The organism is Sorangium sp. So ce836 (genome assembly GCF_028553905.1).
In the GTDB taxonomy this organism is placed as follows: Bacteria; Myxococcota_A; Polyangia; order Polyangiales; family Polyangiaceae; genus Sorangium; species Sorangium cellulosum_D.
This window is the reverse complement of record NZ_CP102233.1, coordinates 2,825,908-2,883,578: the sequence shown is the minus strand read 5'-3', so window position 1 is coordinate 2,883,578 and position 57,671 is coordinate 2,825,908. Positions and strand designations below refer to the sequence as shown.

Annotated in this window: 42 protein-coding genes (2 of these 42 only partly in view); 17 read left to right on the top strand and 25 right to left on the bottom strand. The window is 73.3% G+C overall.

What is annotated here, in order from left to right:
- Window positions 1–379, top strand: the 3' portion of a protein-coding gene (locus NQZ70_RS10395) for a PGRS family protein (RefSeq protein WP_261344341.1). Its footprint begins 1,097 nt before the window's first position; 379 of the gene's 1,476 nt are visible here — the last part of the coding sequence; the start codon falls outside the window, past its left edge; it ends in the stop codon at window positions 377–379.
- Between the two features lie 87 nt (window positions 380–466).
- Here NQZ70_RS10395 and NQZ70_RS10390 read toward each other — a convergent pair whose 3' ends face one another.
- From NQZ70_RS10390 to NQZ70_RS10360, 7 genes are all read right to left on the bottom strand, one after another.
- Window positions 467–646, bottom strand: coding sequence for a hypothetical protein (locus NQZ70_RS10390; RefSeq protein ID WP_272828176.1), 180 nt, complete (start codon window positions 644–646; stop codon window positions 467–469).
- A gap of 670 nt (window positions 647–1,316) precedes the next feature.
- A complete protein-coding gene (locus tag NQZ70_RS10385) occupies window positions 1,317–2,390 on the bottom strand; it encodes a serine/threonine-protein kinase (protein WP_272828174.1) in 1,074 nt (357 codons plus the stop codon).
- 168 nt (window positions 2,391–2,558) lie between these two features.
- On the bottom strand, window positions 2,559–2,960 hold the full coding sequence (locus NQZ70_RS10380) for a hypothetical protein (protein WP_165373896.1): 402 nt from the start codon (window positions 2,958–2,960) through the stop codon (window positions 2,559–2,561).
- 294 nt (window positions 2,961–3,254) lie between these two features.
- Window positions 3,255–4,736, bottom strand: a complete 1,482-nt coding sequence (locus NQZ70_RS10375; protein ID WP_129574076.1) for a serine/threonine-protein kinase — start codon at window positions 4,734–4,736, stop codon at window positions 3,255–3,257.
- A 96-nt stretch (window positions 4,737–4,832) separates the two neighbouring features.
- The gene (locus NQZ70_RS10370) at window positions 4,833–6,998 is read right to left on the bottom strand and encodes a serine/threonine-protein kinase (RefSeq protein ID WP_272828171.1); all 2,166 of its coding nucleotides are present in this window, start codon (window positions 6,996–6,998) and stop codon (window positions 4,833–4,835) included.
- 76 nt (window positions 6,999–7,074) lie between these two features.
- Entirely contained in the window at window positions 7,075–8,700 is a 1,626-nt protein-coding gene (locus tag NQZ70_RS10365; protein WP_237245203.1) for a serine/threonine-protein kinase, read from the bottom strand.
- Window positions 8,701–8,858: 158 nt separating this feature from the next.
- On the bottom strand, window positions 8,859–11,303 hold the full coding sequence (locus NQZ70_RS10360; protein ID WP_129574075.1) for a serine/threonine-protein kinase: 2,445 nt from the start codon (window positions 11,301–11,303) through the stop codon (window positions 8,859–8,861).
- A 372-nt stretch (window positions 11,304–11,675) separates the two neighbouring features.
- Here NQZ70_RS10360 and NQZ70_RS10355 point away from each other — a divergent pair, with 372 nt between their 5' ends.
- Window positions 11,676–12,017: a cupin domain-containing protein gene (locus NQZ70_RS10355; RefSeq protein ID WP_129574074.1), complete on the top strand. Its 342-nt coding sequence runs from the start codon at window positions 11,676–11,678 to the stop codon at window positions 12,015–12,017.
- A 107-nt stretch (window positions 12,018–12,124) separates the two neighbouring features.
- Here NQZ70_RS10355 and NQZ70_RS10350 read toward each other — a convergent pair whose 3' ends face one another.
- From NQZ70_RS10350 to NQZ70_RS10315, 8 genes are all read right to left on the bottom strand, one after another.
- On the bottom strand, window positions 12,125–14,890 hold the full coding sequence (locus NQZ70_RS10350) for a transglycosylase SLT domain-containing protein (protein WP_129574073.1): 2,766 nt from the start codon (window positions 14,888–14,890) through the stop codon (window positions 12,125–12,127).
- A gap of 347 nt (window positions 14,891–15,237) precedes the next feature.
- Window positions 15,238–16,320, bottom strand: coding sequence for a chemotaxis-specific protein-glutamate methyltransferase CheB (gene cheB, locus NQZ70_RS10345; protein WP_129574072.1), 1,083 nt, complete (start codon window positions 16,318–16,320; stop codon window positions 15,238–15,240).
- Between the two features lie 121 nt (window positions 16,321–16,441).
- The gene (locus NQZ70_RS10340) at window positions 16,442–17,416 is read right to left on the bottom strand and encodes a protein-glutamate O-methyltransferase CheR (RefSeq protein WP_272828168.1); all 975 of its coding nucleotides are present in this window, start codon (window positions 17,414–17,416) and stop codon (window positions 16,442–16,444) included.
- A complete protein-coding gene (locus tag NQZ70_RS10335; protein ID WP_129574070.1) occupies window positions 17,413–19,515 on the bottom strand; it encodes a HEAT repeat domain-containing protein in 2,103 nt (700 codons plus the stop codon). Before NQZ70_RS10335 ends, NQZ70_RS10340 begins: the two co-directional genes overlap by 4 nt.
- A complete protein-coding gene (locus tag NQZ70_RS10330) occupies window positions 19,512–20,003 on the bottom strand; it encodes a chemotaxis protein CheW (RefSeq protein WP_129574069.1) in 492 nt (163 codons plus the stop codon). The genes NQZ70_RS10335 and NQZ70_RS10330 overlap by 4 nt, the downstream gene beginning before the upstream one ends.
- Window positions 20,004–20,058: 55 nt before the next feature.
- Window positions 20,059–20,595 (bottom strand): chemotaxis protein CheW, encoded by a 537-nt coding sequence (locus NQZ70_RS10325; RefSeq protein ID WP_129574068.1) that lies wholly within the window; start codon window positions 20,593–20,595, stop codon window positions 20,059–20,061.
- Complete coding sequence (locus NQZ70_RS10320) at window positions 20,588–22,846, bottom strand: chemotaxis protein CheA (RefSeq protein WP_129574067.1); 2,259 nt, start codon at window positions 22,844–22,846, stop codon at window positions 20,588–20,590. Before NQZ70_RS10320 ends, NQZ70_RS10325 begins: the two co-directional genes overlap by 8 nt.
- A complete protein-coding gene (locus NQZ70_RS10315; RefSeq protein ID WP_129574066.1) occupies window positions 22,846–23,361 on the bottom strand; it encodes a response regulator in 516 nt (171 codons plus the stop codon). The genes NQZ70_RS10320 and NQZ70_RS10315 overlap by 1 nt, the downstream gene beginning before the upstream one ends.
- A 304-nt stretch (window positions 23,362–23,665) precedes the next feature.
- Here NQZ70_RS10315 and NQZ70_RS10310 point away from each other — a divergent pair, with 304 nt between their 5' ends.
- Complete coding sequence (locus NQZ70_RS10310; protein ID WP_129574065.1) at window positions 23,666–24,772, top strand: VWA domain-containing protein; 1,107 nt, start codon at window positions 23,666–23,668, stop codon at window positions 24,770–24,772.
- 212 nt (window positions 24,773–24,984) lie between these two features.
- Here the strand turns inward: NQZ70_RS10310 and NQZ70_RS10305 are convergent, their stop codons facing one another.
- The 3 genes from NQZ70_RS10305 to NQZ70_RS10295 all read right to left on the bottom strand — a co-directional run bounded on the left by NQZ70_RS10305 (window position 24,985) and on the right by NQZ70_RS10295 (window position 28,075).
- Window positions 24,985–25,845 (bottom strand): hypothetical protein, encoded by an 861-nt coding sequence (locus NQZ70_RS10305; protein ID WP_207217794.1) that lies wholly within the window; start codon window positions 25,843–25,845, stop codon window positions 24,985–24,987.
- Window positions 25,846–26,045: 200 nt separating this feature from the next.
- Entirely contained in the window at window positions 26,046–26,900 is an 855-nt protein-coding gene (locus tag NQZ70_RS10300) for a DMT family transporter (RefSeq protein WP_129574063.1), read from the bottom strand.
- Between the two features lie 89 nt (window positions 26,901–26,989).
- Window positions 26,990–28,075, bottom strand: a complete 1,086-nt coding sequence (locus NQZ70_RS10295) for a hypothetical protein (RefSeq protein WP_237245202.1) — start codon at window positions 28,073–28,075, stop codon at window positions 26,990–26,992.
- 354 nt (window positions 28,076–28,429) lie between these two features.
- Between NQZ70_RS10295 and NQZ70_RS10290 the strand changes: the two genes are divergently transcribed.
- Window positions 28,430–29,335 carry a hypothetical protein gene (locus NQZ70_RS10290; protein WP_129574062.1) on the top strand — a complete coding sequence of 302 codons (906 nt, stop codon included), beginning with the start codon at window positions 28,430–28,432 and terminating at the stop codon, window positions 29,333–29,335.
- Between the two features lie 16 nt (window positions 29,336–29,351).
- Here the strand turns inward: NQZ70_RS10290 and NQZ70_RS10285 are convergent, their stop codons facing one another.
- The gene (locus NQZ70_RS10285) at window positions 29,352–29,729 is read right to left on the bottom strand and encodes a hypothetical protein (protein ID WP_237245201.1); all 378 of its coding nucleotides are present in this window, start codon (window positions 29,727–29,729) and stop codon (window positions 29,352–29,354) included.
- 284 nt (window positions 29,730–30,013) lie between these two features.
- Between NQZ70_RS10285 and NQZ70_RS10280 the strand changes: the two genes are divergently transcribed.
- Window positions 30,014–30,280 carry a CVNH domain-containing protein gene (locus NQZ70_RS10280; RefSeq protein WP_165373892.1) on the top strand — a complete coding sequence of 89 codons (267 nt, stop codon included), beginning with the start codon at window positions 30,014–30,016 and terminating at the stop codon, window positions 30,278–30,280.
- Between the two features lie 46 nt (window positions 30,281–30,326).
- Here NQZ70_RS10280 and NQZ70_RS10275 read toward each other — a convergent pair whose 3' ends face one another.
- Together NQZ70_RS10275 and NQZ70_RS10270 are read right to left on the bottom strand one after the other, a co-directional pair.
- Entirely contained in the window at window positions 30,327–31,292 is a 966-nt protein-coding gene (locus NQZ70_RS10275) for a serine/threonine-protein kinase (protein WP_129574060.1), read from the bottom strand.
- Window positions 31,293–31,375: 83 nt separating this feature from the next.
- Entirely contained in the window at window positions 31,376–34,831 is a 3,456-nt protein-coding gene (locus NQZ70_RS10270; RefSeq protein WP_129574059.1) for a nitric oxide synthase oxygenase, read from the bottom strand.
- A gap of 588 nt (window positions 34,832–35,419) precedes the next feature.
- Between NQZ70_RS10270 and NQZ70_RS10265 the strand changes: the two genes are divergently transcribed.
- The gene (locus NQZ70_RS10265) at window positions 35,420–36,325 is read left to right on the top strand and encodes a DUF5995 family protein (protein WP_237245200.1); all 906 of its coding nucleotides are present in this window, start codon (window positions 35,420–35,422) and stop codon (window positions 36,323–36,325) included.
- Here the strand turns inward: NQZ70_RS10265 and rlmN are convergent.
- The gene (gene rlmN, locus NQZ70_RS10260; protein WP_129574058.1) at window positions 36,303–37,514 is read right to left on the bottom strand and encodes a 23S rRNA (adenine(2503)-C(2))-methyltransferase RlmN; all 1,212 of its coding nucleotides are present in this window, start codon (window positions 37,512–37,514) and stop codon (window positions 36,303–36,305) included. The genes NQZ70_RS10265 and rlmN overlap by 23 nt on opposite strands.
- A 672-nt stretch (window positions 37,515–38,186) precedes the next feature.
- Between rlmN and NQZ70_RS10255 the strand changes: the two genes are divergently transcribed.
- Together NQZ70_RS10255 and NQZ70_RS10250 are read left to right on the top strand one after the other, a co-directional pair.
- Window positions 38,187–39,797, top strand: a complete 1,611-nt coding sequence (locus NQZ70_RS10255; RefSeq protein WP_129574057.1) for a hypothetical protein — start codon at window positions 38,187–38,189, stop codon at window positions 39,795–39,797.
- Window positions 39,798–40,781, top strand: coding sequence for a hypothetical protein (locus NQZ70_RS10250; RefSeq protein WP_129574056.1), 984 nt, complete (start codon window positions 39,798–39,800; stop codon window positions 40,779–40,781).
- 80 nt (window positions 40,782–40,861) lie between these two features.
- Here NQZ70_RS10250 and NQZ70_RS10245 read toward each other — a convergent pair whose 3' ends face one another.
- From NQZ70_RS10245 to NQZ70_RS10235, 3 genes are all read right to left on the bottom strand, one after another.
- Window positions 40,862–41,095, bottom strand: coding sequence for an ATP-binding protein (locus NQZ70_RS10245; protein WP_129574055.1), 234 nt, complete (start codon window positions 41,093–41,095; stop codon window positions 40,862–40,864).
- Between the two features lie 181 nt (window positions 41,096–41,276).
- Window positions 41,277–42,086, bottom strand: a complete 810-nt coding sequence (locus NQZ70_RS10240; RefSeq protein ID WP_272828160.1) for an alpha/beta hydrolase — start codon at window positions 42,084–42,086, stop codon at window positions 41,277–41,279.
- 318 nt (window positions 42,087–42,404) lie between these two features.
- Entirely contained in the window at window positions 42,405–43,400 is a 996-nt protein-coding gene (locus NQZ70_RS10235) for a CAP domain-containing protein (protein ID WP_165373891.1), read from the bottom strand.
- Window positions 43,401–44,294: 894 nt separating this feature from the next.
- Here NQZ70_RS10235 and NQZ70_RS10230 point away from each other — a divergent pair.
- From NQZ70_RS10230 to NQZ70_RS10190, 9 genes are all read left to right on the top strand, one after another.
- Window positions 44,295–45,134, top strand: coding sequence for an SDR family oxidoreductase (locus NQZ70_RS10230; protein WP_129574053.1), 840 nt, complete (start codon window positions 44,295–44,297; stop codon window positions 45,132–45,134).
- 10 nt (window positions 45,135–45,144) lie between these two features.
- The gene (locus NQZ70_RS10225; RefSeq protein WP_129574052.1) at window positions 45,145–45,480 is read left to right on the top strand and encodes a hypothetical protein; all 336 of its coding nucleotides are present in this window, start codon (window positions 45,145–45,147) and stop codon (window positions 45,478–45,480) included.
- A complete protein-coding gene (gene mtnA, locus NQZ70_RS10220) occupies window positions 45,481–46,620 on the top strand; it encodes an S-methyl-5-thioribose-1-phosphate isomerase (protein ID WP_129574051.1) in 1,140 nt (379 codons plus the stop codon).
- Window positions 46,621–46,674: 54 nt separating this feature from the next.
- The gene (gene lipA / locus NQZ70_RS10215; RefSeq protein WP_129574050.1) at window positions 46,675–47,805 is read left to right on the top strand and encodes a lipoyl synthase; all 1,131 of its coding nucleotides are present in this window, start codon (window positions 46,675–46,677) and stop codon (window positions 47,803–47,805) included.
- A 122-nt stretch (window positions 47,806–47,927) separates the two neighbouring features.
- Window positions 47,928–48,512, top strand: coding sequence for a tellurite resistance TerB family protein (locus tag NQZ70_RS10210; protein WP_129574049.1), 585 nt, complete (start codon window positions 47,928–47,930; stop codon window positions 48,510–48,512).
- 187 nt (window positions 48,513–48,699) lie between these two features.
- Entirely contained in the window at window positions 48,700–49,890 is a 1,191-nt protein-coding gene (locus NQZ70_RS10205; RefSeq protein WP_129574048.1) for a thiamine pyrophosphate-dependent dehydrogenase E1 component subunit alpha, read from the top strand.
- Window positions 49,891–50,059: 169 nt separating this feature from the next.
- Window positions 50,060–51,034, top strand: coding sequence for an alpha-ketoacid dehydrogenase subunit beta (locus NQZ70_RS10200; RefSeq protein WP_129574047.1), 975 nt, complete (start codon window positions 50,060–50,062; stop codon window positions 51,032–51,034).
- Window positions 51,035–51,037: 3 nt separating this feature from the next.
- A complete protein-coding gene (locus tag NQZ70_RS10195) occupies window positions 51,038–52,540 on the top strand; it encodes a dihydrolipoamide acetyltransferase family protein (protein WP_129574046.1) in 1,503 nt (500 codons plus the stop codon).
- A gap of 298 nt (window positions 52,541–52,838) precedes the next feature.
- A protein-coding gene (locus tag NQZ70_RS10190) for an AAA family ATPase (RefSeq protein WP_129574045.1) crosses the window boundary here: on the top strand, window positions 52,839–57,671 show its 5' portion. The gene runs 1,221 nt beyond the window's last position; 4,833 of the gene's 6,054 nt are visible here — the first part of the coding sequence; its start codon is at window positions 52,839–52,841; the stop codon falls past the right edge of the window.

The window sequence follows — 57,671 nt, the reverse complement described above, 5'->3', positions numbered from 1 at the left end:
CGCGCTCATCAGCCTGGATGCCGCCCTCTCCTTCGAGGGCGTGACCCTCAAGGCCGGCAACGGAGGCGACGGCGGCCGGGGCGGCCCGGGACAGCCGGGCGGCCCGGGAGGCCAGGGCGGCACCGGCGGAAGGGTTCCGGACGGGGCCGCGGGGCTACTCCCAGCCTGCGACGGCGGCACCGGCGGCACCGGCGGCACCGGCGGCAAAGGCGGCGGCGGGCAGGGCGGCCACTCCCTCGGCATCGCGTTTCGCGGAGCCCCGCCGCCCACCGACGGCGCCACCATTGAGCTCGGCGATCCGGGCACCGGCGGCCAGGGCAGCGATGCCGGCCACAGCGGCGCCCCTGGGATGGCGAGCAACACGCTGGAGTTCAACTAGCGCCCAGGTTGCGCGGGGCGCACCGTCGGTAGATCCATCGGCGGTTCACGCTGCCGCATGCACCGCGAGCTCCACACCGCCTCGCTGTCACCGCCGCTTCCGCCGCTCCGACCTCCGCTGCCATCGGCGGAAGCCGCACCTCGCCCCGCCGATGGCCGCCTTCGCCCAGGCGAAGCGCAACATCGGCCGCTCGATGTCCGCCTTCGCCCGCGCGAGGCACCGCATCGATTTTTCGATGCCCAGCATCGGTTCAACGACGTGCAACATCGAATTTTCGATGTCGCACGCCGATTTGTAGCAATTGCCCCTTGACAAGCGCCTGCACCGAGCCCAGCGCCGAGCGTTGTCTCAGAGTCCCCAGTCTCGCTGTCCAGGTACCGCCTTCTGAGGCGCCGCTGCTCCTGCCGACTTCGACCCACCCGGGCCGGAGGGTTGCGTCCCCCCCGGACGCTTTTCCTTGGGTGCTCTCGCCTGCACCGAGGGCGCCGGCGCGGCGCTCGTCCCCGGCGAGGCTGCTGCCGGAGCAGGCTGTCCTTCCTCGGGCGATACGCTCGCTCCAGCGTCGTTTTCCGGCACCTGCGCGCTCAACGCCGACCCCGGCAGCAGCGCCGGCTCCGCGGCAGGCGCCTCCCCTACCGCCACCGCAGGCGCCTCCCCTAGCGCCACCGCAGGCGCCGCAGATCCAGGAGCAACCGCCACCCCCTCCGCCGACGCCTCCACCGCCGCCACCGGAGCCGCCGGCTCCTCCAGGGCGCGCCGCAGCGCAACCCCCAGCCCCAATCCCACCACCGCGAGCCCCACGCTGCCCGCCAACACCCAGGCCACCCGCGCGCCCCGCGATCGCGACCGCTGCGACGCCGCCACACGGATCGCATCGGTCAGCGTCCCCGGCTGCCCCTGCGCCTCATGCCCCGCGGCCGCGCCATGCCCCCCCGCCTCACCGCTCGCCCCCATCCCCGGCGCCCCAACCGCAGCGCCATACCCCGCTCCCCTCCCCCCGCCGGCGGCCGCCACCGGCCCCCGCCCGCACCGCTCCCGCCCGCGCCACTCCCCCCGCTCCCGCCCACGGCGCCCCCGCCGCTCCCGTCACCGCCGGGGTCCCCACCGCCGTCCACCCGAACGGGCTCGACCCTCCTACCCCCGACGACGAGAACACCGGCATCCCCGTCGCGCGCCCGAACTCCTCCACCATCTCGCGCACGCTCTGGAACCGCTGGTTCCGGTCGCGCGCCAGCGCCCGCGCGAAGAACGCGTCGATCGCCGGCGGCAGATCCGGCGCGAGCTGCCGCGGCGACGGGATCGGCTCCACGAGGATCCGCGTCATCACCTGCGCCAGCACCTCGCCCGGGAACGGCAGGTACCCGGTCACCATCCGGAACAGGATCACCCCCAGCGCCCAGAGATCGCTCCGCGCGTCGATGTCGCGCTCCGCACGGAGCTGCTCCGGGCTCATGTAGTGCGGCGACCCCATCACCTCGCCGGTCGTCGACGCCTCCGACACGAGCTTCGTCGCCGTCTCCTTCGCGATCCCGAAGTCGATCAGCTTGAGCATGTCCTCGTCCTCGCCGTCGACGCGCGCGAGGAACAGGTTCGCCGGCTTCAGGTCGCGGTGGACCAGCCCGGCGTCGTGGACGCTCCGCAGCGCCTTCCCGGCGTGCACCAGGAGGCGCTGCGTCTCCGGCAGCGAGAGCCGGCGCACCCGCGTGAGGCGCGCGCTGAGGTCCTCGCCGCGCAGGAGCTCCATCACGAGGTACGGCACCCCCAGCTCGAAGCCGAAGTCGTGCACCTGGACGACGTGGGGGCTCCGGAGGTGCGCCGCCGCGCGCGCCTCACGCTCGAAGCGCGCGCGGAACGCCGGCGACCCGGCGTAGGCCGTGCCCATGAACTTGACGGCGACGTGCGTGCCGAGCTGGACGTGCTGCGCCACCCACACCGAGCCCATGCCGCCCGCCGAAAGGGCGCGCACCAGGCGGTACTTGTCGGCGATGATCGAGCCTGGTTCGAGCTGCATGCGCCGGGGCGCCTCCTGCGGTGGGAGCAGCGTAACCGATCGCACGCCGGACGCGCAGGCCGAGCGCGACGGACGCGGCGCACGGGCGCGGCGCAAGGATCGCGCGTCGAGGCGAGCTCGAGCGCGGCGCCGCGGTGCGACGGCTGTCGGCGCGACGGGCCAGCCTGCTCAGAACGGCCGGGGCGGCGGCTTCTTCTCCACGGTGGCCGCGACGCCGGCCGGCGATGCAGTGCGGGCAGGAGGCGGCGGAGAGGGCGACGGGTCGCCGTCGTACACGGAGTCCGAGGCCGTCACCGGCTTTCCAGGGACGGACGCTCGCCCAGGCGACAGCTTCGGCGCTCCCGTCGCAGCGCCTGCCGTCCCCGTTGGCGGCGACGGCCTCACCTGGTCCGCTGTCCCTCCGGCCCCAGGCGAAGCGGGCGGAACCGCCCCCTTCTGCGACGCCGCCCGCGGCGGCGGCGCCGTCTGGGCCGCGCTGGCCTCCTGGGCCGCCCTGGCCTCGTGTTGCTCCTGCTCGATCGGCGCCGCCCCCTCGATCCCTGCGTCCGCGCGCTCCGCGGGTCGCTCCATCGCGGCTGGCTGTCCCGGCCCTGCGGCAGCATGCGTCGCCGCTGCCGCAGCCGGAGCCCTCTCGCGCGGCATCGCCTCCGCCGCGCCCACGGCTGGCTCGCTGCCTCCATCGGCTCCTGCCGGCGGGGTCGGCTTTCCCCAGCCGAGGAGCCACGTCGTCGCGACCGCGCCCGCGATCACGCCAGCCACCAGTAGCACGGCCACGATCGCCGTGGCCTTCCCTTCCCTTCGCCTCGCCTTGCCGGCGGCTCCCACCTGCGCGGCGGGTCGCGCGCCCGCGGCGCGCGCGCTGGCCTACTGCGCCTGCGCCGCGCGCATCCTGCCCATCGCCGCCTGATACTGCGCCTCGGCGACCTCCCCTTGCATCACGAGCGTCCCGCGAAGCGTCACCATGGGTCCGGCTCCGGCGGCCGGGTCGGCGGCGCTCGTGCCCGGCGCGGCTGCTCCTTGCAAGGCCTGCCCGGCCGCCAGCGCGCCCTGCGGCGCGTGCGTGCGCTGCAGCCCCGGCGCGCTCTGCACCACCGGCTGCGCCCCCTGCACCGCATGCGCGCTCTGCACCACCGCATGCGCCCCCTGCACCGCATGCGCGCTCTGCACCACCGCATGCGCCCCCTGCACCGCATGCGCCCCCTGCACCGCATGCGCCCCCTGCACCGCATGCGCCCCCTGCACCGCATGCGCCCCCTGCATCCCCGGCGCGCTCTGCACCGCCGACCGCGCCCCCGGCCACGCCAGCGGCGCCGTCGTCGCGAGGTCCTCCGCGGAGGGCGCGCTCCCCTGCCCTCGCGCCGGCGCCACCACCGTCTCCTGCTCCACCGCGCTCCCCAGCGGCGGCGCGGTGCGCTCCCCCGTGATCCGCAGCCCCGCGCGCTCCGCCTCCCCCGCGCCCGCCCGGAGCTCCGCCGCCCCCGCCGCGGCCGGCTGGACGAACGCCGCGAGCTCCCGCGCCACCTCCTCCGCCGTCCCGAACCGCTCGTGCCGCTCCCTGCGCAGGCACCGGTCGACGATCCCCACGAGCCGCTCGTCCACGCGCCGCAGATAGCGAGACACCTTCGGGATCTCCCCCGACAGGATCTGCGACAGAAGCTGCGGCCCCTCGCCCTGGAACGGCCGCACGCCGGTGAGCATCTCGAACAGCATCACCCCGAGCGACCAGAGATCCGACCGCGCATCGAGGTCCTCGTCCGCGCGCAGCTGCTCCGGGCTCATGTAGAGCGGCGAGCCCACCACGTCGAGCGTCGACGTCGCGCCGCTCGCGGCCGCGAGGCTCTTCGCCACCCCGAAGTCGAGCACCTTGACCACGAAGTCGCCCGCCTCGCTCGGCCGGTGCAGGAACACGTTCGCCGGCTTCAAATCGCGGTGCACGATCGGCACGGCGTGCGCCGCCCCGAGCGCGCCCGCCACGTCGTGCGCGATCCGCGCGGCCAGCGGCGCCTCCAGGCGGCGCCGCGCCTCGAGCAGCGCGGCCACGCTGTCGCCCACGAGCAGCTCCATGATGAGGCACGGCTCGCCGCTCTCGGTGCGGGCCACGTCGATCACGTCGACGATGTTCGGGTGCTGCAGCGCGCCGCAGGACTGCGCCTCACGGAGCAGCCGCTTGCGCAGCGACGGATCGGGCCGCGCGATCACCTTGAGCGCCACCTCGCGCCCGGTGGCCTCGTTCCTCGCGGCCCACACGACGCCCATCGCGCCCTGCCCGATCTTGCGGCCGAGGCGGTACTTCCGCGCGAGCAGCATGCCCGGAAGAAGCCTGTACGCCTCGATCGGTTCCGACATATGCCCCCCCGGGTCGCGCCCCAAGCCCAGCGGGGGCTTACCATCGCTCCCGCGCGACCGGAATCGCGGAACCCGCGCCCCGGCCGTCGACGCCGCTCAGGGGGCGTAGGGATCCCGCTTCCGCTCGTTCTCCCGCAGGCAGTTGGTCCGCATGAACCCGGTCTTCCCGGCGCACGGATCGACCTTGGGCCGCTTGGCGGCGGGCTGCTGCGGCGCCGGAGGCGGCGGCGCGGACGTTTTCCCGGGAGCTTTACCCCCGGGCTGCGCGGCAGCGGCGAGCCGCGACGCAGGCGCCGCCGCGGTCGGCGCCTGCGTCGCCGCCTTGGCCGGCGCTGCCACCGCGGGCGCCGCCGCGGCGACGGCCGCCGCCGTCGCGGACGCCGCTGCGGCCGGCGCGCTCGGCGCCGCCGGGGTCGATGCGTCCGCCTGCGCCGGCTCGGCGTTGCTCGCGGCGCCCGCATCCGCGTCGCCCTCGCTCGGCTCGGCCGCCGCCGGCGCCGGGGGGGCAGGCTCCGCCGGCGGAGCCTGCGTCTCGGCCGGCCTGGCGACGCTGCTCTCGACGCTCTCGCGCTCGACGTCTGCCTCCAACGACGCGTCCGGCCCTGCGGACACCTCGCTGCTGCCCGCGGGCGCGCGCAGGGCGAAGAAGAGCACCGCGCCCACGAGGCCAGCGGCGAAAGCAGCCACCAGCGCGAGGATCGCGCGGGGGACCTGGTTCCTGCCCGGGCGCCGCTTCGGCTCCGGCGGCGGCATCGGCGGCGGCGTCGCGCGCGCTGCCCACGGCGACGGCTGCGCTGGCGCCCGCCCCGCCTCCGGACCCGGCGCGAGCGGCGCGGGCGTCGATCTCCCCGCTCTCCCCGGCTCGTCCTGACCCCACGTCGGCGGGGCGCCCGCCCCCGCGTCCGCGCCCACCATGACCTCCGGATCGAGCTTCTGGGTCAGCTCGGCGTTCCACACCGGCTCGGCCGCACCGCTCGCACCTGGCAGCGGCGGCAACCCCGGCGGCACCACGCTCGCCCCCAGCGCCACCGGCACCCCCGCCGGCACCACGCTCGCCCCCAGCGCCACCGGCACCCCCGCCGGCACCACGCTCGCCCCCAGCGCCACCGGCACCCCCGCCGGCACCACGCTCGCTCCCAGCGCCGCCGGCACCCCCGCCGGCACCACGCTCGCCCCCAGCGCCGCCGGCGCCACGCTCGCCCCCAGCGCCGCCGGCACCCCCGCCGGCGCCACGCTCGCCCCCAGCACCGCCGGCACCCCCGCCGGCGCCACGCTCGCTCCGCCGAGCACCGGCGGCGATGCCGGCGCCACGCTCGCCCTCGGCGCCGGCATCTCCGGCGCCGCAACGCCGCCTCCGCCCCCCACCGCGGCGCCCGCGGCGCCCGCCCTCCCGCCCGACCTCGCGCCCGCGGCCGTGTACCCGTCGAGGAGGTCCGCCACCTCCGCCGCCGACCCGATCCGCTCGTCCCGCTGGCGCGCCATGCACCGCGCGACGAGCTCCACGAGCCCCGGATCCACACGCCGCAAGTACCTGGAAATTTTGGGGATTTCCCCGGACAAAATGCCGGTGAAGACCGCCCTCGCGTCCCCCTGGAACGGCCGCGTGCCGGTCAGCATCTCGAACAGCACCACGCCGAGCGCCCAGATGTCGGCGCGGTGATCGACGTTCGGTTCCGCCCTCACCTGCTCCGGGCTCATGTAGAGCGGCGAACCCACCGCGCCGCCGGTCGCCGTGCGGATGCCGTCGTTCATGGCGAGGTTCTTCGCGACGCCGAAATCGAGCACCTTCACCACCGGGTCGTCCATGTCCGGCTCGCGGTGCAGGAAGATGTTCGCCGGCTTCAGGTCGCGGTGGACGATGTGCGCCGCGTGCACCGCGGCCAGGCCCCGCGCCACGTCGCGCCCGATCGCCGCGGCCACGTCCGCGTCGAGCCGGCGCCTGCGCTGGAGCAGATCCGCGAGCGTCTCTCCCGTGAGCAGCTGCATCACGAGGAACGGCTCGCCGAACTCGGTCTCGCCCATGTCGTACATGTCGATGACGTTGCCGTGCCGCAGCGCCCCGCCGTTCCGCCCCTCGCGCTGGAGCCGCCGCCGGAGCTCGGGATCCGGCCGGTGGATCAGCTTCAACGCCACCTCGCGCGACGTGGACAGGTTGAGCGCAGCCCACACCACGCCCATGGAGCCCTCGCCGAGCCTCCTCACCAGCTTGTACTTCTCGGCGATCACCAGGCCGGCAGCGATGTGCGTGAAGGACTTGGACATCGAGCTCAACAGGGTTGTTCGGGGCGCAGGACCGGGGCGCGCAAGGTATCGTGACGTACCACGGAACGAAAGGGCGTCACCACGAGGTAACACGCGCGCCACCGCGACCTGCGGGGATCTCCGCCCCGGCGCGCAACAGCAGGTACCCCGCGGCCATGCCGATCCCCACGAGGACCACCGCCGCGAGCACCGCCAGGGCGATCCACACGACCGCCGGGCGAGCAGCCGCGGACGGCGCTCGCTCCGGCATGCGGAGCGTCTCGAGCGGCACGGTGCCGCCCCCCGGCGCCTGCGCAGGCTGCGGCGCGATGGCACCGGCAGGACGCGCCTGCGCGGCGACGAGCGCCTGCCGATGAACGTCCGCCGCCCCCGGTGAGAGCTTGATGGTCCCGTGCTCCCCCAGCAGGGGATGGCTCGGCATCGGCGGCCGATGCGCGGGCGCCGCCGGGCTCCCGTTCGGCGGAGGCGCCGGCGACGCGCCCGCCCCTCGCGGCGGCGTCGGCGACGCGCCCACCCCTGGCAGCGGCGTCAGCGACGCGCCCGACCCTCGCGGCAGCGGCGTCGGCGACGCGCCCGACCCGCGCGGCAGCGGCGTCGGCGACGCGCCCGACCCGCGCGGCGGCGGCGTCGGCGACGCGCCCGACCCGCGCGGCGGCGTCGGCGCGCCGCCGTGGCCGTGCGGCACCTGCAGAGGCGCCATCGACGCCGGAAGCGGCGTCGTTGTCGCCGGCATCGGACCGGGCGCCGCCCCGCCCCACGGCCCCCGCCCCGGCTGCTGCTGCACGTCGTACCGCAGATCCGGCGACGAGCCCGGGGACGAGGCGCTGCGCGGCCGCGGAGGCGGCGCGACGAAAGGCTCGAGCGCCGCCGCCACCTCCGCCGCCGAGCGCGGCCGCAGCGCGCGATCGCGCTGGAGACACTGCGCCACGAGGGCATCGAGCCCGGGGTCGATCTGCCAGACGATCTGGGAGACCGTGGGGATCTCGCCCTGCAGCACGTTTCTCAGGAGCTCGTGCGCCCTGCCCTGGATCGGCCGCCGGCTGGTGAGCATCTCGAACATCACCACCCCGAGCGCCCAGAGGTCCGCGCGCGTATCGAGCTCGCCCTGCGCTCGCACCTGCTCCGGGCTCATGTACGCGGGCGAGCCGATGAGGATGCCTGTCGCGGTGCGGATCTGATCAGACGCCGTGGGGAACTTGCTCACGCCGAAGTCGAGTATCTTGACGACGTAGTTGCTCTCGCCAGGCTCGGTGTGGAGAAAGATGTTGGACGGCTTCAGGTCCCTGTGGATGATGCCGCGCTCGTGCGCCACGGCGAGGCCGCGCGCGATGTCGCGCGCGATGCGCGCGGCCTCGGGGACCTCCAGCTTTCGCTTGCGCTTGAGCAAGGACGAGAGCGTCTCGCCCGAGAGCAGCGGCATGACGAGGAACGGATCGCCGTCCTCGGTCTCGTCCGCATCGTAGATATCGACGATGTTCCGGTGGCTCACCGCGCCGCAGGCCCGCGCCTCCCGGAGGAGCCGGACGCGGAGCTCCGGGTCGGGCCGCACGAGCAGCTTGAGCGCGACCTCGCGCGAGGTGGCCTCGTTGTGCGCGGCCCAGACGACCCCCATCGACCCCTCGCCGATCCGACGGAGCAGCCGATACTTGCCGCGAACGAGCGTACCTGGCGGCGGGCCGGCAGGAGGCGAGGGAGATGACATGGATGGGCTCGCGTTAGGGACGACGCGGGGGCGGCAGGTCGAAGGCGCTTGAGGGGAATTGTCGCAGGTGAGATAGCGCACGGTCAAGGACAGGCGCGCGCCGGCGCGACCGCGGCGTCAGCGCGGGAGAGGCCGCGCGACACCGGGGAACAGAACCCCTATTTCTTGAACCGCGCCTCGCACTTTTGCTTCTCCATGAACTTGAGACCAGCGCACGGATTCGAGGGCGGTTTGGCGGTCTGCGCCGTCCCGGTCGGAGGCGAGCTGCCCCCGGTGCGCGGCTTCGCGCTGCTCGGTGTCGCCGGCGCGGCGGCCCCCGCCGCGGCGCCCGCGCCGACCCCCGTCGCTCCGGCGCCGGCCCCCGTCGCGCTGCCCGCGCCCGTCGCCGTCCCGGCGCCCGCCGCCGGCCCGGCCTTGCCGCTCGCCGCCGGCCCCGCGCTGCTCGCCGGAGCGGCGCTCTGCGCCGGAGCTGCGCTCTGCGCCGCCGGCGGCTCGGGCGGCGCTGCCGTCGCGGAGCCCGACGGCGACCCCGCGGGCTGCTCCGGGAGCCGGTCGTCCAGCGGCCGAACGCCGCCGCCCTCGGGCGGCGTCCCCTCGTCCCTTCCCGAGGTGATCTCGGGCAGCACCGCGCTCTCGGACGGCGCTGGCCCGGCGGGCGCCGGCCCCTGCGATCGCAGCGCGATCAGCATCCCCACGAGGATCAGCGACAGCGCGGCAGCCGCGATCGCCAGCGTCGCGGCCGTCCGCTTGCGCTTTTGCTCATCGCCCTGCGGCGCTGGCTCCTGGGCGCCCTGGGCCTGGTGCGCCCCGGTCTGATGGACCGACGGGTGGTTCGAGACGAGCGGGGTCGTCGACGAGCTCGCCCCCTGCTGCGGCACGCCCGTGCCGGTCGTCGCGCCCGGCCTGGAGTCGGAGGCGCTCGCGCCCGGCTCCGACGCGAGCTTCACCGTCGACGCCGGGATCCCGCTCGACGACGCGCTGGCGCTGCCGGATGCCTGCGCGCCGGCAGCGCCGAAGCCCCCCGGCCCCGCCGTCCCCTCCGGCGTCGACGGCGAGGCCATGCGCACGGTCATCCCCCAGGAACCGCGCTCCGGGATCGCCCCCGGCACCGGGTGCGCCGACGCGGCCGGCGCCGGCGCGGGCTGCACCACGCTCGAGAGAGACGGCCTCGACGCTGCCGACGCCGCCGTGGGGAGCGGCGTCAGCAGCGCAGCCGCGGGATGTCCCGCCGCCGGGTGCTGCCCCGAGCCCGCGCGCTGCTTGCCGGCCCCGGCCGCCCCCGCGCTCCCCCGCGTGAGCGGCAGGGTCGCCACGTCCTCGTCCCACGGCGCGCGCCCCGCCGACGCCGCGACGATGTGCTGGCCTGAGCTCCCGGCGCGCCGAGGCGACGCGACCGCCCCCTGTCCCGCATCCGGGCTCGCCGCCTGCCCCGCAGCCGCCTGCCCAGGGCCCCGCGACGGCGGCGCGCCCGCCCCCGGCGGCTCCTGCACCGGGATCGGGGCCCGCGGCCCGCCGCCGAGCAGCGCCAGCGGCAGCGCTCCCGCGCCCGCGTCGACGCCCCCCGGCCCGGGTTGCGCCACCGACCGAGGTTGCGCCACCGACCCGGGTTGCGCCACCGACCCGGGTTGCGCCGTCCCGGCCTGCGCCGCCTGCCAGCCGCCGTCCGTGCCCTCGCCCGGAAGCAGCCCCAGCCCCTCCGGCGACGTCGTCCGCAGCGCCGCGTCCATGCCGGCGCCGACGCCCCGCGCCGCGTACCGATCGAGCTGCGCCGCGACCTCCGCCGCGGAGCCGATCCGGTCCGCGCGGTCCCGCCGCATGCAGCGCGCGATCAGATCGACGAGCCCCTGGTCCACACGCCGCAGGTACTTGGACACGGTCGGGATCTCGCCGGTCAGGATCCCCATGAACACCGCCTGCGCGTCCCCCTGGAACGGCCGCATGCCGGTCAGCATCTCGAACAGCACCACGCCGAGCGCCCAGATGTCGGCGCGGTGATCGACGTTCGGTTCCGCCCTCACCTGCTCCGGGCTCATGTAGAGCGGCGACCCCACCGCGCCGCCCTGCACCGTGTGCAGGCCGTCGTTGACCGAGAGGTTCTTCGCGACGCCGAAATCGAGCACCTTCACCACCGGCTCATCCATGTCCGGCTCGCGGTGCAGGAAGATGTTCGCCGGCTTCAGGTCGCGGTGGATGATGTGCATCGCGTGCGCCGCCGCAAGGCCGCGCGCCACGTCGCGCCCGATCGACGCCGCCGCCGGCGGATCGAGCCGGCGCCGCCGCGCGAGCAGCTCGGCCACGGTCTCCCCCGTGAGCAGCTGCATCACGAGGAACGGCTCCCCGGACTCGGTCTCGCCCATGTCGTAGATGTCGATGACGTTCCGGTGCCGCAGCGCCCCGCTGTTGCGCGCCTCGCGCTGCAGCCGCAGCCGGAACTCGGCCTCGGGGCGGTGGATCAGCTTCAACGCCACCTCGCGGGCGGTCGCCACGTTGACCGCCGACCAGACGACGCCCATGGCCCCCTCGCCGATCTGGCGCACGAGCCGGTACTTCTTGTCGATCAGCACGCCGGAGGCGAGCAGCGTCGAGCTCTTCGGCGATGACATCAGCGGCTTTCCGGCAGCGCGGCGCGCCCCGCCATCACGGAGCACGCCCGGACGGACGCGGCCAGCGGAGCGAGGCGAGCCGCGGCATCCCTCCGGCGCCCCCGTCCAGCGCTCGCGCCGTCCGTTCCCTCATGCGCCTGCTCCCGCGCGACGTAACATCCGATTCCCAGGTCCACGGGACGCGCCTCCTGAGCGGGGCATCTTACAGCAGTTCTCCCCGCCGCGATACGTTCTCTGCAGCGAGGGACGGACGACGAACGACCGACCAGGAAAGCAGGAGAAGCCCGATTCGCGTGTGTCGGGCGCGGACCCACGATCGCGCCCACGCTCGCTGCCAAACCCGGCGAACGACGCGAGGAAAGCGAGGCGCACATGGGCGACACAACCATCATGAAGGTCTCCTCCGGCCGCTCCCCGAGAGGCCAGATGGGCCAAAAATACCTGGCCTCCGGAATCCAGGTCTCGATGCGACTCTGGGAGCGCGAGCCGCCGGGCGACGCCAAACCGGCGACCGTGCGCGATTACGAGACCGTGGGGTTCGTCATCGCGGGGCGAGCCGAGCTGCACATCGAGGGGCAGATGGTGCGCCTGGAGCCGGGCGACTCCTGGACGGTGCCTAAAGGCGCATCGCATTCTTACAAGATCATCGAACCGTTCACGGCGGTGGAAGCGACGAGCCCGCCGGCCAGCGTCCACGGGCGCGACGAGGCCTGAGGAGGCCCGCCGGCGAGGCCTGACCACGGCGCCGGCCGTCGTGCCCGGCGGGAAGAGCTCACCCAGGTCGCGGCGAGGAGCTCACCCGGGCCGCCGGGCGGCGCGCCTCACAGCGCGGTGCCGGCGCCGGCCGCGGGCTTCTCCTGCGCTCCCTTGGCGCGCCCTGCCGGCTTCTTCTCGTCCGCGCCGCCCGGCGCCGGCTTCTTCTCGCCGTCGGCGGTCTTCTTCTCCTCCGGCGCCGCTCCGGCCTGATCGCCCGCGCCCGCCGCCCCCTCGCTCTTCGCCGGCTTCGTCTCGCCTGCCTCGGCCTTCTCGGCCCGCGCCGGCTTCGTCTCGCCCGCCTCGGCCTTCTCGGCCCGCGCCGGCTTCGTCTCGCCCGCCTCGGCCTTCTCGGCCCGCGCCGGCTTCGTCTCGCCCGCCTCGGCCTTCTCGGCCCGCGCCAGCTTCGTCTCGCCCGCCTCGGCCTTCTCGGCGGCCCGCGCCGGCTTCGTCTCGCCCGCCTCGGCCTTCTCGGCGGCCCGCGCCGGCTTCGTCTCGCCCGCCTCGGCCTTCTCGGCCCGCGCCGGCTTCGTCTCGCCCGCCGCCGCCGCAGCGCCTGCCGGCGCGCTGCTCCCGTCCTTGGCGACGGCCGCCTTGCGGCCCTCCTCCCCGGCGGGCGCGGCGGCCGTCGCCGGCTTCACGGCGGCGGCCGCCTTGTCGCCGTCGTCCACCGCGCCGGCCGCCGGGGCCGACGCCACGCGGACCTCGTCCTCGCGCGGCTCGCGCGGCTCGACCGGCGGCGGATCGTCCGGCAGCGAGGTCGGCACGTACACCACGAGCCGATCCCCGGGCATCAGCGGGCTCCGCCTCGAGCGCTGGTTGATCCGCTCCAGGCTGCCGACGCTCAGGCCGTAGCGGCTCGCGAGATTGCTGAACGTGTCGCCCTCCCGCACCGCGATCTCGATGCGCTTGCGCCCCTTCAGCCCCTCGAAGTGGGCGAAGAACTCCTCCGAGCCGACCGGAAGGATGCGCGCGTCGGCCTCGTCGAGCAGGAACACCCCGTCGTAGCGCTGCGATCTCGGGACGAACAGCTGGAGCGTCATCCCCTCGTGCAGCGACGCCCCGGGCGAGAGCGTGTTCCAGCGGCAGATCTCGTCGGGCGTCACCGACAGCACCGCCGCGAGATCCCGGATCGCGTCGCCCGCGACCACGCGGTAGAAGACGCGCCGGCGCCCCTCGTACGAGAAGCGCTGCGCCGGGACCACCACGACCGGCTTCGCCGCCGACGACAGCGGCGCGCCGTTCGCGAGCAGGTGCTCCGCCGCCGCCACGCCCACGCCCTCCGCCGCCGGGACGAACAGGAGCGTCCCCGGGCGCACCGGCTCGCCGGGCCGCAGGCCGTTCAGCGTCTGCAGCGTCCACCGCGTCGTCCCGCGGAACGTCGCGATGTCGTCGAGCGACTCGCCCCAGCGGACCAGGTATCGCTCGAGCTTCGGCTCGCGCTCCAGGAGCTTCGGCATCGCCTTCGCCGCGCGCGCCCCCGCGCCCGCGGGCACCCGGACCTCCCAGCGCGCCAGCTCCTTCGCGTCCACCGGCAGCGGCGGCGTGCGCTTCGCCACGAGCTGCGGGTTCAGCGCCTCGATCTCCGGCGCCCCCGCCCCGACCGCGGACGCCACCGACTGCAGCGACACCCCGGAGCCGAGCGAGATCTTGTCGAACGTCACCGCCGGATCGAGCTCGACCTCGTCGCAGCCGAACACCTTCAGGTTCCGCGCCACGATCGCGATCGCGAGGATCTTCGGCACGTAGAGCGCCGTCTCGAGCGGCATCCCCGCCTCGAGCCGCGACAGCTCCCAGAAGTCGTTCGTGTTGTACTTGCGGATCGACGCGAGCAGCCCGCCGTACCCCATGTTGTAGGCCGCGAACGCGAGCTCCCAGCCGCCGAAGCGCCGCCGCAGATCCGAGAGGTACCGCGCCGCCGCGAGGGTGGAGCGCTCCGGGTCGAGGCGCTCGTCGACCCATCGATCGACGGTGAGGCCATAGATGCGCGCGCCCTCGGGCATGAACTGCCAGAGGCCGGCCGCGCCGGCCGGAGAGTGGATGGTCGGGTCGAAGCCGCTCTCGACGAGCGAGAGCCAGAGCAGGTCCTCCGGGAGCCCCTGCTCGCGGAGGACACGGCGGATGGCGGCGCCGTAGCGGCCGCTCTTCTTGATCCAGGAGACCACGGCGGAGCGGCCGCGCGGGTCGTCCTTGTAGTACTCGAGGTAGCGCACGACCCGGCCGTCCCAGCGGACCGGGATCTCGGGCAGCTCGAGCTGCCGCAGCCAGGAGATGTCGCGGGTCTCCTCGGCCTGCGGCGGCGGCACGGGCAGCCCCGCGGGCGGCAGGCCGGAGGCCTCGAGGCGCGGCTCGCCCCCGCCGAGAAGGAGCGTGCCGTCGACCGGCCACGCGGGGCCGGCGCTCGGGGTCGCGCCGGGGAACAGGGCCAGGTCGATCTCGCGCATGGTGCGGAGCTCGGGCGACTCGGCGACGCTCGCCCCCGCCGGCGTCGCGGTGCCCGCGATGACCCGGCGCGCGGCCTCGTCCGGCGCGCCGGGCTCCCCCGGCTTGCGCGTGATCTTGGCCGCGCCCTTCTTCGGCGCCTTCGATCGCGCCGCCGGCTTGGCCGGCGTCTTGGCGGCCACGCGCTTCGCGCCGGCCTTGCTGCTCGACGCGGCGGCGGGCCTGGCCGGCGCGGGCTTCTCCGGCGTGGCCTCCGCCGCGCCGGCCTTCTTCGCCTCCGGCCGGTCCGCCTTGCCGCCGGCCGCCGCATCCCTCTTCGCCTCGGCCTTGGCCGGCTCGGCCGCCGGGGGCGCGGCGAGGCCGTCGAGAGCGACGCCCGAGAGGGCGGCCATCCAGCCAAGACAGACAAGCCTGCGTGCGGCGCGTCGGATCCGCATGTCAGCGACCGACCTGTCTCACGATGCGCCCGAGGGGTCAACTTTGGCAGTCAGGCGGAACGGCCGCGAACCGTCCACGAGACGGGGGGCTGGCGCACATCGCACCGGCGGGGGTGTGATGAAGAGAGAGATTTTGAACCACAGAGGCGCAGAGGGCTCAGAGGGAAGAGAGAGGGAGGAGGAGAGAGAAAGAGGGCTCGGATCGGAGAGGGCTCGGAGCTCGGATCAGAGAGGGGACGGAAGCATCTCTGTCCTCTGTGGCTCAATTTCTCTTCGGGCTTCCGCGGATCCCCGGCTGCCGCCTAGGAGAGGAGCGCGATGAAGTCGCCGATCGCCGTGAAGGGCAGGCTCTCGTTCACGACCCCCGCGCGCACCGCGGCCCCGGGCATGCCGTAGACCACCGCCGAGTCCTCGCTCTCGGCCACCACCGTGCCCCCGGCCGCGCGGATCGCCCGCGCGCCGTTCACCCCGTCGTCCCCCATCCCCGTCAGGATGATGCCCACCGCGCGGCTGCCGCCCACCTGCGCCACGCTCCGAAACAGCCGGTCCGCGCTCGGCACGTACCGGTCGCCAGGCGCCGGCGCCCCCACCCGGATCCGGATGTCGCCGCTCAACCCGACCCCGCTGCCCGGCGTCACCGCGATCTCCATGCACATCCGGCCCGGACACACGTAGGCCTTGCGGCTCACCACCTGGTCGCCGTTCTGCGCCTCGACCACCCGCAGCCCGCCCTTCCGATCGAGCCGCTCCGCGAACGTGCGGGTGAACTTGTCCGGCATGTGCTGCGCGATGAAGATCGCGCCGGGGAAGCGATCCGGGATGCGGTTGAAGATCTCCAGGAGCGCCGTGGGCCCGCCGGTCGACGAGCCGACCGCCACGAGGTGGCGCAGCGAGACCCCGAGCCGCGACGACTCCTGCACCGGACGCAGCAGCGCAGGCTGCGACGCTCGCGCCGGAGGCGAGGCCGCCGGCATCGGCGACCGCGGGCGGAGGTAGCGCACGAGCAGGACCTTCTGGATGATCTCCTTGCGGATCTGCGCGTCCGCCGTGAACTGCCGGTCCGGCTTCGCCACGAAGTCCACGGCGCCGAGCTCGAGCGCCTTGAAGACGTTCTCCTTGTGGCTGTAGCTCGAGACGATGATGACCGGCGTGGGCTGCCTCGCCATCAGGATGCGGAGGAAGGTGAAGCCATCCATGCGCGGCATCTCGAGGTCCAGCGTGATCGCGTCCGGCCTCAGCTGGGCCGCCTGACGGAGCGCGTCGTCGCCGTCTCCGGCCTTGCCCACGACCTCGATCTCGTCGCTTCCGCTCAAGATCTCGGCGATGTTGCGCCGGTTGTACGCGGAGTCGTCGACGACGAGCACGCGCAGGGGAGCGAATGTCATGAGCGCAAAACCTTCCGCCGGAGGTTCATTCTACCCCACCAGGAGCGCCATGGGACCACCCGTCGCCCGTGCAGCCTCGACTTCGTCGGCGCCTCATCCGCCACGCTCACCGTTCTCCCACTCACCGCCCCCCCGGCTCACCGCCCCCCCACTCGCCGCCCCCGCGCTCACCGCCCCCCCACTCGCCGCCCCCGCGCTCGCCGCCCCCGCGCTCCGGGAAGAGCTCCGCGAGCCCGAGGCGCATCGTCGCCGCCGGCTTGCGGTACACGAGATCCTCCCGCAGGTGCACGATCTCGAAGGCGGTCGTGACGTTCAGGAGCGACTCGGAGTGGCCCAGCAGGAGGAACCCGCCGGGCGAGAGGCGCTCGTAAAAGATGTCGATCACCCGGCGCCGCGACTCCTCGTCCAGGTAGATGAGCACGTTGCGGCAGAAGATGACATCCACCCGCCCGACCACCGCCGCGCGCGACGAGTCGAGCAGGTTGAGGTGGCCGAACTGGCAGAGCGCGCGCAGCTCGTCCACCACGTGGAATCCGTCCGGCCGCTCCGTGAAGTAGCGCCGCTTCAGCTCGGGCGGCGTCACGCGGAACGACGAGGCGCCGTAGACCCCCTTGCGCGCGGCGACCACGCACCGGCGCGAGATGTCGCTGCCGAAGACGCGCACCTCGCGGCGATCCGCGGCGCCCGACTCCCGCGCCGCGATCGCGATCGAGTAGACCTCCTCGCCCGTCGAACAGCCCGCGCTCCAGATGGACAGCCGGCCCTTGGCGCCCCCCGCCTTGACGATCATCGGCACGATCTCGGTCATGAGCGCGCGCAGCTGGTAGTCCTCGCGGAAGAAATACGTCTCGTTGACCGTGATGAGCTCCAGCGCCTCGTCGAGCTCGGCGCGCCCGCGGCTGTGGGAGCGCAGGTACTCGTGGTACTGCGCGAACGACGAGAGCCCGAGCACCACGACCCGCTCGCGGAGCCGCCGCTCCATCGACGTGCGCGCCTCGGGCCCGAACTGGAGCCCGCAGTGCTTGTTGAACAGGTCCCGCAGCCTCTGGAACTCGTCAGGCAAGAGGCGGATCTCGTCGTCCCGCCGCCGGTTCACAGCACCTTCCCCGACGGCGGCCCGCCGGACATCCCCGAGGTGGACATCGGGCCCTCGCCGCCATCGATCGAGGCGGGCGCGCTCAGCCGGTCGCCGGCCTCGCTCCACGGGGGATCCGAGCGGAACGGCGCGCCGCCCTGCGCCGCCGCCGCGACGAGCTCCGGCTCCCCCGACGCGCGCACCAGCGAGAGCAGCTCGCGGGCGCGCGTCCGCTCGTCGCCCGCGCGATCCGACAGCGACGCGTACAGCCGGCCGAGCGCGCGCGCCGCCGCGAGCCGGACCTCGCGCTCCTCGTCCGCCAGCGAGAGGCTCAGCACCTCGAGCGCCGAGACGCCCGCCGCCGCCGCGACCGCGGTCACGGCCGCGCGCCGCGCGCGCACGTCCCCGACCGACGCGACGCTCGTGAGGAACGCGATCTCCTCCTGATCCGCCGTGCCGAGCGCCTCGATCACGATCGCCGCCGCGAGGTGGGTCTCCCCCGCCTGCATCAGCTGGCGCGCGAGCGCGCGCGCCGACTCGGGGTACCGCTCCGAGAGGCCCGCGAGCGCGCTCTCCGCCGCGCGCGCGACCGGCAGCGAGATCGCGCGCGTCTGCGAGACGACGAGCGGGAAATCGTCCGCGGTCCCGATCTTCGCGAGGCCGTAGAGCGCGCTGGTCGCCACGAGCGTCGACGGGCTCTTGACCGACCTCCGCACCGCGCCGAGCAGCTCGTCGAGCGTCGGGTCGGCCGCGGGCTGCGGCGGGGGCGCGCCCTCGCGCCCGCGCTGCTCCGCGATCGCCACGGCGCCGTCGATGAGCGCGGCCGTCGCGTCGTCGAGGCCCTCCCAGAGATCCGGATCGGGATCGATGTGCCGCTCGAGGTAGGCGAGCACCGCGGGCAGCGCCTCCCCGCCGAGCAGCCCGAGCGCGCGCTGCGCCGTCTCGACGAGCGCCGGCTCGATCATCGCCTGCACCGCGGCGTCGGCCGCGCCCGGCGCGCGCGCCATCGCCGCGAGCACGAGCGCCTGCGCGCGCCCGCTCACCGGATCCGCGCCGAGGCCGCGCCACGACGGGGGCTCCGCGGCGCCCGCGCCCGGCGAGGCGGCGGCGGCCTGCACGAGGCGGGCGCCCACCTCCTGCGGGGCGGCCCGCACCGCGTCGACCACGTGCGACGCGAGCGGCCCCTCGACGAGCCGCGCGAGCGCCCGGAGGAGCTGCGCGAACGCGCCGCCGCGCGCCGTCGCGAGCGCCGTGACGAGCGCCCGCGGCGCCTCCGGGCTCTCCGCGAGCGCCGCGGCGACCAGCGCCGCCGAGCGGAGGATCGGGTCGTCGATGAGCTGCGACAGCACCCGCCACGGCACCGGCGCCTCGAGGCCGTTCAGCCCGTTCAGCGCGGTCAGCCGCACGAAGCGATCCCGATCGCCGAGCCGCTCGTACAGGATGTCCGTCACCCGCTCGCGCGCGATGAGCCCCATCCCGGCGATCGCCTCGATCGCGCTCTGGCGCAGGTTGTCGTCCTTCTCGGCGAGCGCCGCGTAGAGCGCGTCGAGCGCCGCCGGGTCGCGCGTGCGGCCGAGCGCGTCGACCACGAGCTTGCGCTCGTCGCCCTTGAGCTCGGCGAGCGCGCCGACGAGCGCCGGCGTGGCGTCGCGGCCGCAGTAGCCGAGCACCTCGATGGCCGCGTTCCTGAGGCCCACGTCGTCGCTGGTCCGCAGCGCGTCGAGGAGCGCGCCGACGAGGACCCGCGCCGCGGACGGCCGCTCGCCCTCGGCGCCGCCCGGCGGGGCAGCGGGCCGCTCGCCCTCGGCGGCCGGCGGCGACGAGGCCTGGATCAGCCGGTGGCAGGCGTAGGTCGCCTCCTTGCGGACGCGCCAGTCGGGATCCCCGAGCGCGCGCAGGAGGAGCGGCAGCGCCTCCGCGACGTCGGCCCGGCCGAGCCGCGCGGCGGCCTGGCGGCGCTCCTCGGCGTCGTCCGCGGCGAGCGCCGTGGCGAGCGCCGCGATCGGCATCGGCGTGCTGCGCACGCTGGGCGAGATGGACTCGGGCTCGGTCGGCCAGGGGCCCGCGTCGCTCACGCGCGGGCCCCCGTACGGGCCGAGATCGTCGAACGCGCGGCTCACGGCGCCTCCAGGAGGGCGCCCGACGCGGCGAGCGCGAGCGCGAGCTCGATGAAGCGCCCGACGTCGAGCACGAAGATCATCCGCTCGTCGTGGGTCGTCACCCCGACGATGCCGCGCAGATCGCTGCTGCCGCCCACCGGCGGCGTCGGCCGGTAGTCGCCGCTCGTCCCGAAGACCTCGGTCACGGCGTCGACGACGAGCCCCACCGTGTGCGTCCCCACGTCGACCAGGATCCACTTGGTGCTGCGGCTCGGCTCGACCGGAGGCAGCCCGAAGCGCACGCGGAGCTCGATCACCGGCACCACCTCGCCGCGGTGGTTCGCGACGCCGGCGACCTCCTGGGGCGTGTGCGGCAGCGTGGTCACCTCGAGCGGATTCACGATCTCGCGCACCCGCGTGATGTCGATCGCGTACTGCACGTCGCCGACCACAAAGCCGACGAGGCTCTTGTGCGGGTCGGGACGGCTGCGCTCTCCAGTCAACGGCATCTGAGCCTCCGGGCGCCCGGGCTCTACGAGCCGCCCGGGCGCGGACGATTGTCCGTTAGGACGCGAGTATGGCCTGCAGGTCGAGCAGGATGATGACGCGCGGCTGCGCCTCGCCCTGGGTGCCGTCCGACGCGCTCGCCCCGTGCATGGGCCGGGCGATGCCGGCGATGTGGCCCGCGACGTCGCCCCCGAGCGCCGTCGCGGCGTGCTCGATCTCGGCGTCGGCGAGCCGGTAGACCTGCTGGACCTCGTCGACGAAGAGGCCGAGCGTCTCGCCATTCGCCGCGTCGACGAGCAGGATGCGCGCCCGCCGCTGCGGCGCGCCCTCGTGCAGCCGCATCCGCCGCCGCAGATCGATGACGGTCACGAGCTGCCCGCGCACGCTGACGATGCCCATCGTCGAGTCCGGCGCGCGCGGCACCGGCGTGAGCGGGGGCGGCTTCAGGATCTCGCGCACGAGCGAGACGGGCGCGGCGTAGGTGTCGCCCGCGAGCGTGAACGCGAGGTACTCGGTCCGCGGGCCGCTCGCCTGCGCGCGCGGGTTCCTCTTCGAGACGGGGATCCGGGCGGGCCTTCGGGAGAGGTTAGCCATGGGTGCTCCGCGGGTCGTTGCGCTGCCTGTCGCCGCCGTGGAGGATCTCCTCGATGAGCGCCGGGGCGTCGAGGACGAGCGCGATGCGCTGGTCGCCGAGCTCCGTGGCGCCGGAGAAGCCGCGCACCGACGAGAGCGACGGGCCGAGCGCCTTGATGACGACGTCCTGCTGGCCGATGAGCGTGCTCACGACGAGCCCGAGCCGGCGCGCGCCGACCGACGCGACCACGATGTACTTGCGCTTGCTCCCCCCCTGCAGCCCGAGCGTCGCGCGTCCTTCGCCGCGGCGCCCGCCGGACACGGCGGCCCGCGCCGCCGAGCCGCCGCGCGCCCCGCCGAGCAGGCCGGCGATGCGCGCGCTGAGCTCCTCCTCCTCGTTCAGGCCGAAGAGCCGCGCGAGGTAGCAGAGCTGGAGCGTGCTGTTGCGCAGCGTGATCATCTCGCGGCCGTCGATCTGGCGCACCGTGCTCTCGTCGAGCGCGACCGCCTCCTGCACGTTCGTCAGCGGGATCGCGAAGAGCCGGTCGGCGACCCGGACGATGAGCGCGCTGATGATCGCCAGCGTGATCGGCAGCGTCACCGTCATCTTGGTGCCGATGCCGGGCTCGCTGTGCACGTCGATGACGCCGCCGAGCTTGCTGATGTTCGTCTTCACGACGTCCATCCCGACGCCGCGCCCCGAGATCTCGCTCACGTCGGTCTTGGTCGAGATGCCCGGCTGGAAGATGAGGTTCAGGACCTCGCGGTAGCTCGTGGTGCGCGCGTCCTCCGGGGTCATCACCCCGCGGCGCAGGGCGGCGTCGAGCAGCTTGTCGACGTCGATGCCCTTGCCGTCGTCCTCGATCTCGATGACGACGTGGTTGCCCTTCTGGAAGGCGTTCAGCGCGATCGTGCCGACCGCCGGCTTGCCCACCGCCTCGCGCATGCTCTTCGACTCGATGCCGTGGTCGATGGCGTTGCGCATCATGTGCATGAGCGGGTCGCTGAGCTCCTCGACGATGAGCTTGTCGACCTCGGTCTCGGCGCCCGTGATGACGAGGTTCACGAGCTTGTCGGCGTCGCGGCTGATCTGGCGCACGACGCGGGCGAGCTTGTCGAAGACCTGCCCGAGCGGGACCATCCGGACCTCGAGGATGCCCGCCTGCATGGCGGCGAGGTGCCGGTCGAACGTGCGCTGGAGCCGGTGGAGATCGAGGGAGAGCTCGCGCTCGGTCGGCGCCGCGCGGAGCCGCTCGACGAGGCGGCCGAGCGCCGATCGGACGAGGGCGAGCTCGCCGACGATGTTCATCAGCCGGTCGAGCTTGTGGATGTCGACCCGCACCGTCTGGGCGACCGAGCGGATGGAGCTGAGCTCCCCCTTGCGGCCGCCGCGCGCGCTCGACGGCGGGCTCGCCTGCATCGAGCCGGTCAGGTCGACGGCCCGCGACACGCCCGTCGGCGCGCCGCCGCGCAGCGCCGCGGACATCGACGGCATGCCCGGCGGGGCGACGCGGCCGTGCCCGTTGTTGTTGCGCCGCGGGATCTCCTCGACCACGGCGCCGGCCTGGTGCAGGGCGCGCTGGAGCTCCTCGAGCGGCGCGCGCGACGCCATCAGGATGTCGAGCTCTATCGAGTCCTGGTCCGCGCCCGCGCCGGTCGGCAGGTAGGTGATGATCTCGCCGTACGGCTTCGCGGTGATCTTCAGGTCGTCGAGGGCCTGGTCGATCGTGGCGAGGTGGAACTGAACGCGGAGCCGGAACAGGGTCATCCCGCTCGCGATGTTCGTGCGCAGCCGGTGCTCCTCGTACTCGGTGAGCACGGAGAGCAGCCCCGGATCGAGGTCGTAGTTGTCGTCCGGGAGGCCGGCGGCGCTCGGGCCGGCGTCCTGGTGGAGCTGGCGCAGGAGGTCGTCGACCTCGGGCATGGGCGCGTCGCGCCCGTCCTTCTCGTTCTGGAGGATGCGCCCGTAGAGCTCGACGCTGCGGAAGAGGAGATCGAGGACCGACGCGCTGATCTCGATGCGGCCGAGGCGCAGGTTGTCGAGCAGCTCCTCGAGCTCGTGCGACAGCGTGGCCATCCGGGTCGCGCCGAAGAGCCCGGCGAGCCCCTTCAGGGTGTGCACGGCGCGGAAGACGTCGTTGATGACGTCGGGGTCGACCTTGTTGGTCCGCACCGCCTCGTCGAGCGCGAGGAGGTCGCGCCCGAGCCCCTCGACGATCTCCTGCGCTTCGGAGAAGAACTCTTCTCGCGCTCGATCGCCGCTGTCGACCATCAGCCGCCGCCTTCCTCGCCGGAGCCGGGCTGCTTCGTGCGGGTCACCGGCTCCGGGGCGCCGGCGGGCGGCGGGGCTCCGCCGTCCTCGCGATCGGCCGGCGGCGAGGCGTCGGGCTCGGCGAGCTGGGCGCGCCCGTCGAGGCAGGCGACCACCGCGTCGCGCAGGGCCTCGGGCGTGAACGGCTTCGCGAGGAAGCGATCGGCGCCGAGGCGGAGCCCGCGCTGGATGTCGCGCTCGGCCGCCTGCGTCGAGATGATGAGGATGCCGACGCGGCGGTAGCGGTCGCTCTGCCGGACGAAGCGGATGAGCTCGAGCCCGTTGATGTCGGGCATGTTGATGTCGGTGATGACGAGGTCGAACGCGCCGCGCGGCAGGAGCCGGAGCGCGTCGAAGCCGTTCATCGCCTCGACGATATCGACGTCGCCCGCGAGCCCCAGCACGCAGTCCTCGAGCGTCGAGCGTACGTACGCTCGCATTGCCGGCGAGTCCTCGACGATCAGGATGCGTGCCATGTCGGCGACAGGGTAACGGAAATCCGCCGGGGAGGAGCAACTCGCTGACGGTCCGGCGGCGGCGCACGCGCTCCTCGGAGGCGCGCCGGCCTATGTACGGCGGACTCCTTCCCGGTGTAAACCGGCGCGAGCGCCTCCCGGCGCGGATCGGCGGGGCGGCCGCGCGGGGCCGGGTCTCCGGGGAGCCTCCGGAGAGGGAAAGCGCCGCCCTGCCCGCGCCGCGGCCGCGCCCGGCCGTCGCGCCGGCCGCCCGGCTGCGGCAGCGAATTGACAGCGCGGCGTCCGATGCGCGCTAATCGCGCGCGTGAAAATCCTCCTTTGTTCTCCAGCGTTCCGGATCCTGCTCGCCGCCCTGTTCGCCCTGTCGAGCGTGGCCTGCGGCGGCGGGCTGCGGGTCACCCGGATCAACTCCGCCCAGAAGAAGCCGAACAACGTCTGGGTGTTCTTCAGCGTCGACGCCGGCGAGGACGACCCGGTGGGCGGCCTCACGGCCGAGGACTTCGAGATCTACGAGGACGGCGACCTCGTCTCGACGTTCGAGAGCAAGCAGACCATCCAGAACCCCGAGGTCGCGGCCGTCATGTACACGATGCTGCTCGTCGACATGAGCGGCAGCATCACCGAGTCCGGCCAGGCCGACGCCCTCGTCGACGCCGCGCAGTCGTTCAGCGATCGGGTCGGCAAGAGCCAGAAGGTCGGCGTCTACGCGTTCGACGGCGAGGCAAAAATCCACTCCGTCGTCCCGTTCACCGAGGCGCAGGGCTCGGTCCAGGGCGGGCTCGAGGGGCTCCGGAGCTACAAGCCCAAGGACACGTCGACGAACCTCCACGGCGGCGTGGTCGAGGGCATCCGGGAGCTCAAGAAGCAGCTCGACCGGGACCGGCGGCCGCTCAAGTTCGGCACGCTCGTCGTCTTCTCGGACGGCACGGATCGCGCGAACCGCGTGAGCCGTCAGGACATGCTCAAGGAGCTCGACAAGGAAGACTACGCGAACTACCAGATCTTCGTCGTCGGCGTCGGCGCCGAGATCGAGAAGGCGCGGCTCGACGAGATCGGGCGCGACGGGACCGAGCTCGCGGCGGACCAGGCCAAGGTCAAGGAGTCGTTCGACAAGATCGCGGCGAAGATCGAGGCGCACATGAAGCGCTTCTACCTGCTCTCGTACTGCACGCCGGCGCGCGCTGGGGAGCACGAGGTGGAGATCAAGGCGATCCGGAAGGATCCGTCGGCCTCGGGGTCGGTCGCGTGGAAGTTCAACGCCGACGGCTTCGGCCCGCCGCCGGAGTGCGACCCCAACACGCCGCCGTCGTTCGATCTGAAGGCGACCACGCCCGTGGACGATGGAAACGGGGGCGCGGGCGCGAAGGCGAGCTTCAAGGCGAACGCCAACGTGAAGGTCGAAGCGAAGTGACGGCGATCGCGGCCGCCCTCGACGGCGGCCGCGACGCGGCGCCTGCGGCGGCCTGCGCCGTCCGGCAGGCCTGATCCTCCCCAGCGAGGCCCCCTCCCCCTCTCCGCCGCGCGCCCCCTGCCCCGGCGCGAGGTCGCGCGGAGCCCCCTCACGCACAGCGCGAGCGCGACCCCGGAAGACGGGCGCCAGCACGATGAACTCGCCGAGCGTCGCTAGCGCGGCACCTCGGGGATGAGCTCGGCGCCGAGGCGGAAGATCAGGAAATCCTTGGTGACGTTGCCCGCGCTGCCGCTGGGCCACAGGAACGGGCTGCCGGTGCTGCGGTCCGGTTCCCACTCGTACCACATCCACCGGGCCTCCTCGTCGATGCCGCAGACGATGGGAAACTCGTTGCCGGGCTCCGGGTCCGTGCGAGGGGTGTCGTTCGCCTCGCCGAACACGACGTGGCCGTGCGCGGACGCCTCGGTCGTCACCCAGCCGGCGCTGCTCGTCTGCGGGTCGAGGTCACCGCGGTTGCAGCGCGCGAGTTGCTGGTTGATGGTCTCCAGCGTCGGCCCGTGCGAGCCGAGGTCGTAGTCCTCGCCCGTCGCGCAGACCTCCCACCCGCCGTTGCCGGTGAAGACGGGCTCGGCCCCCTCGCGGAAGAACTGGCCGATCACGCCCTGGGTCGTGAGCTTGTCGGCGTACGTGATGATGTAGAGGTAGTGCCCGGCGTTCGCGGACTCCGCCGGCACGGTGTACGACTCGGGCCCGTTGCCGATGGGACAGGAGAAGATCTCCCCGGCGAGGTTGTTCTCGATGCCTCCGAAGTAGCTCAGGAGCTCGTCGCCGGTCCCGTAGCCGAAGCCATACGCGTTGTCGGCCGTGATGATCACGCTCACCGCGCTCGAGAGCCCGTTCCCCCCGCCGCCGCCGGCGATCTCCCCGGGACCGCCCTCGTCGTCGCCGCCGGCGCCCCCGGAGCCGGAGCCGGCGCCGGCGCCGGAGTCGCCAGGATCGGAGCCGGCGTCCGAGCACCCGGATGCAGGAAGCGCGATCGCGAGCGTCAAAGCTGAAAGAAGACGTAGGTTCATCGCATCAAGATCGGCGAAGCCGCGCCCTGCGTGAAGGCTCGTCGGATTACCATTTTGCGCCATCCCGGCGTCACGCAGGATTCTGGCGCCGCCCTGTCGTCGTCGGCGCGCAGGAGAACCATCGTCACCTCGCGCTCGAGACGCGCCTGCGCCGTCCGGCCAACCTCATTTCATCGAAATCCTCGCCCTCCGGCCGGGGATCACGCCGGTGAGCTCGGCAGCGGCGCCCTCGGGGGCGCGGCGCGGGCCACCTGCAGGGTCCGCCACACGGTGGCGCCGAGGATGATGGCGCCGCCCGCGGTCGACCAGAGCCCGGGGCGCTCCCCGACGAAGAGGAGCGCCCAGATGGGGTTGAGCACCGGCTCCACGAGCGCCAGCAGCGAGGCCTCGACGGCCGGCGTGTGACGCACGCCGCGGGAGAACAGGGCGTACGACAGGCCGATCTGGACCGCACCCAGGAACGTCAGGAGCCCGAGGTCGAGCGGCCCCGGGCGGGCGGCGCCGGCCAGCGCCATCGGGAGCGCGCAGAGGCACGCGAGGAGGTTGCCCGAGACGAGCACCGCGGCGTGGTCGTCCGGGAACGCACGGAAGCTCATGAGGCACAACGCGCACGCGAGCCCGGAGAGGAGCGCCAGGGCGTTGCCGAGGAGCTGTCCCGCCGAGAGCTGGTCCAGGAAGAAGAGCCCGAGGCCCAGGAGGAACACGGGGACGGCGAGCTTCTCGTTGCGAGAGGGTCGCTCCCCGAGCAGCCGGGGGCTGAGCAGGAGGACATATACGGGCGAGGTCGACTGCAGGAAGATCGCGTTCGCCGCCGTCGTCAGCTTGGTGGCCAGCACGAACAGCACCATCGTGACGGCGTAGAGCGCCGCGGCGCCGAGCGCGTGCCGCGACGGCCAGCGGCGCGCCCCCGGCATGACCAGGCTCAAGGTCAGCGCCGCGATGAGCGCGCGGCCCGAGATGATCTGCCACCCGTCGAGGGAGATCAGCTTGATGGCAGCTCCTCCGGTGGACCAGAGGACCGCGGCGGCGAGGATCATCAGTCGAGAACGGATCATGTGAACGAGGGCGCCGAGCCTACCCGAACCATCGGCCAGATGCTCAGGCGGGCGGCGTCGCGAGCGCCGCCCGCGCGACCGGGCGCAGCTCAGGGCACGATCTCGCGGACGCTGCCCTTCTTGTAGAGGAGCCCGTCGGTCAGTACGCCGTCGCTCCGGAAATACACGGTAATGTTGGGCTTTCCCGTCTCCGAGCCCGGGCGGGTCGGCTCCCGGGTGAGCCTCATCGCGGCGTCGATGCCCTGCTGGCAGGGCTCGCCCCCCGCGCCGAAGTCGGTCCCCTGGTCGACGTGCTCGAGGATCTTCACCCAGGTGCCGCCGTTCGCGCCGTCGGTCTCATCGATCCAGAGCTCCTGCTTCACATCGCCGTTCGGAAGGTCATAGACGAGCTGCTTGTACCCGATCCAGACCTGCTCCGGCATGCCGCCCTCCCAGTACGTCCTGCTGAGGATGGCCGTCGAAGCGGGGTGGTTCGTCTCCTTCTCGAAATCGATCTTGCCGTCGTAGCGCATGCGTGCAGCGATCCCGCGCGTGTCGCACTTGTCGACATCCTCGTCGCCGATCGTGCCGTGGTTGGTGCGCGCCATGGCGACGAGCCCTCCATAAGGCGTCCCGTCGTCGTCGGCGCGCAGGAAGTACATCGTCACCTCGACGTCGCGCCACTGGTCTTCGAGGGCGGGGTCGTGCACGTACATCCTCGGAACCCTGCCGCTGATCTTGAGGATGCCCTGGCCGTCGGTGTCATACGAGGCGTCGCCGTGGTCGGCGTCGAACCAGGTGTCGGCCGGGTCGATCCCTGTAAACGTGCGCGCGGCCCCGTTGTCCCAGGTCGAGAACCACGCCTTGCCGGAGGGCAGCGTGGGCCGCAGCATCGCGACCCCGAACCTGTCGAGCTGGCCCGCCTCCCCTCCCCCCGCGCCGGCCGAGCTGGACGTCCCGGCGTCGAGCGACCCGGACGAGGCTCCGGGGGCGCCGCCGCCGCCGAGGCCGCCGCTGCCGGGACCGACGCTGCTGCTACCGCCGATGCTGCCTGTGCCCGGCGAGCTGCCCGCCGCGGGAGCGGCATCGTCGGCGCAACTGGCGCTGCTCAGGCCGGCGACGGCCGACGTGATCGACAGGGTGATCGAGATCGGGAACGAGGCGCGCACCCCTCCGGAGTAACACAGGCTCAGCAAGGCGGGCGAGATCAGACGAGGAAACCCATCCGCTCGTCACCGCTCATCATGCGTCATCAAAGCGAAGAGGCGGCTCCGCGCGCGGCGCGCGGCGGCGCGGTCGCATTTCCAGGCGGATCTCGTGAAGGCGGCGAGCTTTGTCGCGGGCGCAGCGCCGGGAAGCGGATAAGGGCGCTGCCGGCGTCGAGCGCGATCTCGGCGGCGTGCCTGCCAGACGACTTACGGGGACAGCGTCGTTTTCGTTCGAGGATTGCAGCCGTCGCTGTGCTTCATTCTGAAACACTGTCCCGTGGCAATACCTTCTGCAAATGACGCTGGCTGCGGCGCTCACGGTCTGCTACCGCCCGGCCTACGATGGGTCAGCCGGACCTGTTCGCGAAGCGGACATTTGCCGAAGAGACCGAGCGGGTCACGGAGGGAGCGGTGATGTGGCGAGACCCGCCCGAGATCAGGCTGGAGAAGGTGCAGGCCGACGGCCTGCTCGCGATTCGCCGCCCGGGCCTCCTCGCGCACCTGCCGGCCCCCTGGCCGGCGGCGCAAACGTACGAGGAAATCGTGGTGGAGCTGAAGCTCGCGGGGGACCACCTGGACATGAGCGCGGTGGAGCGGGCCCTGCTTCGCCGGCAGGCCAGGCAGGTGCAGCGGGTCGAGGAGCGATCTCCGTCCTGGCCGGGCGAAACGCCGCTCTGGCTGGCGGCGCCGCACGTTCCGGAGTGGCTGAGGCAGGCGCGCCACCCGGTGCGCTTTGCTCCTGGCTGCTACTTCGTGGAGCCGCTGGGGCGCTGCTTCGTGTGGGTGGCGGCGAACGAGCTGCCGCTGTGCGACGAGCTGGTGCCGTTCCTGGTCGCCCGCTCTGGGCCGCCGCTCGACCAGTTTGCCCGCTGGGTGGCGCCGCGCCGGCCGCTTGAATGGGTGCTGTCCATGCTACAGTACCTGCCCATGTCGACGACGGCCCGTGAGGAGCTCCTGTGGCGGTTCGCCAGGACCGGCGACCCTGAGATCGACGCGCGCCAGGACCGCATCCTGGAAGTCCTGCTCTCGGCCAATCCCAGGATGAAGCAGCGTCTGGTCGACGAGGGTCGGCTCGAGGGCCGCCTCGACGAGGCGCGCGCGGCCCTGCGCCGGGTGCTCGCACACCGGCAGCTCGAGCTCACCCCGGAGGATGCGGCGCGCATCGAAGCCTGCGCCGACCTGGCGACGCTGGAGCGGTGGCACGCGCAGGCGCTCACCGCGCCCAGCGCATCTCAGGCCCTGCGCTGAGCGGCGCCGCCGGCGCTCAGCACCGGAACGGCCGCGGCAGCATGAGCGGCCCTTCCGGGAAGGGCCCGCGCACCGTGAGCCGCACCGCCCCCGCGCCGCCGAGGGCGTCGTCGCCATCCACGAACACGTGCGGCTCCGCCGCCGTCATGCCGAACGCGTCCGGGCACGCGAAGAGCTCCACGCGCCGCACCCGCGCCTGCAGCCGGCGGAGGATCTCGTCGAGCGGCGGCAGCTCCGCGGCCACCACATTGTACAGGCAGAGGACGTCGCCGGCGATCTCCAGGGAGAGGATGGCATCGAGATCCTCGGTATAGGCGTGCGAAGGCCCCGCTCCGACCAGGAGCTGCGCGACGCCGTCATCTCTCGCCCCCTTCTGCCGGTCCCCGCATATCACGCCCCCGACGCGAGAAAAACGGCTCGACGCCGAGGCAGACGAAGAGAGAATTGAACCACAGAGAGGCACAGCGGACAGAGAGATCAAGGAACAGAGGTCTAGCATTCCTCTCTCCCCCTGCTCTTTCCCCTCCCCATTCTCCCCTCTCCTCTGTACCCTCTGTGGTTCAATTCTTCACGTTCATGCCTTGATCCCTCGCAGCTCCAGCAGGATTGCGGCTTCCAATGGCGCGCCCCATGAGATCCCGAGCATCGCTCCGAAGGCGGTGCATCAAGGGGGGAATCATGAAAAGTTCGCTCGTCGCGCTGGTCCTCGGCGCGCTCTCGTTGTCTGCCGTGCTGTCCAGCACCGAGTTGGCGCAAGCGCAACGACGGCCGCCGGAGGGCTCCTATCTCAAGACGTGCAGGGACGTCCGAACGGAACGAGGCACGCTGCACGCGAGGTGCAAGGACCGGAGGGGGCACTACCACAGGACGCGCATGGTCGATTTCCGGCGGTGCGCCGGAGACATCCATAACGACAACGGCCACCTCCGCTGCGGCCGCCGCTGACGCGCGTCGCGAGCCGGACAGGGCGCCCGCCGCGCGGCGGGCGCCCTCAGCGGCGAGGGAGCGGGGCCCCCGCCGAGATCCGGCCCTCCTCCACGGCGACCACGTACGGCGGCAGGCGGCCCGCCCGCACCGCGCGGACGTCGGCGCGCATCGTCGCCGCGTCGGGATAACGCTCGACCTTGTGGAACGCGAGGGCGCGATCCACGACGTCGCACACCTCGGAGGGCACGTCCGGCGCACACGGCGCGAGCGACGGCGCCCGCTCCGTCGCCGCGGCGATGAGCAGGCGCGCGTCGGCGACGTCGCCGTGGATCGCGCGGCCGGAGAGCAGACGGAACATCGTGGCGCCCAGGCCGAAGACGTCGGTCCGGCCGTCGATCTCGCGGACCATCCCCGTCGCCTGCTCGGGCGCCATGTACTCGCTCGTGCCGAGCGCCACCCCCGTCCTCGTGGCCGTCTTCTCCGGCAGCTCCCCCATCCCGAAAGGCAGCGGATCGAGCACGCGCGCGATCCCGAAATCGAGCACCTTCACCCGCCCGTCGTTCCCGACGTGCAGATTCTCAGGCTTGATGTCCCGGTGAACCACGCCGTGCGCGTGCGCCACGACGAGCACATCGAGGACCCGCTCCGCCAGCGCCATCACCTGGCCCACCGGGAGCGTCCCCGCCCGGGCCATGCGGTCGAAGACCGTCTCGCCCTCGAGCACCTCCATCGCCAGGTAGGCGGCCCCGTCGTCCGCGACGCCCGACTCCAGCACGAGCGGCAGCCCCTCGCAGAGCGGGCCGACCGCGGCCAGGGCGCTGCCGATCGGGCCCTCGCGCAGGAAGCGCTTCCGCAGCTCCTCGATCTGGCTCAGGGAAGGGTGCAGGACCTTCACCGCCGCGATCTGCCCGTCCGCGCGCCGTCCGAGGAAGACGCTCGCCATCCCGCCAGCCCCGAGCACGCGCTCCACCCTCCACGTGCCGATCCGCGTGCCGATGCGCTGCGCCGCGAGCTCCTCGTCGTCCATCATCGCGCGCGGAGGTTACCAGACCGCCGCCGGCCCAATCGGGAAACCCCGCCGGCACCACGAAACGCGCCCGATCCCGCCCTCGACTACCCCTTCCGCTCCTTCCACGGATCGTCCTGATAAAGATAGTTCGGCTTCAGGATCTTGTTCTCCATGTTGGTGTGGAACACCGCCATGGTCGACGCCGACATCGGCGGCACGATCCACGACCAGTCCGCGTAGACCGGGCGCTCGCATTGCCGCTCCTGCTGCTCGAACTTCTTGAAGTACTCCGAGAGCGTGTGGTGGTCGAGCATCCGCACCTTCGCCTGCCGGAACGAGTGCAGCACCGCGATGTTCAGCTCGACCAGCGCGGCGTCCTGCCACAGCGTGTCGCTGCGCGACCGGTCCAGCCCGAGGCGATCCGCGATCAGCGGCAGCTGGTTGTACCGCGTCACGTCGCTCAGGTTGCGCGCGCCGATCTCGGTCCCCATGTAGAAGCCGTTGAACGGCGCCGCCGTGTAGTGGATCCCGCCGAGATCGAGGGCCAGGTTGCAAACCGCCGGCAGCGCGTGCCACTTCAGCCCGAGCTCGGCGAACCACGCGTGCCGCGGGTGCTCGATCGGGACCTCGAGCACCCGCTCCCGCGGCAGCTCGAACCACCGCGGCCGCGCGTCGCCGATCTGGATGATCAGCGGCAGCAGATCGAACCGCGTCCGCTCCCCGCCCGGCCACCCCAGCGAGAGCGCCTGGTCCGTCAGCTCCACGTTCGCCGGATCGCCCAGGATGCCCCCCTCCGGGAGCCGGTAGCCCGCATAGCGGACGAGCTGCCCGTTCCAGATGCGGATCCGCGGCTCCCCCGGCCGGAACACCGACATGGTCGCCCGGATGTCGCCCCCGTTCGTCGCCAGATCGAGGTGCTCGACCAGCGCCTGGAAGATCTCCTCCTCCGTCGTCAGGTGCCGCAGGTCGCGCACGTGGAGCGTCGACCAGAAGAAGCGCCCGATGCACCGCGAGCTGTTCCGCCACGCAAGCCGCGCCCCGTAGGCGAGCTCGTCGGGCAGGTGCGCGTAGGTCCCGTGCTTCTCCAGGCTCGCCCGCACCTCCTGCCAGCGCTCGTCCACGGCAGAGGGCACGCCGAGCTCCGCGTAGCACTGGCGCAGGAACGCCTCGGCCTCGGTCAGCGCCGCCGCGGGCGCCGTCGGGGTCAGGTGAAACGACCCGTGCTCGACCGGACAGACCCCGCCGGCCCCACGAACGGCGCCGGCCCGCCGGAGCGGCGCCTGCCGGATCGTGCCCGCGGCGTCGACGTTCGAGGTGAACAGCTCCCGCTGGATGGCGTCCGCCGGCCAGCCCGCCGCGCGCAGGTGCTCGTGCGCGTCGCGCATGAAGCCCTCGGGCCCGCACACGAGCGCCCGCGAGCCCGGCCGGTACGGGTACAGCTCGACCACGTCCTCCCCGGAGAGCCGCCCCTCCGCCTGCGTCGCGCGCAGGCGGAACGCGACGCCGGGCGTGCGGCCGGCGATCGCGCGCAGCTCCTCCTCGAAATAGAGGAAGTCGGCGGCGCGCGACGCCGACCAGTCCAGAAGGAACGCCCGCGCGTCGGGGCGGTCGGCCCTCCCGTCGAGCGCCCGCAGCATCGCCATCGCCGGCGTGACGCCGATGCCGCCCGCGAGGAACACCACCCGCTCCACGGGCGGCGCCGGGAGGACGAAGCCGCCCCGCGGCGCCGAGGCGCGCAGCAGCGAGGCCGCGGCGCGCTCGCACAGCCACCGGGAGAAGACCCCGAGCTCCTCGCGCTTCACCGTGATCTCGTAGTCGCCGCCCGCGCGCGCCGGCGCCGAGAGCGTGTACGCGCGCGCCACCCAGCGCCGATCGAGGTAGCCCTGCACGAGCACGTGCTGCCCGGGCACGGACGCCGCCGGCGCGCCGCCGACCGGCGACAGCGCGATCTGGAAGATCCCGGGGGCGAGCTCCCGCGCCCCCTTCACCTCGGCCTGCACCAGGCTCGACCCGCCGAACATCTCCTCGATCGCCGGGACGCAGCCGCCGCAGATCTGGCCCGCCCGCGTCCGCTCCGACAGCTCGGCCACCGTCGCGCACCCGGCCTCGATGAGCCCCGCGATCTGCCCCCGCTTGACCCCGGCGCAGTTGCACACGACCTCGTTCGGCTCGTACAGCGCCGCGGGCTGCTCGAGCTTCAGCTCGCCGAGCTCCCGGAACGTCGCGAGCTGCCAGCCGGGCAGCGGGGCGCGCGCCATGAGCTGCCGCATCGCCGAGGGCAGGCCCTGCCACTCGCCCTCCACGTGCAGCCCCGCGAGCTGCCCGCTCGACACGAGCAGGGCGCGGCGCCTGTCGCGGTCCCCGCACGTCACCCACCGGAGGCTCGCGGCGGGCGCGTCGAGCCACCGCGCCGAGACGCCGCTCCCGTCGAGCGCGCGGAAGAGCGTGAGGATCCGGCCGCCGCTGTCCACGATCGACGAGACGGCGGCCTGCTTGCCGGCCAGCGCGCCCATCGCGGCGCCGTCCTCGACGACCGCCTCGCGCTGCGCGAGGAGCCCTTGCCCGGGGAGCAGGTGGACGTTGACGTAGTCGAGCGCGTGCCGCTCGGCCCACGCGTCGACGCTCGCGGGCGGGAGCTCGAGCCAGGCCTCGTCGGGCCCCTCGGGGATCCCCTCCGCGGCCACGCTCGCCCAGCCCTCGATTAGCGCCTCGGCCGCCGCCCGCCGCAGGCCCGCCTGGACCAGCGCCGCGACGGCCGCGTCCGCCGGCGTGTCGACGTACCGGATCTCGAAGGTGTCCTCGCGGAGCAGCTGCTGGACCAGGTTGTCGAGCGGCCCCCGCAACCCGGCGGTGAACTCCTCGAAATCGAGGGTCCCGTCCCCGGTCGTGTCCGCGGCCACGAGCAGCGCCCTCGCCTCGTCGGCCGGGATCCCGAGCCCGGTGAGGTAGGGCAGGAGCTCGTCCTCGCTGAGCGCGCGGTCGTGATCGCGATCGATCTCCTCGAACCTGCGCGACGCGAAGCGCTCGCTCGCGAGGGCGGCCCGGACGGCGCGGGAGAGCGCGGCCGCCACCTCGGCGCCGGTGCACGCGGCCGGGCCGCGGACGACCGGCGCCTCCACGCCGGGCTGCTCGAGCGCGCGGATCGCCATGCGGGCCACGTCGGCCGGCGCCACCCAGGGCAGCGCGCCGCTCCCGAGCGGCAGCGGCAGCGTGCGACGGAGCCGGATGTCCTCGCGCCAGAGGTTGAGCGCGCTGAGCAACGGCCCGTGCCACACGGCCGTCACCCGGTGGCCGGAGGCGCGCACGAACGCCTCAGCGTCGCGGATCTGCTGCCCCAGCCGGCTCGAGGGGGGAAGGTAGGGCGCCACCCAGAGCAGGTGCGACGCGCCCACCTCCTTCGCCGACGCGACGAACGTCCGCGCGGCGACGTGCGGGTAGGCGAGATCCGCGGTGCTCAGCACGAGCGCGACGACCGGCTCCGCGGGCTCGATCGGCAGGGACTGGAGGAAGGAGGCGAGGTCGTTCTTCGGCTCGGAGCAGACGATTTTGAGGAAGCTCATGGTGCTCGGCGGGGGCAGCCGCGGAGGAGCGGAGCTCGCCCTTCCGCGCGCCGGTCGATGTCGATGGATGCGCGCAGGCGCGCGATCGCGCCCGCCAGGATACGGCGCATTGCGCGGCGGACCGCGGGCGAAACGTCGTCCCGGCGCGTCAACGCGAAACGTCAGCTCGCCGCGTCGCACAGGGTGGCGTCAAGTCGCCAAAACACGCGGAGCGTCAGGGCGTCCCGCATTTTGCGTGAAGGTTATCCGTCCGCGCGTAACAAACTGCCCCATGGGGCACTTTGGCGCGCTGGTCAGCGCTCTCACCGTGTCGGCAGATGGCGCCCCCGTGACCACCGCGCGCCGCTCCCGCTTCGAGAGCCGCTGAACACCGCCGATGGCCTCGCGCGCTCGCCCGGGGTTTCGGATCGACGAGAGCCGCTGGATTCGCCGGAAATCATGCGAGAGTGGGCGCGGCGGACGAGCGCGCCTGCCGCGCTGGCGCGCGCTCGAGCTCCGCCCAGCGCGGCTCACCACACCTCAACACGGTGTACGACTGCGAACCGGACATACGGGCACGATCCTTGAATTCGCTCGCTCAGCGCAGCCATGAAGACCCTTACTTCCGACCGGCCCCTGGCGATGGTGAGCAAGCAGACGCGGTCCTCTGCCGCGTGCCGTCCCGCGGACTCCGCCGCGCGTCACGCCATCCTGCAGGGGGTGACGATGAAGCCGGCGAACGTCGCGGAAGCGCTGGTGGCGCTGGAGACGGTCGCGGCGCGGCTGCGCGAGAGGAACGACCCCCGGGCGGTGTTCCCCGACGTCTATGCCGTGATTACGCGCCGCGTGAAGGAGGCGGTCGTCGACGGCACGGACCGGAGGTTCCTCGAGCCCGCGTGGATCTCGCGCCTCGCCGGCATCTTCTGCGAGTACTACCTGGCGGCGCTCGCGGCGTCGCTGGACGGGCGCTCGGCGGGCGTGGAGGCGTGGGACGTCGCGTTCCAGTGCAGCCGCACCGACGGGACGGCGGCGGCGGTGCATGGGCTGCTCGGCATCAACGCGCACATCAACTACGACCTGGCCCTCGGGCTCTACCGGAACATCGTCCAGCACGGCGCAGCGCAGGACGCCCGCCTTCTCCGCCGCTACCGGCACGACCACGACCTTGTGAATGAAATTCTCGCGGCAGCGATGCCGGAAATCTTCGCGATCCTGAGCGAGCGCTACGGCTGCCCGCTCGCCCGGATCGCGACCTTTACGAAGGACGTGCAGCGCACCGTGTCCAGCGTCGTGCTCTTCATGCTCAAGGGCTGGCGCGACCGGGTCTGGACCGACCTGCTCTGCTTGCTCGAGACGGTCGAGACGGCGGACGAGATGGCCAAGCGCGCGGTGGTCGTCCGGATGAACCAGCACTCCGGGAAGGTCGCCCGCACGTTCGCGGCGGGCAACGGGGCGCTGCGGGTGGGCGCGCCGTTCGTCCGGAGCGCCGCCGTCAGGCTGGCGCTGGCTGCCTGACGCGGGCCATCCCCGCGAGCTGGCCGCAGGCGCCGCCCACGTCGCGCCCCCGCGGCCGCCGCACCAGCGTCGTCACGCCGTGGCCGGACAGCCGCGCCACGAACGCGTCGAGCCGCTCCGCGGACGGCGGGCGCAGCGCCGGATCGGGGCCGGGGTTGCAGGGGATGACGTTCACGCGGCACCGGAGCCCGGCGACGTACGCGGCGAGGAGGTCCGCGTCCTCCGGGGCGTCGTTGTACCGATCGAAGAGCACGTACTCGAACAGCACGCGCCGGCCCGGCGGCAGCGATCGCGCGAGCGCCTCCTTCAGCGCCGCCATCGAGAAGCGCGCGTTGACCGGCATGATCGCCTGCCGGCGCGCGTCGTCCGGGGCGTTGAGGCTGACGGCGAGCTCCGCCCGCGCCTCGCGGAAGAACGCCTCGATCTTGTCCGCGACCCCGACGGTGCTCACGGTCACGTGCGACGGCGCGAACCGGAACGCGCGCGGGTCGGTGAGCAGGCGGATGGCCTTCAGCACCTCGCCGAGGTTGTCGAACGGCTCGCCCATGCCCATGAAGACGAGGTTCCGGAGCGGCGCGCCGCGGCGCGCTTGTCCTTCGGCGAGCGCGAGCGCCTGCGCGATCCGGACCTGATCGACGATCTCGCCGGCGGCGAGCTGGCGCGCGAGCCCGAGCCGCCCCGTCTCGCAGAAGGCGCAGGCCCGAGCGCAGCCGACCTGGCTCGAGACGCAGAGCGTGGTGCGGGCCGGCCCCGGGATGAGCACCGACTCGATGAGCGCGCCGTCGCGCGCGCGCAGGACCAGCCGGAGCGTGTCGTCCTCGGACGGCGCCCGCTCGGCGACCTCGAGCGACAGGCCGGGCTCGAGCGCGAGCAGCGCCTCGTGCGCCCACGCGCCGATGCCCAGGGCGGCGAGCGCGGCCGCGTCCCACGCCGCCTCGGGCCGCTCGGCGCCCGGTTCCGCGCCGAACGCGTGGCGCACCACCTTGCCGGCGACCGCGCGCGCCGCGGACGCCGTGCCGCCGGCCTTGCGGAGGAGCTCCGCGAGCGAGGCCGCGTCGTGGTCGGCGAGCCGCGCGCCGGCGCGCGCGCTCCTCCGGATCAGCGGGCGCGCCGGGACGGGCGCCGGCGCCGGCAGATCGCCGGCGCGGAGGGCCGGCGCGCTCTCTTCGGGGATTTCCGGAACGCGCATGGCGCACCAGCTAGCACGCCGCGCGCGGGGCCGCGCGGCCCTGCGATCGCCGCCCCCGCGCCCGGCGCGGCGCCCGCGTCCGGACGGCCGCCGGAGGGCCGAGCGCCCCGGCGCAGCCCAGCGCGCCGGCGGGTCCGCCTCCACGGGTCGTCACGCGGTTGTCAAGGAAGACCCGACAACCGGACCCGGCCATGCCCTTCGCTTCCCGCAGCGGGGACGAAATCTGGTGCCTGTCTGGGGTCATCGGGTGGCCAAGCTGTGGACAAGCAGTTGGGCTTTCAAACGCGGCTCAGATGCGTGATTTTTGGGTTGCAGATCGGTCCCGGAGGAGGGAGTTTAGCGCCCGGAAGTTCTGCGGCGCGTCGGGCCGCGGAGTGCCCGAGATCGCAGAAAAAAATCGGTGGCATCGGTGTGGGCGGCGCGTCCATGCCCGGGCTGGCATTGGCCGGCGCCGGCGCTTGGAGGAGCTGCCGCCTCGCGAGCGACGCAGGGCCCGGGCAGCTTCCCAGAAGATGTCAGGGACCCCGTCTGGGTATTCCACAAGCTGGGAACAACCTGTGGATTATTTGTCCGTGCTGCGCCCGCCGGGCGGCGGAGGCCGGCCGGGCGGTACGCCTACCCCGGAGTTTTTGTAGCGCTCGCGGCCGCACCGGTGGGCTACGTTGCGGGCCGATGCCCGTACGCAACGGCTCCGCTCTCCGCGCGCCGCGCGCGCTGCTCGCGATCGCGGCGGGGGGGCTCGTCGCGGGCGCGGCGGCCGCGCAGGCGCCTCCCCGGGATGCGCAGGCGGAGGCGGCCCTGAACGAGGCGATGCGGGTCGACTACCTCGAGACCCGGTTCGATCAGGCGGAGCGCAAGCTGCGGGCTGCCATCGACGCCTGCGGCGCGTCGGAGTGTTCGCCCGCGATGAAGGCCAGGCTGTTCATCGCGCTCGGCTCCGTGCTCGCCCAGGGCAGAAAGGAGCTGGGGGACGCGCGCGACGCCTTCGCGGACGCCCTGCGCATCGATCCGTCGGCGAAGCTGAACCCGGATCTCGCGACGCCGGAGGTCTCGTTCGCGTTCGAGCAGGCGCGGGCCGCGACCGGCGTCGGGGCGCCCGCGGCGGCCGGGCCGGAGCTCCAGATCGCGCCGCCGGCCGAGCAGCGCATCCGCACGCCCGTCCCGATCTATGTCGAGGTCCCGGCCGAGCTGCTGCCCGGCGTGAAGCAGGTGACGCTCTGGTACCAGGCGCCCGGCGAGCGCGAGTACCGCCCGCTCGTCATGAAGAAGCTGCGCGGCCAGGGGTTCGGGATCAACGTGCCGTGCGCCGCGGCCTCCGCGGAGGGGACGCTCCGCTATCACGTCGCGGCCGTCGACGAGGACGGCGCGATCCTCGCGAGCGCCGGCGCGCGCGACGCGCCGCTCACCACGGAGATCAAGGCGCGCATCACGTCGGCGCCGCCCCGCTGGCCCGGCCACGCGCCGCCGGCGATGTGCGCGGCGCCGGAGCAGGAGCGGCCGCGGCAGTGCATCGACGACCGGCAGTGCAGCCGGGGGCTCACCTGCGTCCGCGGCGCGTGCGTCGCGAGGCCCCCCGCGGAGGCCGCGCCCAGCGTCCCGAGGAGCTGGGTCGGGCTCACCTTCTCTCCCGACGTCGCGCTGTTCTCCGGCCGGGAGGTGTGCTCCCTGGCGTCGCAGGAGCGCGGCAACTTCGTCTGCCTGCGCGGCGACGGGACCCGGTACGACGGCGCGCCGACGCCCGGCGTCGCGAACGACGTGAACCTCGGCTTCGCGCTCGCGACGTCGCGGGTGGCGCTCGCCTACGACCGGCTGGTCCTCGACAACCTCACGGTCGGCGGCCGCGTCGGCTTCGCGGCCGGCGGCACGACGGGCGGCGGCGCCTCGTTCCTGCCGCTCCACCTCGAGGCGCGGGCGCAGTACTTCCTCATGGCGCGGCCGTTCGCAGAGCTCGGCGCCCGCCCGTTCGTGCTCGCCGCGGCCGGGGTCGCGCAGGTCGACGCCGAGGTCGACGTGGAGGTCCTCGAGGACGCGGCCGCGTGCGGGGCCGGTCCCGCCATCACGAGCCCGTGCACGAGGCCCGGCCGGAGCGGGAGGGTCGAGGAGCGCCAGCAGACGCTCGCCGCGACCCGGCAAGCGGGCCAGGGGTTCGCGTCGCTCGGCGCGGGCGTCGCTTATGCGCCGCTCGAGGCCGTATCGCTGAACCTCGCGCTCCGCGCGAGCCTCACCTTTCCTGCCGTGACCGCCGTCCTCTCTCCGGAGGTCGGCCTCTCCCTGGGGTTCTGAATGGCCGATACCTCGGATCTGCGTCGGGGCGCGACGCCGCCCGGCGCGCTGCGCAACCCGAAGATCGACGCGGCGATCGGGCGCGCCGTGCAGCTCGGCGACCCGGCCGAGCTGCTCGCGCTGCTCGATCGCAGCTCCGGGCTCCCTGCCCGGCGCAGCGGGGGGCGCGCGCCCGGGCCCGACCTCGGCCCGAACGCCCCCTTGCCGCGCGTGAACCTGGATCTCGCGCGCGCGGTCGGCGCGGCGATCGCGGACCGCGGCGCGCCGGCCGAGCGCCTCGTGCGGGCGCTCTGCTCGAGCACCGAGGAGTACGCGCTCATCGTGGCGGCGCAGGCGCTCGCGGCGATCGCGGCGCAGGGCGCGCAGGCGGAGAGCGCGGCCAGGTCGGGGCGGCCGCCGCGCGCGCGGGGCGGGCGGGGCGGGCTCGATCCGCTGGGCGAGCTCGGGCAGCTGGCCGAGGATCCGCGGCGCGTCGTGCGCGACGGGGTCGTGGCGGCGCTCCGCGCCGTGGTCGCGGCGCGCGGCGACGCGGTGGTCGGCGAGCTCTCGTCCTGGACCGACGGCTACTTGCAGGCGTACGTGGCGCTCGAGGCGCTCGCGGAGCGGACGCTGCTCGCGGGGCTCTCGGCGGGCGCGGAGGTGGTCGCGCGGCTCGAGGAGGCGTTCGCGATCTCGGACCGCTCGCCGCGGGCCGACGAGCGGCTGCAGGGGCTGCGCCTCCTGCGGCAGGGGCTGCCCGCGCAGATCGCGGCCCTCGCGGGGCGCTTCCCCGAGGTGGTGCGCTGGCTGGAGGAGAAGACGCAGGCGGAGCGCCCAGAGTCGCGCGACGTCGTGGGGCAGGCGATCGCGGCGCTCCGGAAGGGGTCGTTCTCGGACGCGGAGACCGATCGGCTCGCCGCGGCGCTCTCGGCGACGGCCCCGCCGCCGCGCGACCCGTCGCGCATCGTCCAGGGGACGCGCAAGCGGAGCAAGGGGCGGCGGTAGAGGGGCTGGGGGGAACCGCGTGCTGCGACGCTGGAGAGTCGCTGGCCTGCTGGCCAGCCAGGCCACCACCGCGCTCTGAATCAGACGCCGAGCCGGCGGACCTCGCGGCGAGCCTCCGTCAGGGAACAAGGCTGCATCTCGTGGGGCGCGAGTCCGGTCTCCGGCTCATCGAGCAACGCCAGCATGGCATGCTCGATTGCGCCGAGGAGAAAGCCGTAGAGCACGACCAGCGTCCGCTGACCGTCCGAAAGCTCACCTGCGGATAGCTTGTAGTCCGCTCCTCCGGTCCGGAATGTCAGCATCAGCTCGCGCACTTCGCTGCTGATGCGCTCGAACGCGACGCTCCGTAAGCCCGGCGACGTGGGGCTCAGCGCCTCGAGCAGCGCGTTGCCCAGCCCGGGTCGCTCGACGAGGACACCGCGGAACCACGACGAGAAGCTCCTGCCGTCACGATCCTGGTCCTCTCTCCGTTCCGTGGGCGCCCCTGCGCCTGGCTCACGCCGCCTGCTGCGATCCCTCCGCCCCCCCGGCGCCCCCCGGCTGCTCCCCGGCGGCCTCGGCGAACAGGAACTGCAGCGCCCCCGGCGCGCGCCGGCGCCACGCGTCCTCGCAGTGGGTGCCGTCCTCGTCCGGGCAGAAGAGCAGGTTCGACTCGCCGTAGCCCCGCTCGCGCAGGTGCTCCACGAGCCGCGCGGCGTCGCGCAGCACCGAGCCGCCGTCCTCCTGCGCGCCGGCGTCGACGTACAGCCGCGAGCCCGGAGGGACGGCCTGCGACGCGATGACGTCGAAGATCTTCCGCTCCGCGAACCAGAGCGACGGCGACATGCAGAGCGCGGCCCCGAGCACGTCGGGGCGGCGGAAATGCGCGTAGAGCGCCGCGAGGCCCCCCATCGACGAGCCGCCGATCGCCGTGCCGGCGGCGTCGCGCCGCACCGGGAAGCGCTCCCGCACGGCCGGCACGATCTCGGACGCGATCCAGCCGAGGAAGTCGTCGAGCCTCCCCTCGCTGCCGTCGCCCGGGAACGGCGACAGCTCGGTCAGCCGCTCGCTCCCGCCGTGATCGATCCCCACGAGGACCGGCGCCACCAGGCCCCGCTCCGAGAGATCGCGCACCGCCTCGTGCAGGTGCCAGCCGCCGCTGTACGACGGATCGTCGTGAAAGACGTTCTGTCCATCGAACAGGAAGAGCACCGGCGACGGCGCGGCGTGCGCCCCCTCGCTGGGCAGATAGACGCGGACGTTGCGCTCCCCCTGAAAGCCGGGAATCCGATACGGACCGAGGAGATAGATGATGTGTTCCGCCATGGGCTCTTCCGGACGGAGGACCCGCGCAGCCCGATCGCCCGAGGACACCGCCCGTCCTCAGGAAGACGGGAAGTCCTGGATCTGCTCCCGACTTCGCGATTCTTCGCCTGCGCGGAGGTTTGCCGTTCCGCCGCCCCAGCGCGAAGCAATCGCCAGGCCGCCCCTCGGTCGCGGCGCACCTGCCGCGGCGCGCGGCGCAGCCCGGGCCCTCTTCAGCCCGGATCGCGCCGCGTCGCCGTGGCAGAACGCCTCATGCGTGACGGGCTGCTCCGCGCCGTCAGCCGCCGCGCAGGTGCGCGGCATCACGGGTCCTCGGCGCTAATTGCAGCTCGCGTCCGACGCGCCGCCGAACATCGTGGTCCAGTAGGACCCGTAGGTCCCGCCTCCGGTCGCCCGCCCGATGCCGATGACCTTGAAGGACGACCCGAGCATGTTCTTGTTGTGGCCGTCCGAGTTCTTCCACTGGTTGAACGTCGCCTGCGCCGCCGAGTTGCCGGCGGCGATGTTCTCGGCCATGGCGGTCCTGCCGGCGGACGCATAACAGGCGTTGGCCGCGCGATCCCACGGCGTCCGGCCATCCTGGCTCGCGTGATCGAAGTAGTTGTGATCGCGCATGTCCTCGCTGTGCCCCTGGGCGGCGCGGCTCAGCGCGGTGCACGCCGAGAGCGCCCCGAGGCCGTTCTGCGCGCGGTACTGGTTGATGATGGACAGGAACGCTTGCTCCTCGGCATCGAGCGGCGTGGTGCTGGGCCCGGCGCCGCCGCACGTCTCGCCCCCCGTCGAGCCGCCTTCACCGGTCGAGCCGCCCACGCCCGTCGAGCCGCCCACGCCCGTCGAGCCCCCTTCACCGGTCGAGCCGCCCTCCCCCGTCGAGCCGCCCTCGCCCGTGCCCGTGGAGCCGCCGTCCGGCTCCGCGGGGGCGCACGCGACCTGAACGTACATCCGCTTCGTGGTTCTCCTGCACGGATCGCCGAAGGTCGCGTTGTTCGCCTTCACGGTGCAGCTCGACTGCCCGAGGCACGCGCGCTCCACCACCGCCTTCGACGTCGACGCATTGCACGAGGTCGCGCGGAAGCTGCCGCAAACCCCCCGCGGCGTGCCGTAGCTCGCGAACTCGACCGCCGTGATGACCTCGCCGGCCGGACAGGCGAGCGAGATGTCCGAGCCCTCCGGAGCGGTATCGCAGACCGCCCCCTCGACCGGCTCGGACGCCTCGCCGGACGGCTCGTGATCGACCTCGGTCGATGCGAGACAGCCGACGGCAGAACAGCCAGCGAGGAAGGCGAGGACCAGCGTCCGGTGCAAAGCGCTCATATGCATGCTCCTTGTGAATAAGCCCGTCTGAGCTCGGCCCGCCCCGGCCCCGCGGCTCGCGCCGGCAGGTACGCCGGGGCACACGGCGCCATGGCGGGCCACCCCAGTACAGCGTTGTTCAGGGGGCGGAGTAGCGCCCAGCGCGATCCCACGCAGCGCAGCGCCTCCCTTCGTTTCGCTCACACCACGGTGTCACCTGACCGCTGGCATGTCCAGATACGAAACACCCCCAACCGCATGATTTACCGCCGAATCACTGGACCTTTCCACGACGCGTGAAACCGACCTTCACAAGGCTCCATGAGACAGGATTTCTTCACTCGAGGCCGGTACGCGACAGGGCGCCAGCAGGACACCCCATCTCCCTTGAGCCGAAGGGTAGGTGTTCGTGCTCCGCGAGGAGACCGAGACCAGCGATCCGTCGATGCCGACAATATCGTGTCAGCGAGACCACGACTGACCCGCTGGACAAGGGCCCCTCCAGCGGTCGACGCTCGACTGGAGCGGCCTTTCCCGGCCCGCGCGCGGCCCCGCCGCCCCTCCGCGCGCTGGACCGAGCCAGGCGCCGCCAGCGTCGCTCGGCCGGCAGAGCCTCATTTCTGCGGCCCGCCTCGACCGCCCGGCACGCTCGCCCGGGGCGAGCTGCGCGTCTGGCGTTGGAAGCCCCCTGACATCCGAGGCTCCAGGCGGATCATCGCTGCGTCGCCCCCCGCCCCTCGGAGCCCTCGCCCGCTCCCGTCCACGGCAGAGCCTGTCCTTGCGCCTCGTGCCCCGCGCGACGCCGCGCGCGACGCCGCGCGGGGCGTGACGGACGGCCGCGCGCGATCACGCGATCACGCGATTGCGCGCCGCGGGCCCGCACCCTCGCCAGGTCCTGTGCTATGACCGGCCTCCATGCGCCTCAAGGACCGCGTTGTCTTCATCACCGGAGCTTCCCGCGGGATCGGTCGAGCCGTCGCCCTCGCCTGCGCGCGAGAAGGCGCGGATATCGTCGTCGCCGCGAAGACGGAGGTCGCCGAGAACCCGCGCCTGCCAGGCACGATCCTCGACGTCGCCCGCGAGGTCGAGCAGCTCGGCCGCCGCGCGCTGCCCGTCAAGCTCGACGTGCGCGACGACGAGGCCTGCAAGGCCGCCGTCGCCGCGGCCGTCGAGCGCTTCGGGCGCGTCGACGCGCTCGTCAACAACGCGGGCGCGCTCTGGTGGGCCGACGTCGTCGACACGCCCATGAAGAAGTTCGACCTCATCATGGGCATCAACGTGCGCGCGTCGTTCGCCCTCTCGCAGGCCGTCCTCCCCCACATGATCGCGCAGAAATACGGCCACATCGTCATGATGTCGCCCCCCGTCGAGCCCGAGGCCTGCGCCCACCACGGCGCCTACGCGGTCTCGAAGTTCGGCATGACGATGATCGCCAACGCGATCGCCGGCGAGTACGCGGAGCACAACGTCACGGCCCACGCCCTCTGGCCCGCGACCGCGATCGAGAGCTACGCGACCATGAACTTCGGCCTCGGCGGCCCGGAGCTCTGGCGCAAGGCGGACATCATCGCCGACGCGACCCTGGCGCTGCTCGCGCGCGAGCCGTCGGCCCGCCGCGGCAAGGCGTGGATCGACGAGGCCCTGCTCCGCGAGGAGGGCGTCACCGACTTCTCGAAGTACCAGTGCGTGCCCGGCGTGGAGCCGCCGCACTTCCCCTTCAGCGCGATCCCCAAGGCGACCGCCACCAAGAAATGAGGCGCGACGCGTGAGCCGCGACGACGACGACAAGAAGACGCGCCCCGGCGCCGCCGGCGGCGTCGATCCCGGGCCCGAGGTCGCCGCGGTCTTCGACGATCTCGAGACGCTGCTCAAGAACGGCGACGTGATCGCCGCGCTCACCGCGCGCGGGATCAACGCGAGCCTCGCGCTGCTCGCCGCGGACGCGCTCCGCGCCTACCTCGGGGGCCGCAAGGCCGAGGCGGCCGAGGACTTCGCGACCGTCGCCGAGGAGATACGCGGCCGGCTCGCCGCGAGCGCCGAGGGCCCGGGGACGGACGCAGGATCGCAGGGGGAACCGTCACGCTCGAACGGGAGGCGCTGAATGAGCACCAGCTTCGAAGCAGAACAGAGGTCGCAGCAGGCAGGCGACGGCGCGCGGCTCGCGCCGCCGTGGGCGCCGGCCGAAGCCATCTCCGGCGCGGACTACTCGGCCGTCGAGCTCGCGCAGGGCGACGACCGCGTGTTCTTCCTCGAGCAGCGCGAGCTGCCCGAGCGCGAGCGCTACGTCACCGTGACCGACGCCGCGGGCGTCGCCGAGGCCATCCGGACCATGGTGGTCCGCGGCGCCCCAGCGATCGGCATCGCCGCCGCGTACGGGATGGCCCTCGCCGCGCGCGCCGCCCGGAACGAGATCGCCTCCGGCTACGTCGCCGCCATGCGCGCCGCGGGGGAGCACCTCGCCTCCGCCCGGCCCACCGCCGTGAACCTCGGGTGGGCGGTGCGGCGCGCCGTCGCCATGGCCCTGGAGCACGCGGGGCGCCGCGGCGACGAGCGCGCGCGGGAGCTCGCCGCGCTCGCGCGCGAGATCCACCGGGAGGACGTCGCCGCCTGCCACCAGATGGCCCGCGCCGGCGCCGCGCGCCTGCCCGAGTCGGGCACGGTCCTCACCCACTGCAACGCCGGCGCGCTCGCGACCGGCGGCTACGGCACGGCGCTCGGGGTCATCCGCGCCGCCGTCGCCGAGGGCAAGAACATCCGCGTGCTCGCGTGCGAGACCCGCCCGTACCTCCAGGGCGCGCGCCTCACGGCCTGGGAGCTCCAGCGCGACGGCATCCCCGTCGAGGTGATCTCCGACTCGATGGCCGCGTGGTTCATGCAGAGGGGCGAGATCGGCGCCGTGGTCGTCGGGGCCGACCGCATCGCGCGGAACGGCGACGTCGCCAACAAGATCGGCACCTACGGCCTCGCCTGCCTCTCGCGCCACCACGGCGTCCCGTTCTACGTGGCCGCCCCGTGGAGCACGATCGACCTCGCGACCGACACCGGCGCGTCGATCCCGATCGAGGAGCGGAGCCGCGACGAGGTCGCCGTCGTCGGCGGCCGCCGCGTCGTCCCGCCCGGGGTGCCCGTCCGCCACCCGGCCTTCGACGTCACCCCCGCGGAGCTCGTCACCGCCATCTTCACCGAGCGCGGCAAGCTGACGACGCGCGAGATCAGCCGCTCCGTGCCGCCGGGCGGCTGACGCCGGCCGCCTCCCCCTCGCGCGCACGCGCCGCATGGGCTAAGGACACCCCTGATGGCGCAGTTCTCGCCCAAGCCTGAATGGCTCAAGGTCCGCGCTCCCGGAGGCGACACCTACCACCACCTCAAGGAGACGTTCCGCAAGCTCGATCTCCACACCGTGTGCGAGGAGGCCCGCTGCCCGAACGTCGGCGAGTGCTGGCGCGAGGGGACCGCGACCGTGATGCTCCTCGGCGACGTTTGCACGCGCGGCTGCCGCTTCTGCGCGGTCACGACCGGCGACCCGCGCGGCGCGGTCGACGTGCGCGAGCCGGAGCACGTGGCCCGCGCGATCGCCCGGCTCTCGCTCCAGTACGTCGTGATGACGATGGTCAACCGCGACGACCTGCTCGACGGCGGCGCCGATCACGTCGCCCGCACGGTGAGCCGCCTGCACGCGCTCCGCCCCGACCTGCTCATCGAGACCCTGGTCGGCGACTTCCAGGGCCACATGAGCGCCGTCGACACCGTCGTCGACGCCGGGCCCGACGTCTTCGCCCACAACGTCGAGGTCGTCCGCCGCATCACCCGCGTCATCCGCGACGTCCGGTCGAGCTACGACCAGTCGCTCGCCGTGCTGCGGCGCGCGAAGGACCGGCAGCGGCGCCTCGCCGCGGACGCGGAAGGGCGCGGCGCGCCGGCGCCGCGGCGGCTCACGAAGAGCTCGATCATGGTCGGCATCGGCGAGACCGACGACGAGGTGCTGGAGGCGCTGCGCGACCTGCGCGAGGCGGGGGTCGACATCGTGACCATCGGCCAGTACCTCCGCCCGTCCTCGAAGCACGCGCCCGTGCAGCGCTTCGTCGAGCCGGACGCGTTCGCCGCGTTCGAGCGGGCGGCGCTCGAGATGGGCTTCCTCTACGCCGCCAGCGCGCCGCTCGTGCGATCGAGCTACAAGGCCGCGGAGGTCTTCGTCCGCAGCCTCGTCGACCGCCGCCCTTCGGCGCCGCAGGACGGCTCCCCGGCGGGCGAGGCCCCCGCGGGCGCGCAGGTCGAGGCGCTCCTCGAGGAGCGCCTCGCCGTGGCGCGCCGCGAGGCCGCCCGGATCGAGGCAGAGCTCGCGCCCGACGATCCCCGCCCGCTCGACGCTCCGGCGGCGGCGCCCGCCGCGCGGCTCGTCCCGGCGGCGTCCCTCGTGCGCCGCTGATTCCGCGCGCCGGGTCGGACGAGAAACCGAACGGATTCGCCGCGCGCTGCGGCGGCCGACGCAAGCGCCTTGACGCTCCCCGGGGATTGGCCGAGCGTGAGGCAGGAGGGTCAAAGACCACGATGTCCGCTCCCATCGACAGGCGCCCCCGCGGCATCGCTCCGGGCGGCATCGCTCCCGGCGCGTCACGCCTCGGCGCGGAGACGCCCCGCGCGCGCGTGGCTTCCATCCTCGCCCAGGCGGCGAGGGCCTACAGCGCGCGCCCCCCGATCGAGGACATCACGATGCCCACCGGCTTCGATCCGGCCGCCGTGGCGCTCTTCGAGACGATCATCGAGGCCGCGTTCCTCGTCGCGAACGCCGACGGCCACTTCGACGAGGCGGAGCGCAAGCGCTTCCAGGCCATCGTCGTGGACGCATGCCAGAACCTCGTCCACGAGAAGCAGCTCGAGGCGCTGCTCGCCGACCTCGGCGAGATGCTCGCGGAGGACGGCATGGAGAAGCGCGTCGCCATGGTCTCCCGCACGATCGGGCGGACCGAGCACCAGCGCGAGGTGCTCCGCGTGGCGGCGTTCATGGCGCACGCCTCCGGCGGCGTGAGCTTGCACGAGCGCGGCGTGCTCGAGCAGCTCGCGCGCGGGTTCAAGCTCGACGCGGCCGCGGTGGACGAGGCGCTCGCGCAGGCGGCCGAGCCCGGGAACGTCTAGCCGGGACATCGACACCGCGGTGTGCGACGTGCGGCGAGGCCGCGCGCGGGCCCGTGATCGCCGCGGCGAGTCAATCCGGAGGCGCGATCGCTGCGACGAGTCAACGTCGCGCGTACAGCGAATGAGCGAACGCTGCGTCTCGGCACTGGTCTCGGGCAGCGCCTTTGATTAGTGTCCACGCGAGCCGATGAGCACCGCGACGTACTCCACAGACCGCCCGCCGAACGTCTCAGGGGCAAGCCTGGAGCCGCAGGCTGCCGTCGCCCGGCACCCGCTCGACACGTGTGCCGACGACGTGATCAAGGTCCTGCGCGACGACGGCTCGCTCGATCCCGCGCACGATCCGAAGCTCGACCCGTCGGAGGTGATCGCCCTCTACAAGTTCATGGTGCGCGTGCGCCAGCTCGACGAGCGCCTCGTGGCGCTGCAGCGGCAGGGGCGCATCGGGTTCCACGTCGGCTCGCTCGGCGAGGAGGCGGCGATCCTCGGCAGCGTCTACGCGACGCGGCCTCAGGACTGGGTGTTCCCGTGCTACCGCGAGTTCGGCGCCGCGCTCTGGCGGGGGCTGCCGCTCCAGCGGTACATCGACAACATGTTCGGCAACGCGAACGACACGGTGAAGGGGCGGCAGATGCCGGACCACTACACCTACCGCGAGGGGCACTTCGGCTCGGTGAGCTCGCCCATCGGCACGCAGATCACGCAGGCCGTGGGCTTCGCGTGGGCCGCGAAGCTGAAGCGCGACGAGCTCGCCTCGCTGGTCTACTTCGGCGACGGCGCGACCAGCTCGTCGGACTTCCACAGCGGCCTCAACTTCGCGGGCGTGTTCAAGGTGCCGGTCGTCCTCTTCTGCCGCAACAACGGCTGGGCGATCAGCGTGCCGACCGAGCGCCAGACGTCGAGCAACACGTTCGCGTGCAAGGGCGCCGCGTACGGCGTCCCCGGGGTGCGGGTCGACGGCAACGATCTGTTCGCCGTCGTGAAGGTGACGCGCGACGCGATCGCGCGCGCCGCCCGCGGCGAGGGCGCGACGCTCATCGAGGCGATGACGTACCGCCTGTCGGGCCACTCGACGAGCGACGACCCCAAGGCGTACCGCCCCGACGCGTGGCTCGACCCGTGGCGCCGGCTCGATCCGATCGCGCGGCTGCGGCGGCACCTCGAGCGCACCCAGGGCTGGACCGAGGCGCAGGATCGCGAGATCGAGGCGGCGGTCGACGCGGAGATCAGGGCTTGCATCGCGGTCTCGGAGAAGGTGGCGCCGCCGTCGCTCGACTCGATGTTCGAGGACGTCTATGCGGAGCCGCCCTGGCACCTCGTCGAGCAGCGGGAGCAGCTCAAGGCGGGCCCGAGGCCCAAGGGCCACGGCGGCCACTAGCGCGTGCGGGCGCGGCGTGGACGACGGCGCGGTCGGCGGGGCGGCTCGCCGGGCGGCGCCGATGGCCGGGGTGGCGCCGCCGCCCGCGATCGATGGGGGTCCCCAGGGGAGCGGGGGCGCCCGTGAGGTTGCATTCCCACCTTCTGGCCGAGAGACGGAGACGAAGAGCATGCCTCAGATGAACATGGTCCAGGCGATCAACGACGCGCTACGCCACGAGATGCGGCGGGACGCGCGGGTCGTCGTGCTCGGCGAGGATGTCGGCAAGGTCGGGGGGGTGTTCCGCGTTACCCAGGGCCTGTTCGACGAGTTCGGGGACGACCGGGTGATCGACACGCCGCTCTCGGAGGGCGGCATCGTCGGGACGGCGATCGGGATGGCGCTCTACGGGCTCGTGCCGATCCCGGAGATCCAGTTCGCCGATTTCATCTATCCCGCGTACGACCAGATCGTGTCCGAGCTGGCGAAGTACCGCTACCGCTCGGGCGGCGAGTACCCGTCGAAGCTCGTCATCCGCACGCCGGTGGGCGGCGGCATCCGCGGCGGGCACTACCACTCGCAGTCGCCCGAGGCGCAGTTCATCCACGTGGCGGGCCTGAAGGTCGTGTGCCCGTCGAACCCGGCCGACGCGAAGGGGCTCCTGCTCTCGTCGATCCGGGATCCCGATCCGGTGCTGTTCTTCGAGCCGAAGCGCATCTACCGCGCGGCGAAGGGGGACGTGCCCGAGGGCGACTACACGGTCCCGCTCGGCCAGGCGAGCGTGGTCCGGCCGGGCTGGCACGTGACGCTCGTGGTCTGGGGCGCGATGCTCTACGAGGCGCTCGACGCGGCGAACCAGGCGGCCGCGCAGGGCATCGAGTGCGAGGTGATCGACCTGCGCACGCTGTGGCCGCTCGACATCGACACGGTGGTCGAGTCGGTGAAGCGGACGGGCCGGTTCATCGTGGTGCACGAGGCGCCGAAGACCTGCGGATTCGGGGCCGAGATCGTCGCGCTGGTCAACGAGAACGCGTTCCTCCACCTGGAGGCGCCGCCGCTCCGGGTCACGGGCTTCGACACCCCCTTCCCTTACACCCTCGAGAACGAGTACCTCCCGCTCTCGCATCGTATCCTTCCGGCGATCCTGGAGACGGCGAGGTACTGACGCATGGGCAAGTACGAGTTCAGGCTTCCGGACATCGGCGAGGGCGTCACGGAGGGGGAGATCGTCAGCTGGCTGGTGTCGCCGGGCGACGTGGTCGTCGAGGACCAGCCGATGGTCGAGGTGATGACCGACAAGGCGACGGTGACGATCACGTCGCCGCGCTCGGGTCGGATCGTGGAGACGCGGGGCAAGGTGGGCGGGGTGGTCCCGGTCCACTCGGTGCTCGTCGTGTTCGATCTCGACGACCGGTCCGCCGCCGCGTCGCCGGCGCCGCCCGGCGCGGGCGCGGGGGCGCACGACCGGCCTGCGGCGCCGTCGCCTTCGTCCGGGGCGGGGATGCGTCAATCCGCCGCGAAGACCGGCCCTGCCGAGCCTGCGGCGACGGCGGTCGGCGACATCCGGGAGGACCTCCCGGGGATGAACCTGAGGGCGCCGGTGCGGCCCGCGTGGGCGAACGGCAGCGCGGGCGCCGGCGCGGCGGCCTACTTCAACGAGAAGCCGCTCGCGACGCCGGCGACGCGCAAGCTGGCGCGCGACCTCGGGGTCGACCTGCGGCGCGTGCCGCCGACCGGCCCGGGGGGCCGCGTGACGAAGGACGACGTGCGGGCGCTGGAGGCGCCCGAGGCGGCCGAGCTGGCGCCCGTGACGGCCCCGGCGCTGTCCGAGGTGGCGCCGAGGCGGCCGGCGGTCGCGGCGGAGCGCGCGGCCGGCGCGGCGGCGGCGCCCGAGCCGCTGGACGAGGCCCTGGGGCGCGTGGCGGCCCGGCCCGAGGGGGAGCGCGGCCGCGGGCTGCCGGCGGCGCCCGGCGACGAGCGCATCCCGCTGCGCGGCGTGCGCAAGCGGATCTTCGAGGCGATGTCGCGGTCGAAGCACACGGCGGCGCACTTCACCTTCGTCGAGGAGTGCGACGTCTCCGCGCTGAAGGAGCGCCGCGCGCGCCTGCGCCCGCTGGCCGAGAAGGCGGGCGTCAAGCTCACCTTCCTGCCCTTCTTCGTGAAGGCCGTGGTCGCCGCGCTCAAGAAGCACCCGACGCTGAACAGCACCTTCGACGAGGCCGCGCAGGAGATCGTCGTCCGGAAGAGCTACCATATCGGCATCGCCTCCGCGACCGAGGCCGGGCTCATCGTGCCGGTCGTGCGCGACGCGGATCGCCGGAGCGTCCTTGAGATCGCGCAGGAGATCGCGCGGCTCGGCGAGGACACGAAGGCAGGGCGGGTGAAGCCGGAGGATCTCGGCGGCTCGACGTTCACGATCACGTCGCTCGGCCAGCAAGGCGGGCTGTTCGCGACGCCGATCCTGAACTTCCCCGAGGTGGCGATCCTCGGGATCCACCAGATGAAGCAGAAGCCGGTGGTGCGCGACGGGCAGATCGTGATCGGCGAGGTGATGCTGCTGTCGCTGTCGTTCGATCACCGGATCATCGATGGTCACGTGGGGGCGGCGTTCGCCTACGAGATCATCGGGTATCTGGAGGATCCGGATCGGCTGTTCCTCGAGATGAGCTGAGCGCATCCCCGCCTCGCCGCGCTCGCGAGCCCATCCTGGTGGGCTCGCCTGCGCGCTGCGCCGAGCGAGCGTCCTCTGTCTCACCAGGCTCGCGAGCCCAGCTGGTAGGCATCTTCTTCGGCGAGCCCTGTCACGATGTCATCGACAGGGTGGCCCCGGTGTGGGGCGCGGCGCGCGCTGGTTCGCGCTAGTTCGCGGAGGAGGACGGATGATGTCCGGCGCCTCGCCCGCTCAAAGCGATGGCGATACGCGCCGACCATGGCAGCATGCGTCGCGCGTTACCGGTCGTACAGCTCCTGTGAACACCATTCCCGCCTTCTCTAATCACGATGCGTCGTCCCGTTACGCCATCATCGCGGTCCTCTGCGAGGGCTCGGACACCCTTCTTTATCGGGGTCTACGCCGGGGCGACCGCCGTCCCGTGGTGCTCAAGGTCCTCCGTCGCGATCACGCGAGCCCTCGCGCCCTCGGGCGGCTGCGTCACGAACACGAGGTCGCCCGGGCGATCGACACCACCGCCATCGTCAAGCCCTACGCGATCGAGATGCTCGGCGATCAGCCGGCGCTGGTCCTGGAGGATTTCGGCGGCGTATCGCTCGATCGGCTCCTGGAAGGGCCGATGCCGCTCGAGCGCTTCTTCCCCCTCGCCGTCCGCCTGGCGGAGGCGCTCGCCGGGCTGCATCGGCACGACGTCGTCCACAAGGACATCAAACCCCAGAACCTGCTCCTCAACCCCACCACCGGCGAGGTGAAGATCACCGACCTGGGGATTGCGTCCCGGATACCCCGCGAGCTCCAGCACATCGAGCACGTCGGGCTCATCGAGGGGACCCTGGCCTACATGGCCCCGGAGCAGACGGGCCGGATGAACCGCTGGGTCGACGAGCGGACCGATCTCTACTCCCTGGGCGTCGTCTTCTACGAGCTCCTGACGGGCACCCTGCCGTTCCGGGCCAGCGATCCCGTCGAGTGGGTCTATTGCCACATCGCGCAGAAGCCGGTCCCGCCGCGCGCGCTCGTCCCGTCGATTCCCCCGCTCCTGTCAGAGGTCGTGCTCAAGCTGCTCTCCAAGGCCGCCGAGGAGCGCTACCAGAGCGCGGCCGGCCTGCGGCACGACCTGGACGAGTGCTTCGCCCGGTGGCGGACGAGCGGCGCCATTCCGCCCTTCGCGCTCGGTGAGCGCGATCTCTCCGACCGGTTCCAGGTGCCGCAGCGGCTGTACGGGCGCGAGCGCGAGGTGGAGGCGCTGCTCGCCATGTTCGAGCGGGTGGTGGCGCAGGGCCGGCCAGAGCTCGTGCTCGTGTCAGGGTACGCGGGCATCGGGAAGTCGTCGCTCGCCGCCGAGCTGCACCGGCCGATCGTGAGGGAGCGGGGGTTCTTCCTCTCCGGCAAGTTCGATCAAACCGCGAGGGACGTCCCCTACCGCGCCTTCCATCAGGCGTTCCGGGCGCTGGTGCAGGAGATCCTCGGCGCGAGCGAGGAGCAGGTCGGGCGCTGGAGACAGCACCTGCGGGAGGCCCTGGGCCCCAACGGCAGGCTGCTCGCCGACGTGCTCCCCGAGCTGGAACTGCTCCTTGGCCCCCAGCCGCCCGTGCCCGAGCTGCCGCCCACCGAGGCCCAGAGCCGGCTGCACGCGACGCTCCAGCGCTTCGTCTCCGCGTGCGCCCAGAAGGAGCACCCCGTGGCGCTCTTCCTCGACGATCTGCAGTGGGCCGACGCGGGAAGCCTCCAGCTGCTCGAGCAGCTCGCCACCTACGCCGGGTCCGAGCACCTCCTGCTGATCGGCGCCTACCGCGACAACGAGGTCGGCCCCGCGCACCCGCTGCGGCTCACGCTGGCCGAGGCGCGGAGGCGCGGCGCCGCCGTGTCCGAGCTCGCCCTCGACCCGCTCTCAGCCGCCCATGTCGGGGCGCTCGTCGCCGAGACGGTCCACGCGCCGCACGCGCCCGCAGAGCAGGTCGAGCCGCTCTCGCGGCTGGTCTACGAGAAGACCGGCGGCAACCCGTTCTTCGTGCTCCAGTTCCTGATCGCGCTGCACCAGGAGGGGCTCATCACCTTCGACGCGGAGGAGGGCAGATGGCGGTGGGACATCGCCGCGATCCGCGACATGGGGTTCACCGACAACGTCGTCGACCTGATGGCGGGCAAGCTGAAGCGGCTCTCGGACCCGGCGCGGGAGGTGCTCACGCTCGCCGCGTGCCTCGGCACCAGCCTGGAGCTCGACACGCTCGCGGTGGTCGCGGGCCGTCCGGCGGCGGAGCTCGGCGACGCGCTCGAGGAGGTCGTGCGGGAGGGGCTGCTCCTCCGCCGAGACGGCGCCTATCGATTCCTCCATGACCGGGTGCAGCAAGCCGCTTACTCGCTCATCCCGGCGGGACAGCTCGCCGAGACGCACCTCGGGATCGGGCGGCTGCTCCTCAGGGCACGACGCGCGGAGGAGCGCGACGGCGCGCTCTTCGACATCGTCGGCCACCTCAACCGCGGCGCCGCGCGTCTGCGTTCCCAGGCGGAGCGGGAGGAGGTCGCCGAGCTGAACCTCCGCGCCGGCAGGAAGGCCAAGGCCGCCGCGGCCTTCCAATCGGCCGCCGGGCTCTTCGCCGCGGGCCTCTCGCTGCTCGCGCCGGCCTCTTGGGAGACGCGTCACGGGCTGACCTACGACCTGGCCTTCGAGCGCGCGCACATTGCGTACATCACCGGCAGCTTCGAGGACGCCGAGCGGCGCCTGGGAGAGCTCATGGCGCGCGCGATGACCCGGCGCGAGACGGCCGCCGTCGTCGAGCTCGTCGTCGCGCTGAATGTCACCCGCGGGCAATACGCCCGCGCGGTGGAGATCGGGCTCTCGTGCCTCCGCGCGTGCGACGTCGATCTGCCGCTCCACCCCACCGACGCACAGATTGAGGAGGAGACCGAGAGCGTCTGGCAGGCCCTGGGCGATCAGGCCATCGAGGACCTGATCCACCTGCCCCCGATGACGCACCCGGAGATCAAGACCACGATGGGCGTGCTGCAGAGCGTGTCCCTCCCTGCGTTCTTCGTGGACCCGAACCTGTACAACCTCGTCGTCATGCGCATGGTCAAGCTCAGCCTGCGCCACGGCAACGCCGAGCACTCCGCTGTCGCGTACGCCGCCTTCGCGATGGTGATCAGCTCGAGGTTCGGGCGATATCACGAGGCTTTCCTGTTCGGCAGGGTCGGCCACGACCTGGCGGACGGGAGCGGCCTCCTCACCACGAAATCGGTGGTGGTCATCCTCCTACACTATGTCGTCTACTGGACACGCCACTACCGAGAGACGTATCCGTACACGCGCGACGGCTTCAGCGCCGCGGTCGAATCCGGTAATCTGAACAACGCGTGCCTCAACTGCATCTGGGCCGCGCTGTTCCCGCTGCTCTCCGGCGAGCCGCTGGAGGACGTGCTCCACGAGGTCAAAGAGCGCCTCGATGTCGTGAGCAGGGTCGGTTACGCGTTCGCGCACAACGCCCTCCTCGGCGGCCACGCCATGATCCAGACGCTGCGCGGGAGGCCGGTCCGCTTCGCGATGCCGGACGGGTCCGAGCAGGATCCGCCGGCCTTCGAGGCGCGGCTGGAGCAGGGTGGGGATCTGGAGGCCGCTCGCGACTTCTATTACAGCTTGAAGGCGCAGGCGCTCTTCGTGCTCGGCTCTGCCCGAGAGGCGCTCGCGGCGGCGACCCGCGCGATCGCCGAGCACCCGCCCAGGGTCGGGCCGCACGCGCTCATTGCCGAGAGCTTCTATTATCGCGCGCTCGCGCTCGCGGCGCTTTGCGACGAGGCGCACGAGGCGCAGCCATCCCCGCTGCGGGCGCTCCCCGAGGAGCTCGTCGAGTGCGAGCGGCAGCTCGGCGAGTGGGCCAGGAGCGGCCCCGACAACTTCCTTCACAAGCACGCCCTGGTCCGCGCCGAGATCGCCCGGCTCCGTGGGCAGGACCTGGAGGCCATCGGGCTCTACGAGCAGGCCATCTCGTCGGCGCGGGAGGGCGGCTTCGTCCAGCACGAGGCCATCGCCTCCGAGCTCGTCGCGGGGCTCTACCGCGCGCGCGGCCTCTCCACGTCCGAAGGCGCCCACCTGCGAAAGGCCCGCGCCGCCTACTTCACGTGGGGCGCCCACGCCAAGGTGGAGCAGCTCGATCAGCGCTACCCCTACCTCGTCGAGCGCAAGCCGATCGCCCCCACCGTCACGTTCGCCGTGCGGGCCGAGCAGTTCGACGTCCTGTCGGTGGTCAAGGCCTCGCAGGGCATCTCCGGCGAGCTCAAGCTCCCGCGCCTGCTCGAGACGCTGCTTCGCGTCGTGGTCGAGCACGCGGGCGCCGAGGAGGGCTGTGTCCTCCTCGTCCGAGATGAGCGGCTGTGGACCGCGGCGATCGAGACGCCAGGGGGGGCGGTGCGGCTGCTCGGCGCGGGCGAGGCGCCTTCGGCCGCGCTGCCGCGGTCCGTCCTCAACTATGTTCGCCGGAGCCACGAGCGCGTGCTGCTCGACGACGCCGCCGCCCGCCACCCCTTCATGGAGGATGAGTATTTCCGGCGCAAGCGCCCGAGATCGGTGCTGTGTCTCCCGATCGTACGGCAGGCCCGGCTCATCGGCCTGCTTTACCTGGAGAACAACCTCATCACCGGCGCCTTCACCCCCGGGCGGCTCAGCGTCATCGAGCTGCTCGCCTCGCAGTCGGCGATCTCGCTGGAGAACGCGATGCTCTATGCCGAGCTGGAGCAGGAGAACGCCGAGCGGCGGCGGGCGGAACAGGCGCTCAAGGCCAACCAGGAGATGCTCCAGGCGATCGTCGACAACTCGGCGGCGGGCGTCTACGTGAAGGATTACGAGGGTCGCTACCTGCTCGCCAACCGGCCGGTAGCGGCCCTCCTGGGCGTGCCGGGCGAGCAGATCCTCGGGAAGACCGACGCCGAGCTCTTCCCTCCGCCCGTCGCCGCGGCGCTCCGCGAGCACGACCGGCAGGTGCTCGAGGCGGGCGCGCCGATGGAGTGGGAGGAGACGGTGCCGCTCGCCAACGGACTGCGCACCGCGCTCTCCGTCAAGTTCCCTCTGGGCCAGGGCGCTGAGCCTCGCGCGGTCTGCGGCATCTCCACCGACATCACCGAGCGCAAGCGGGCCGAG

What these genes read in the sequence shown, in the direction of transcription:
- NQZ70_RS10390 (WP_272828176.1), bottom strand. Translation starts at nt 646, where the DNA reads ATGTTGCACGTCGTTGAACCGATGCTGGGCATCGAAAAATCGATGCGG.
- NQZ70_RS10385 (WP_272828174.1), bottom strand. Translation starts at nt 2,390, where the DNA reads ATGCAGCTCGAACCAGGCTCGATCATCGCCGACAAGTACCGCCTGGTG.
- NQZ70_RS10380 (WP_165373896.1), bottom strand. Translation starts at nt 2,960, where the DNA reads ATGGAGCGACCCGCGGAGCGCGCGGACGCAGGGATCGAGGGGGCGGCG.
- NQZ70_RS10375 (WP_129574076.1), bottom strand. Translation starts at nt 4,736, where the DNA reads ATGTCGGAACCGATCGAGGCGTACAGGCTTCTTCCGGGCATGCTGCTC.
- NQZ70_RS10370 (WP_272828171.1), bottom strand. Translation starts at nt 6,998, where the DNA reads ATGTCCAAGTCCTTCACGCACATCGCTGCCGGCCTGGTGATCGCCGAG.
- NQZ70_RS10365 (WP_237245203.1), bottom strand. Translation starts at nt 8,700, where the DNA reads ATGTCATCTCCCTCGCCTCCTGCCGGCCCGCCGCCAGGTACGCTCGTT.
- NQZ70_RS10360 (WP_129574075.1), bottom strand. Translation starts at nt 11,303, where the DNA reads ATGTCATCGCCGAAGAGCTCGACGCTGCTCGCCTCCGGCGTGCTGATC.
- NQZ70_RS10355 (WP_129574074.1), top strand. Translation starts at nt 11,676, where the DNA reads ATGGGCGACACAACCATCATGAAGGTCTCCTCCGGCCGCTCCCCGAGA.
- NQZ70_RS10350 (WP_129574073.1), bottom strand. Translation starts at nt 14,890, where the DNA reads ATGGCCGCCCTCTCGGGCGTCGCTCTCGACGGCCTCGCCGCGCCCCCG.
- cheB (WP_129574072.1), bottom strand. Translation starts at nt 16,320, where the DNA reads ATGACATTCGCTCCCCTGCGCGTGCTCGTCGTCGACGACTCCGCGTAC.
- NQZ70_RS10330 (WP_129574069.1), bottom strand. Translation starts at nt 20,003, where the DNA reads ATGCCGTTGACTGGAGAGCGCAGCCGTCCCGACCCGCACAAGAGCCTC.
- NQZ70_RS10325 (WP_129574068.1), bottom strand. Translation starts at nt 20,595, where the DNA reads ATGGCTAACCTCTCCCGAAGGCCCGCCCGGATCCCCGTCTCGAAGAGG.
- NQZ70_RS10320 (WP_129574067.1), bottom strand. Translation starts at nt 22,846, where the DNA reads ATGGTCGACAGCGGCGATCGAGCGCGAGAAGAGTTCTTCTCCGAAGCG.
- NQZ70_RS10315 (WP_129574066.1), bottom strand. Translation starts at nt 23,361, where the DNA reads ATGGCACGCATCCTGATCGTCGAGGACTCGCCGGCAATGCGAGCGTAC.
- NQZ70_RS10305 (WP_207217794.1), bottom strand. Translation starts at nt 25,845, where the DNA reads ATGAACCTACGTCTTCTTTCAGCTTTGACGCTCGCGATCGCGCTTCCT.
- NQZ70_RS10300 (WP_129574063.1), bottom strand. Translation starts at nt 26,900, where the DNA reads ATGATCCGTTCTCGACTGATGATCCTCGCCGCCGCGGTCCTCTGGTCC.
- NQZ70_RS10290 (WP_129574062.1), top strand. Translation starts at nt 28,430, where the DNA reads ATGGGTCAGCCGGACCTGTTCGCGAAGCGGACATTTGCCGAAGAGACC.
- NQZ70_RS10280 (WP_165373892.1), top strand. Translation starts at nt 30,014, where the DNA reads ATGAAAAGTTCGCTCGTCGCGCTGGTCCTCGGCGCGCTCTCGTTGTCT.
- NQZ70_RS10275 (WP_129574060.1), bottom strand. Translation starts at nt 31,292, where the DNA reads ATGATGGACGACGAGGAGCTCGCGGCGCAGCGCATCGGCACGCGGATC.
- NQZ70_RS10270 (WP_129574059.1), bottom strand. Translation starts at nt 34,831, where the DNA reads ATGAGCTTCCTCAAAATCGTCTGCTCCGAGCCGAAGAACGACCTCGCC.
- NQZ70_RS10265 (WP_237245200.1), top strand. Translation starts at nt 35,420, where the DNA reads ATGAAGACCCTTACTTCCGACCGGCCCCTGGCGATGGTGAGCAAGCAG.
- rlmN (WP_129574058.1), bottom strand. Translation starts at nt 37,514, where the DNA reads ATGCGCGTTCCGGAAATCCCCGAAGAGAGCGCGCCGGCCCTCCGCGCC.
- NQZ70_RS10255 (WP_129574057.1), top strand. Translation starts at nt 38,187, where the DNA reads ATGCCCGTACGCAACGGCTCCGCTCTCCGCGCGCCGCGCGCGCTGCTC.
- NQZ70_RS10250 (WP_129574056.1), top strand. Translation starts at nt 39,798, where the DNA reads ATGGCCGATACCTCGGATCTGCGTCGGGGCGCGACGCCGCCCGGCGCG.
- NQZ70_RS10240 (WP_272828160.1), bottom strand. Translation starts at nt 42,086, where the DNA reads ATGGCGGAACACATCATCTATCTCCTCGGTCCGTATCGGATTCCCGGC.
- NQZ70_RS10235 (WP_165373891.1), bottom strand. Translation starts at nt 43,400, where the DNA reads ATGAGCGCTTTGCACCGGACGCTGGTCCTCGCCTTCCTCGCTGGCTGT.
- NQZ70_RS10230 (WP_129574053.1), top strand. Translation starts at nt 44,295, where the DNA reads ATGCGCCTCAAGGACCGCGTTGTCTTCATCACCGGAGCTTCCCGCGGG.
- mtnA (WP_129574051.1), top strand. Translation starts at nt 45,481, where the DNA reads ATGAGCACCAGCTTCGAAGCAGAACAGAGGTCGCAGCAGGCAGGCGAC.
- lipA (WP_129574050.1), top strand. Translation starts at nt 46,675, where the DNA reads ATGGCGCAGTTCTCGCCCAAGCCTGAATGGCTCAAGGTCCGCGCTCCC.
- NQZ70_RS10210 (WP_129574049.1), top strand. Translation starts at nt 47,928, where the DNA reads ATGTCCGCTCCCATCGACAGGCGCCCCCGCGGCATCGCTCCGGGCGGC.
- NQZ70_RS10205 (WP_129574048.1), top strand. Translation starts at nt 48,700, where the DNA reads ATGAGCACCGCGACGTACTCCACAGACCGCCCGCCGAACGTCTCAGGG.
- NQZ70_RS10200 (WP_129574047.1), top strand. Translation starts at nt 50,060, where the DNA reads ATGCCTCAGATGAACATGGTCCAGGCGATCAACGACGCGCTACGCCAC.
- NQZ70_RS10195 (WP_129574046.1), top strand. Translation starts at nt 51,038, where the DNA reads ATGGGCAAGTACGAGTTCAGGCTTCCGGACATCGGCGAGGGCGTCACG.